Genomic DNA, 57,671 nt, shown 5'->3' with positions numbered 1-57,671 from the left:
GCGCCGCTGGGATCACCGTATCGTCAGTGGCGACGGCGAATGGAGCGGCAACCTGTATGACTTCTGGCTCAAGGTCTGGGCACGGCTGGCGCAGACCGTCCGTCGGCCGTTCGCCGTCGATGCCGATATGCGGCGCGTGGATGATACGCCGTTGCACCTGGCGTTGCGCGAGGCGCTGGCGAATGCGCTCATCCACGCCGACTACTACATACGTGGCAACACGGTGATCATCCGGAACCGGGAATCCATCTCCTTCTCGAATCCCGGAGGATTGCGTATCCCCGCCGATGTGGCCATGGCGGGAGGACTGTCCGATTCCCGCAACCCCACGTTGCTGAAGATGTTCGCGTTGATATCCGTCGTCGAGCGTGCCGGCAGTGGCTTCGACGCCATGCGTTGGGGATGCGATTGGGCACGTATCCCGCACCCGAAGCTGACCGAATCCTTCGACCCGGATCGGACGATGCTGGAGTTTCGGGTCGAGACTGCGGATTCGTGGGATGGCAGCTCGGCGCCGTCATCCTCTGTCGCGCCGACATCAGGCGAAAGCACCCTCCAGACGAAGCCGAAACGGGATGCCCGTGACGTCGTGGTCGACTACCTGCGCCGTGAGCGATCCATCGACAGGGCCACGGTGGAACGGCTGACGGGTGCCAGCGCCTCCAAGGCGAAATACGTGCTTAAGGGCCTCGTGGAGGACGGCATGATCGAGCAGCGGGGACGAGGCAGGGGAACGCGCTACGTGTTACGTTGACCGCCGGGGGCGTTCGCACACGTCGCCGCGCGCGTCCGGCGACGTGCGTCCGCCCGTGACGCACGTCGTGCGCGCGGGCGGCGCGACGCGTACAGTAGCGTTTACGGAAACGCGTTACGGCGCGTGACGCGTGGAACGAGCGCGTCACGCGCGACGGAAAAACGGATGATGACGAGGGGAGCGGGCATGACGGCGTACATGGACCACAAGGATCTGGCGAACGAGACGATCGACGAGACGCGCACGCGCGAGATCGCCGACGGCGTCAAGCGCGTGCTCGACGGCATCGCGGCGGCGGAACAGGCCGCCGGACGCGACGCCGGATCGGTGAGGCTGCTCGCCGCGACGAAGACGCGCGACGTGGGTGAGATCATGGCCGCGATCGACGCGGGCGTGCGCATGATCGGCGAGAACCGTCCGCAGGAGGTGCAGGCGAAGGCCGACGGATTGGCGCGACAGTGCGCCGCACGCGGCCTGGAACTCGGCCGCGACGTGCCGTTCCACCTGATCGGGCAGTTGCAGTCCAACAAGATCGGCAAGGTGCTGCCCGTCGTCAACACCATCGAATCGGTGGATTCGATCGAACTGGCGGAGAAGATCGCCCGCCGCGCGGTCATGCGGAACATGACCGTCGGCGTGCTGCTCGAAGTCAACGAGTCCGGCGAGGCGTCGAAGTCCGGGTGCGCGCCCAGCCACGCCATCGACCTTGCCAAGCGCATCGGCGCGATGGGAGGACTGGAGCTGCAGGGGCTGATGACGATCGGCGCGCACGTGGACGACGAGGCGACGATCCGCGCCGGATTCGCCCACCTGCGCCGCACCCGCGACCAGATCCTCGCCTCCGGCGCGCAGGGCACCGAAGGCTGCAGGGAACTGTCGATGGGCATGACGCAGGACATGGCGATCGCCATCGAGGAAGGCTCCACGATCGTGCGCGTCGGCACCGCCATCTTCGGGCCGAGGGCCTTCATCTGAGTCGGGAGGGGGCCGTTTCAGGCCTCCAGCGTCTCCTTGATGGCGCCGACGAAGTAGTCGAGGTCGGCGGGCTTGCGGGAGGAGATGAGCTTCCAGCCGTTGTTGTCGTCGACGTGCAGCTGCTCGTCGACGTAGTGGCCGCCCGCGTTCTCGATGTCGGCGGCGATGTAGCGGCACGGCGCGGCGGTCTTGCCTGCGACGAGGCCCGCGTTCACCAGCAGCCACGCGCCATGGCAGATCGTCGCGATCGGCTTGCCTTCGTGCGCGAACTCCTGGGCGAGCGTGATCGCGTCCTCGTTCACGCGGATGCGGTCCACGTTGCAGGTGCCGCCGGGCACGACCAGCAGGTCGTAGTCGGCGGCCTGCACGTCGGAGAGCGTCGTGTCCGGGGTGAGCGTCTCGCCTTCGTAACGGTCGTGCTGCACGGTCTCGCACGGCGCCAGTTCGGTCGCGGCGAGCGTCACCTGCGCGCCGGCGGCCTTCAGGTCGCGCAGCGGGCGGGTGAGCTCCGTCTCCTCGATGCCCCAGTTGTTGACGATGATGAGAACCTTCTTGTCCGCGATGGCCATGATGTTGTGGTCCCTTCCATTGGATGGCCGCCGGCGCGTTCGTTCCTCGGACATGCCGGAGGCCGATGTGGTTGCTTGCCGTATCCCATTATGCCGTGCCCCGGGCCGCGCGCGTCCGTCCGCCGCGCGGTAAGCTGAGGGAGATACGTCGAGCCATGTGCTCGGCCCTCACGGCGGGACTGACGGAGAGCGGGTGGGAAGAGAAGACCGTCGTCGGGAATCATGCAGGATGCTCGGCAAGTCGACGCAATCGGCGAGGAGGACGCAATGAGCGAACCATACAACGCGAATCCGTACGGGAGCGATCCGCGGGGAGACGGGAATCCCGACGCGACGATACTGGACGGGACCGTTCCCGACGGCGCGAATGGGAACGGCGGTAACGGCGCCCCTGCGCAGGTGCCGTACGCGCCGAGCGACGTCTACAACCCGTACACGCAGACCGGCGCGCCCGTACCGCCCGCGTACGGCGGCGCGCCGGGCGGCGCGTACGGCGGCGTTCCGGGCGTTCCCGCGGGGCCGTACCAGCCGTACTACCAGCCGGAACCGCGCTGGAACGCGATGGCCATCGCCGGATTCGTCGGCTCGCTGCTGTTCTCGATCGTCGGACTGGTCCTCAGCATCATCGGCCTCGTCCAGATCAGACGGACCGGCGAGAAGGGCAAGGGGCTCGCGATCGCCGGCATCATCATCGGCGCCCTGTTCACCGCGATGTGGATCGCGTTCATCGTCCTGTTCGCCGTGATCATCGCCAACGCGTCGTCATCGTCGAACGGCTACGACTACTCGTACGACGACGGCGACGACGGCTACGGGTATTACGACGACGGCGACGACGTGATGGACGCCGCCGACCGTCTCGCCGCCGCGCCGGACGACGCGACCGCGCGGCTCGACGCGATCGTCGCCGCCACGTATGCGGGACTAGACTGGGCAGCATGAGAATCGCACGTTTTTCATTGAATGACACGCCGCGATACGCCTTTGTGCAGAAGGACGAATCGGACGGCAAGGATTATCTCGTCGAACTCGACGGCCACCCGCTGCTCGGCGGCAAGGTCGCCCCGACCGGCAAGCGCTACGCGCTCGACGCGGACGGCGTCCGTCTGCTCTCGCCGGTCCTGCCGAGCAAGGTGTACGGACTCGCCAAGAACTACGAGGCGCACGCGCAGTACATGCACGAGGCCGGCCACTCCGAGATCTCGCACGCCCCGGAGGACATGGTCATCTTCACCAAGCCGTCCACCTCGGTGATCGGCCCGGACGATCCGATCGTCTACCCGGCCTGCTCGAAGGACATGAACTTCGAGCCTGAGCTCGCCGTCGTGATGGGCCGCGTCGCCAAGAACGTGCCGGTCGAGAAGGCCATGGACTACGTGCTCGGCTTCACCTGCGTCAACGACGTGACGCTGCGCGACCTGCAGGGCCTCGACCCGACGTGGACGCGCGCCAAGGGCTTCGACACGTCCTGCCCGCTGGGCCCGTGGATCGTCACGCGCGACGACGTGAACTGGAAGGACGCGAAGATCTCGTTCACGCTCAACGGCGAGGACGTGGCGATGGCGTCCGGCACGACCGCGAACCTCATCCACGGCATCCCCGAGCAGATCGCCGCGATCAGCTCGTTCTCGACGCTCCTGCCCGGCGACGTCATCATGACCGGCACGCCGAACGCGTCCGGCCACCTCGACCCCGGCGACGAGACCATCGTCCACGTCGAAGGCGTCGGATCCTTGCGCAACGTGATCGTGCGCGCCTGAGACGCGACGCGTCCCTATGCTCCCGCTGGCGGGAGCTGGCCCGTGTCCATACGGCACATCTCCCTATGCTCCCGCTGGCGGGAGCTGGCCCGCGAAGCGGGACTGAGGGTGGTCGTCGGCTTGCGTGCATGGCCACCCCCAGTCGGTCTCCGACCGACCGCCCCGCCGGCGGGGGCGAATATGAAATGAAACTTGAGTCGATGGCGCTCAAGTTTTGGGAATAGAATGTCCTCCAGGTCGGTTGGACATGTCAGAACATGACATGAACGTCCGGCGGCGGGCGGTCGCGGATCATCTGGTCCGGGCCGTATCGCCGCCGGGCCGCAAGACTTGGAGGACAGACTTATGGAACAGAAGTTCACGACCATGGCCCAGGAGACCATCGGCGACGCCATCCAGAGCGCTGCCGCCGCAGGCAACGCGCAGGTCGAGACCCTGCACGTGATGGACGCGCTGCTGCGTCAGGAGCAGGGCGTCGTGCGCGGGCTCATCCAGGCCGCGGGCGGCGACCCGCAGGCCATCGGCGCGGCCGTGAGGAACGCGCTCGTCGCGCTGCCGAGCGCGTCCGGCTCGACCACATCGCAGCCGCAGGCCAGCCGCCAGCTGACCGCCGCGCTCGCGCAGGCCGAGAAGGAGATGCAGCAGATGGGGGACGAGTACGTCTCCACCGAACACCTGCTCATCGGCATCGCCGCATCGGCCCCGAACCAGTCGGCCGAGATCCTGAAGAAGAACGGCGTCACGCCCGAAGCCCTGCGCAAGGCCGTGCCCGGCGTGCGCGGCGGCGCGAAGGTGACCAGCCCGGACGCGGAAGGCAGCTACAAGGCGCTGGAGAAGTACTCCACCGACCTGACCGCCGCCGCGAAGGAAGGCAAGCTCGACCCGGTGATCGGCCGCGATCAGGAGATCCGCCGCGTCATCCAGATTCTTTCCCGTCGTACGAAGAACAACCCGGTGCTGATCGGCGAGCCCGGCGTCGGCAAGACCGCCGTCGTCGAGGGCCTCGCGCAGCGCATCGTCGCCGGCGACGTGCCGACCACGCTGCAGGGCAAGAAGCTCATCTCGCTTGATTTGGGCTCCATGGTGGCCGGATCGAAGTACCGTGGCGAGTTCGAGGAGCGCCTGAAGAGCGTCCTCAACGAGATCAAGAACGCGGACGGCCAGATCATCACGTTCATCGACGAGATCCACACGATCGTCGGCGCCGGCGCGGCCGAAGGCTCGATGGACGCCGGCAACATGCTCAAGCCGATGCTCGCCCGCGGCGAGCTGCGCCTCATCGGCGCGACCACGCTTGACGAGTACCGCGAGAACATCGAGAAGGACCCGGCGCTGGAGCGTCGTTTCCAGCAGGTGTTCGTCGGCGAGCCGAGCGTGGAGGACACGATCGCGATCCTGCGCGGCCTCAAGCAGCGTTACGAGGCGCACCACAAGGTGACGATCGGCGACGACGCGCTCGTGGCCGCCGCGACCCTGTCCAACCGGTACATCTCCGGCCGTCAGCTGCCCGACAAGGCCATCGACCTGGTCGACGAGGCGGCCGCGCACCTCAGGATGGAACTCGACTCCTCCCCGGAGGAGATCGACGAGCTCCAGCGCAAGGTGACCCGCTACGAGATGGAGGAGATGCAGCTCAAGAAGGCCGAGGACCCGGCCTCCAAGGAGCGTCTCGAGAAGCTGCAGGCCGAAATGGCCGACGCGCGCGAGAAGCTCGCGGGGCTCAAGGCCCGTTGGGACGCGGAGAAGGCCGGCCACAACAAGGTCGGCGACCTGCGCGCCAAGCTCGACGCGCTGCGCGTCCAGGCGGACAAGTTCACCCGTGAGGGCAACCTCGCGGAGGCGAGCCGCATCCTGTACGGCGAGATCCCGGCCATCCAGAAGGAGCTCGCCGCCGCCGAGAAGGCGGACGCCGAGTCGAAGGAAGGCGGCGAGAACGCGAACAAGCCGGAGCCGATGGTCCCCGACCATGTGGACGCCGACTCCGTCGCCGAGATCGTCTCCGACTGGACCGGCATCCCCGTCGGCCGCCTCATGCAGGGCGAGAACGAGAAGCTGCTCCACATGGAGAACTACCTCGGCAAGCGCGTGATCGGCCAGAAGGAAGCCATCCAGGCCGTGTCCGACGCGGTGCGCCGCTCGCGTGCCGGCATCTCGGACCCGAACCGTCCGACCGGCTCGTTCCTGTTCCTCGGCCCCACCGGCGTCGGCAAGACCGAGCTCGCGAAGGCGCTCGCGGACTTCCTGTTCGACGACGAGAAGGCCATGGTGCGCATCGACATGTCCGAGTACATGGAGAAGGCGAGCGTGAGCCGTCTGATCGGCGCCGCGCCGGGCTACGTCGGCTACGAGCAGGGCGGCCAGCTCACCGAGGCCGTGCGTCGTCGCCCGTACTCCGTCGTGCTGTTCGACGAGGTCGAGAAGGCGAATCCGGAGATCTTCGACGTGCTGCTGCAGGTGCTCGACGACGGCCGTCTGACCGACGGCCAGGGCAGGACCGTGGACTTCAAGAACACGATCCTCATCATGACCTCCAACCTCGGCTCCCAGTTCCTCGTCAACGAGGATATGGACGCCGACGCGAAGAAGAAGGCCGTGATGGACGCGGTGCACATGAACTTCAAGCCGGAGTTCCTGAACCGTCTGGACGACATCGTGATGTTCCATCCGCTCACCCGCGAGGAGCTCGGCGGCATCGTCGACATCCAGGTGAAGAGCGTGGCAGCGCGCCTCACCGACCGTCGCATCAAGCTCGATGTGACGCAGGCCGCCCGCGAGTGGCTCGCCAACATGGGCTACGATCCGGCGTACGGCGCCCGTCCGCTGCGCCGCCTCGTGCAGACCGAGGTCGGCGACCAGTTGGCCCGCATGCTGCTCGCCGGCAAGGTGCACGACGGTGACACGGTGCTCGTCGACCAGACCGGCGGCGAACACCTGGAGCTCACCGCCATGCCCGAGGACCCGCTCGCGGGTTCCGGTAACGCGCCCGACGACCCCGACGTCAACGTCGAGGACGTCAAGACCGACGAGTGATCGCACGGTCGGGCGCATGCTCCCGCCGGCGAGTGACATATGCTCGCCGACGGCGAGGACGAGTGATGCATGCTCCCGCTGGCGGGAGCTGGCCCGCGTAGCGGGACTGAGGGTGGTCGCCGGCCGGCTTGTGCCGTGACCGCCCCCAGTCGATCTTCGACCGACAGCCCCCGACGGCGGGGGCTATTTTCGTGGTGCCGATTGGCGACAGCCCCTCGTCAGAGGGGGGCTGAGCCGGAACGCTGATGCCGCTCAGTGCTCCGGCGGAACGAACGCCTCGAAGATGTGGTGGTCGAAATACCGGTCGCACTGCGCGAGCTCGTCGCTGGAACGCACCGTCCACGAGACGGCGATCGCGCCCATCGAACGGGCGAGACGCACCTGCGGCAGCGAGCCGCCCGTCCAGTCGTAGGCGACGAAATCGGGGCGGGACAGCCAGTCGAAGGCGAGCAGGCCCGCGGCGAACTCGGCCGGGCCGTTCTTCGTGAGCGACGCGGGCCAGCTCAACTGGCCGCGGCACACTTCCGGATGATGCTCCTTGTACCAGTTCACCGCGCCCGGGTTGAACGATTCGATGACGTACGGCCCCGCATACGCCTCCAGCAGCGCGTGGCCCTTCTCCATCAGCTCGATCTCGCGCTCGCCCCACGCGGCGTTGTCGTCGAACTTGTATTCCACGATGAGCGGCGCACGCCCCGCCACCACCTTGAGCACGTCGGCGAACAGCGGCACATGCTGGTAGTAGCCTTCCGGCGCGGTGGCCGGCGTGACGACCAGTGGCGGATTCTCCTCCGCGCCCGGCAGCGGATGCGCCTTGAGATCGCCCGGCTTCGAGCCGCGGGAGGCGGGGAACAGGGGGATGCGCGTCAGCTCGTCGTAGGTGAGATCCTCGATGCGGCGCGGGTCGCCCGCCACGCGCAGGAGGTCCGCGTCATGCATGACGACCACCTGCCCGTCGAGCGTGAGCTGCAGGTCGAGTTCGATGCCGTAGCCGGCCTCGCAGGCCGCGGCGAACGCGGCGAGCGAGTTCTCCGGCGCGATCGGACCGGTCTCGTCCGCCGTGCCGTACCCGGCTTTCAGGGCCATGCGTCGGGCGAGCGCCACATAATCGGCGTTCTCGGCGATCGAGGCGTCGGTCGTGTCCGCCTTCGCGCTGACCGGATTGTCGCCGCCGTAGTCGGGGATGTCCGTGACGTTCACAAGACCCGAACCCGCGTCGTGCAGGCCGCGGTGCGCATACCAGACGTCGGGGATGACGGGCACGTAGTTGCGGCGTTTGTCGTTGAACGAGCGCGGCGCCAAGGCCCACGCGGCGGCTCCCGCGGCCGCGACGCCGCCGATCAGAACGTTTCTCAAGGCTTTCGACATGGCGATCCTCCCATACGTGATGACGTCCATATGCGTCCCAGACTACACCGCGTCGGCGAGCCAGCGGGGCAGGAGCGGATCGGCGGGATTGAGGCGACGATCCGCGTGTTCCGCGCGCAGCGGCTTCCAGCCGTCCGCGCGGAACACGTCGAGCAGGTCGTGCGCGGCGATCGGTTCCGGCGTGGCGGCGAGCCGCAGCAGCCACGCGCATACGCCCGTCACCTGCGCCGCCGTCACGCCGCGCGACCGCAGCGTGCCCATGTCCAGCGAACGTTCGCGCTTGGCGAGACGGCGGCCCGCCGCGTTGTCGACGAGCGGGATGTGCGCGTAGGTGGGATGCGCGGCGCCGTCGTCCCAGCCGGCGGCGATGAGACGCTCGCGGATGTACGTCTGCAGGGCGGTGGAGCGCAGCAGGTCGCGGCCGCGCACGATCGAGTCGACGCCCATCGCGAGATCGTCGACCGTGACGACGAACTGGTATCCGAACAGGCCGTCCGACCGTCGGATTACCGAATCGCCGATGTCGCGCGCGAGGTCGAACGATTGCGGTCCGAACACCGCATCGTCGAACGCGACCGCGGTGCCGTCCGCCGTGGCTGAGCCGGGGGCGCCGTGCGCGGGCATCGCGATGCGCAGCGAATGGCGGTCGCCGCGCGCGAGCCGTTCGCGCACCACGTCGGGATGGTCGCGCATGAGGCGACGGCAGGTGCCGGGGTAGATCTGGAATCCGTCGCCTTCCTGTGGGGCGGACGCGGCGCGGATGTCCGCACGCGAGCAGAAGCACGGGTAGACGAGCGGGATGCAGGCGGTGGGGGAGTCCGGCGCGACGTCGTCCGATCGGAAGTCCGTGGGCGTTTCACGTGAAACCGTTTCGATGGGGGAATCGTCGGCGTATTGTCCGTCGAGCGCGTGCAACGCCCGCTCGTACAGGTCGATGCGTTGCGACTGGTAGACGGGATCGCCGTCCCAGTCGAGGCCGAGCCAGTCGAGATCGTCCATGATCCACCGGTCGGCGTCCGGCAAGACGCGTGGGGTGTCGATGTCCTCGATGCGCAGCAGCATGCGCTGGCCGCGCGCCCGCGAATCGAGCCACGCGGCCAGCATCGCCGTCATATTGCCGATATGCATGCGCCCCGAAGGCGTAGGTGCGAACCGTCCCGTCATGCGACCCAAGCCTACACGGAGTGCGGGCGGGCCGGGTTATATATACCCCCTCAGTCGTGCGGACTGAGGGGGTAAATCCCTACTTGTGGTATGGCTCTCCCGCGTTGATCTTGTAGGCGCGGTAGATCTGCTCTAGAAGGATGACGCGCATCAGCTGATGCGGGAACGTCATCTTCGAGAAGCTCAGCTTGAAATCGGCCCGGCGAAGGATCGCGTCGTCCAGGCCGATCGAACCGCCGATGACCAGCTGGATGTGGCTCGTGCCGCGCAGTCCCAGATCATCGATCTTCGCGGCGAGCTCCTCGCTGGACAATTGCTTGCCGTCGATCGCCAAAGCGATGACGAACGCGTTGGCGCGCAAGTGCTTGGCGATGCGCTCGCCCTCCTTCGCCTTGATCTGGCGTTCCACGCCCGCCGAGGCGTGTTCGGGCGTCTTCTCGTCGGCGACCTCGATGATGTTCAGCCTGCAGTAGCGCGACAGCCGTTTCGAGTATTCGTCGATGGCGTCGCGCAGGTAGCGTTCCTTCACGCGCCCCGGCGCGATGATGTCGATTTGCATGACGGTTCCGTCAGTCGATCACCCCGTAGAGGCGGTCGCCGGCATCGCCCAGACCCGGCACGATGTAGCACTTGTCGTTGAGCCTCTCGTCGACGGCGCACACCACGACCTTGAAGTCGATGGACGGGTCGATGTGCTCCTCGACGTACTTGATGCCCTCCGGCGCGGCGATGATGTTGATCGCGGTGACGTCCTTCGCGCCGCGCTCGGCCAGATAGTGCGTGGCGGCGACGAGCGTGCCGCCGGTGGCGAGCATCGGGTCGATGAGGAAGCACTGGCGGCCGGTCAGGTCGTCGGGCAGACGGTTCGCGTACGTGATCTGCTGGGTGGGGTGCTCCTCGTCGCGCTTCATGCCGAGGAAGCCGACTTCGGCGGTGGGCAGCAGACGGGTCATGCCGTCGAGCATGCCGAGTCCGGCGCGCAGCACGGGCACGATGATCGGACGCGGCTCGGCGAGCTTCTTGCCGGTCATCGGCGCGACCGGGGTCTCGATCGGCGTGGCCACGACGGACAGGTCGCGCGTGGCCTCGTACGCTTCGAGCATGACGAGTTCGGAGACGAGCTCGCGGAAGGTGGAGGACGGGGTGTTCTTGTCGCGGAGCACGGTCAGCTTGTGCTCGACGAGCGGATGATTCAAAACATGCAGTTCCATGCCTCCCAAGCCTACCCGCTTCGCGCGTCCGCGGCGGTACGCGTGGCGGTCCGGTCGTGGCGGAGCGTGTGATAGCCTGACTGCGATTTCAGCAGCGCATCCGACGGGGATCGTCCGCCTGATGCCACGATGAGGGGAACCTGATGAAGAAGAGTCTGCTGGCCGTCGCCGCCGGGGCGTTCGTGCTCGGCGCCGCCGAATTCGTGATGATGGGCATCCTGCCGCAGGCCGCTGCGGCCACGCACGTGTCCATCCCGACCGCCGGTCATTTCATCTCCGCGTACGCGATCGGCGTGTGCGTGGGCGTCACCATGCTCGTATTCGGGCGCAAGGCGAGTCCGAAGCATCTCGTCATCCTGTTCATGGCGCTGGCGCTCGCCGGCAACGCGTTGAGCGCCGTCGCGCCCACCGCCGGCGTGCTCGTCGCCGCGCGGTTCATCGCCGGGCTCCCGCATGGCGCGTTCTTCGGCACCGGCACCGTGATCGCGAAGACGCTCGCCGACAAAGGCAAGGAAGGCAAGGCGGTCGCCGTGATGGTGACCGGACAGACCATCGCCAACATGTTCGGCGTGCCCGCCGGAACGCTCCTCGCCGAATACCTGAACTGGCGTCTCGCGTTCACGATCCTGGCGATCGGCGCCGCCCTCACCATCGCGCTCACGCTCGCGTGGATGCCGCTCGTCCCCGCCGTTCCGGACGCTGGTCTCGCCGGACAGTTCCGTTTCCTTGCCAAACCCGGACCGTGGCTGGTGCTCGGTGCCGTGTTCATCGGCAACACCGGCGTCTTCTGCTGGTGGAGCTACGTGAGCCCGTGGCTGCAGAAGACCGGCGGCTACGATTCGCGGTTCGTGCCGCTGCTGATGATGCTCGCCGGATTCGGCATGGTGGTCGGCGGCCTTGCCGGCGGTCATCTCGCCGACCGGTGGCTGCACGCCGCGACCGCCGCCGTCGGCCAGTCGATCTCCGCGGCCGGACTGCTGCTCGTGTTCCTGCTGCCCGGCAATCTCGTGACCTGCGCGATTCTGACGTTCTGGATCGCGTTCGGACTGTTCTTCATCAACGGGCCGCAGCAGCTGCTCATGGCCGACGCGGGCAAGGGCGGCGGCGAGCTCATCGGCGGCGCCGCCGTGCAGATCGGGTTCAACGGCGGCAACGCGGTCGGCTCGCTCGTCGGCGGCATGGCACTCAACGCCTCCGGCATGAACTACCACATGACGGGCTTGGCTGGCATGCCGTTCACCGTGGTCGCCGTGCTGCTGCTCGCGACGTTCGCGCTGCGGTTCGAACGGAGGCGTGAACCGGCGGGCATGTGACCTGCCGGTACACGCCTCCGCGCGATGGCCGTCCTATTCGCAGGCCACGCCGTCGCGGTCGCGGTCGAGCTTGGTGGAATAGCCGGGCTGGCCCTGGTAGAGCGGGGCCTTGCCGGCGGCGCGCACGGCCGCGCAGTTCGGGTAGTAGACGTTCGCATCTTGCTGTTGTTGCTGTTGTTGTTGCTGCGCTTCCGCCTGACGCTGCGCCTCCTCGGCCGCGGCCTTGGCTGCGGCCTCCTCCTCCGCCTTGCGCTGCGCCTCCGCGGCGTCGGCGGTCGCCTGCGCCTCGTCGTTCAACGGCACGGTCTGCGTCGGACAGGTGGCGAGCACCTTCGTCATCGCCTTGCGCTCCGCCTTCGTGACCCACAGCGAGTACTTCGCCTTCACGCCGATCTGACGCGCCACGTACTCGCAGCGGAACGACTTGTTCTTCGGCAGCCAAGTGGCCGCGTCGCCGTCGCTCTTCTGCTGGTTCGACGGGCCGTCGACCGCGAGCAGGTTGTACGGGTCGTTGGCGAGATTCTTCCGCTGCGAGGCGGACAGCTTCTGTGCGCCCTTCTGCCACGCGTCGGACAGGGCGACCACATGGTCGATCTGCACGGCGCTGCTCGTCTTGTTGCCGCGCTTGAAGCTGATCGTCTTGCCCGTATACGGATCGGCGAGAGTGCCCGTCATGACGATGCAGTCGTGCGTGCCCGCCTTGAACGTCACGTCGGTCATGTCGCGCTTGAGGATGTCGTTGCGCGTATCGCAGCCGTTGTGGTCGACGTCCGCCCATGCCGCGCCGAACTGCGTGCGCGCGTATCCGGTCTTCGGCGCGCGGCCTTTGGTCTTGAGCGTCGCCAGCACCTCGGTCGCGGCCTTGCCTTCGAAATCGGTGGACGTGGCGGACGCCGGTGCGACCAGCATCGTCGCCGCCATCGCGACCGTCGCCGCCGCGGCGAGCGACGTCGCGAACGCGCGTGACGTCGCGACGTTTCGTGCGCCTGTTCCATGACGATGGATTCCGAACATGATGATTCCTTCCTTTCTCTCGGATCGCATCGACGCAGGTCACGTGTGCGGGATGATCTGCCGCTTTGCATGGTGCCGTCACGCTGTGCCGCCGATGTGGATGGCTTCCTGCCATCTTCGATTCATTGCATGAGCCATTATGCCCGGTTCGTGCGGATCCGTGAAACGCCAGGTCCGAGAAGTCGAGACTGGTCGTTCGCGGGTCTGTTTCGCGGTTAAGTGCCGAAAAGTGTCGTGGAGCGCATTTTTGGGTGGATAACAATGTCGTCTGCGACATTTTTCGGCACTTAAGCCGTATCCGAGGTCTCCGCGCTGTCTGTTGCGGGATTCGCGTGCCACGCAATGGTTACCGGAACGTTGTGTGGCACGGCGTCGTGCCACACAACGCCGGTATCGGTCTGATTCGGGCTCGTGTGGCGCGATTTCGCGGTGAATACGTGCCACGCAAGCCCGCAAAGCGCGGAATCCTCCCAAGTGTGGCGCGGCCCTGAGCCACACTATCCGCCGGGACCCGTTTCTCGGGCTTGCGTGGCACATTTTCGCACCGTCAGCACGCCACTTCGCGCTTTCACCTGCCGATTCCGGCGAAGTGTGGCGCGCTCGTGCGCCACACTTCACCGTCGTACCCCTTGTGTGGCACGAAGACCCCGATCCTGATGGTGACAGTATCCTGTGATTCTCTCCGTCGCCGGCGGATCCGAGACTGACGGGAGACGACTGTTGCGCTGGTAGTTTGGTGATGGTGGTGTCGCGCGTGGTGCCGGCGTGGTGTACAGTAGGGGAGTTGCATCTCGCGGCGCGTGCCTTCGGGTGGGTCGCGGATGTGTGATTCTGGGTTCGTAGCTCAGTGGATAGAGCGTCTGTCTCCGGAACAGAAGGTCGAGGGTTCGAACCCCTTCGAGCCCACTCGGAATCGAGGCCCCGCATCGCAGGATGCGGGGCCTTCGTCGTCTGAGGCCGATCGTCATGGCGCTATGCGTAACCCTGAATTTTCCCTGAGATAACCATGAGGAAGCCATGAAATCGCGTTCGGCTTTTACTCATGGCGCGCATAATGAATCCTGCTCGAACAGGCAGGAGGTGCGGTATGGAACAGTGGGACACGGAAAGTCGGGGCGGCCGTCGTTGGATCGCGCACCTCATCATCCTGGCCATTACGCTCGCGCTGGTCGTCGGCGGTGCGGCCGTCGCGAACCTGCGTCGCCGTGAACGTGACGGGTTGGACGCCGCCGGCACGCCGGCCGTGAGCGACTCGCGCGACATGTGGACGGTGCGGCCGCTCGCCATCGCCCATCGAGGCGACGATTCCGCGCCCGAGAACTCGCTGCACGCGATCGCCAACGCGGGCGCGCGCGGCGCCGACTACGCGGAGATCGACATCCGCCTCGACGCGGACGGCACGCCCGTCGTCTTCCACGACCGGCGCACCGGCCGTCTGTCCGCCGACGGGCGCGACGTGCCGGTCGCGTCCACGCCGACGCGCGTGCTGCAACGCATGCCGATGCGTCAGAACGGCGAGACCTTCCACATCCCCACGCTCGCGCAGGCGATCCTCGCCGCGCGGCGCACGAACGACCATCTCGGCCTGCTGCTGCATCTCAAGACCGACGACCGTCACGCGCCGCGCGTCACCGAAGCGGTTTCGCGGCAGATCGAACGCCATGACTTCGCGTCCCGCGTGATGATCATGTCCACGGACGATGCCGCCATCCGACTCGTCCACCGCGCGCACCCGCGCTGGCTCGTCGGCAAATGCGTGAGCCCGGCCGGCCACGCGCGCATCACGTGGCCGCGCGGCGCGAGCTTCGTCGTCATGCGCGGCGACCGGTTCGACCCGCGTGTGGCCCGTCGCGCCGAACGTGACCACATGCCCGTCTACGCGGGCGTGAGCGGCGACTACCGCGAGGCGAACCGGTGCCTCAAGCTCGGGGCGAGCGGTGTGCTCGGCGACAGCGCACGGCGGCTCGACCATGTGGTCGACCGTCACGCGGTGCGCGTCGACGGGCGCGACATGGGCGACGGGCCGCGGACCGGCGCGCGAGGCGGCGCACGCGGCTCCGGCGACGCGGTGCCGTGGGCGCGGCCGCTCGCGTGACCGTATGACGGGCATCGCGCACGGTGGCGACACATGCGCTCACTACACTGCTGGGTAATCACACGCCCGTGCGGCATCGGCTGCGGCACCGGGCGAACGGGCAACCGAGAGGAGCACATGATGAGCGAAAAGATGGAAGCGGTCGCGACCTCCGAGGCGCCGGCGGCGCTGGGCGCGTACAGCCAGGCGGTCAAGGCCAACGGCTTTGTGTTCGTGTCCGGCCAGCTGGGCATCGACCCGGCCACCGGCGAACTGGCCGGCGAGACCGCGGGCGAGCAGGCCGCGCAGGCGCTGAAGAACATCAAGCACATCCTCGACACGGCCGGCACCGGCATCGAGCACGTCGTGCGCGCCACCATCTACCTGAAGAACGTGGAGGACTTCAAGGAGGTGGACGCCCGCTACGCCGAGGTGTTCATCGGCTCCGTGAAGCCGGCGCGCGTCGCGTTCGGCGGCAACGACATCCCGAAGGGCGCGCTCGTCGAGATCGACGCGATCGCCGTGCTGTGACCGCGGCCGGCCGGGGCCGACGTTGCGGGCGTTGGTATCATACGGTAGTCGCCGCATGACGACTGACACGGATGATACAAGGAGTCCCAGCATGGCCCACGCCGGCAATTCCGACGACACACAGGACAACGGTCTCGAACGCAAGATGGAGTCGCGCCACCTGACGATGATCTCGCTCGGCGGCGTGATCGGCACCGGCCTGTTCGTCTCGTCCGGCTACACGATTCATCAGGCCGGTCCGCTCGGCGCGATCCTCGCGTACGCGGTCGGATCCGTGCTCGTCTACTGCGTGATGGTCTCGCTCGGCGAACTGTCCGTCGCGATGCCGTACGCGGGCAGCTTCCACATGTACGCGAAACGCTTCATCGGTCCCGGCACCGCGTTCGTGATCGCCGTGCTGTACTGGCTCAACTGGGCGGTGGCGCTCGCCAGCGAGTTCACGGCGGCGGGCCTGCTCATGCAACGCTGGTTCCCGGACTCTCCGGCATGGGTGTGGTCGGCGGTGTTCATCGCCGTCGTGTTCGCCCTCAATATCCTTTCCGTACGTCTCTATGGCGAGGCTGAGTTCTGGTTCGCGTCGATCAAGGTGTTCGCGATCGTCGTGTTCATCGTGATCGGCCTGCTCGCGATCTTCGGCGCGATTCCGATTGCCGGCTACACGCACGCGCCGCTGTTCGGCAACTTCACGGCCGACGGCTGGTTCCCGAACGGCTTCGCTCCCGTGTTCTCCACGCTGCTGACCGTCGTGTTCGCGTTCTCCGGCACCGAGGTGGTGGGCGTCGCCGCCGGCGAGACGAAGGATCCGGGCAAGGCGATCCCGAAGGCCGTGCACACGACCGTGCTGCGCCTCGCGATCTTCTTCATTGGCTCGATCCTCGTGATGGCCGCGCTGATCCCGTGGCACAAGGCGGGCGTGGAGACCAGCCCGTTCGTGCTCGTGTTCCAGTCGATCGGCATGCCGTTCGCCGGCGACGTGATGAACTTCGTGGTGCTCACGGCCGTGCTGTCGGCCGCGAACTCCGGCCTGTACGTGTGCTCGCGCATGGTGTGGTCGCTCGCGAAGGAGCGGCTCATCCCGGCGCGGTTCGCGAAGACGAACTTCCGCGGCGTGCCCGTGTGGGCGGTGCTGTTCAGCATGGCGGGGTCGCTGCTCGCGCTGCTGTCGTCAGTGGTCGCCGCGTCCACCGTGTATCTCGTGCTGGTCGCGGTCTCGGGTCTTGCGACGTTGGTCGTGTGGTTCTCGGTGTGCGTGTGCCACATCCGGTTCCGGCGCGAATGGCGCCGCGACGGCCACACGGTGGAGGAGCTCGGCTACCGTGCGCCGGGATTCCCGGTATTGCCGTGGATGGCGATCGTCATGTGCATCGGCGCGCTGGTGCTCGTCGTGCTCGACGAGACGCAGCGTTCGACGCTGTTCTATATGATCCCGTTCGTCGCGCTGTGCTATGGAGGCTACCATCTGCTGGAACGTCGGCGCGGCGGCGCCACTGGTCGGTGACGGTGCGGTGCCGTGACGGTGCGGCGCCGTGACGGTGCGGCGCCGTGACGGTGCGGCGCCGTGACGGTGCGGCGCAAGGATTCCCGGGAATAATCCGTATCGTCCGGGATTCCTTGCGCTGAGACGTGGTCAGTGCAAGGATTCCCGGGAATGTGGGTCGGCTTCCGGGATTTCTTGCGCTGGGAGACGGTCAGTGCGAGAAATCCGGGATGACGGGGGTGTTTTCCGGGATTTCTTGCGCCGGTCGGCTCGGGCGGGGCGACGGTTGAGCGATGACGCGGTTGGCGACGATGAGAAATGGCGGTGATGAGAAATGGGGACGATGACGACTGGCGGGGAACGTCGGCGCGGTCGGTATTCTTGGAAGAATGAATCCTGAAGCGTTGAGCGAACTCATTTCGCGTATTGCCCACGAGCTTGTCGCCGCCGGAAAGGCCGGACAGCTCACCGAAGACCTCATCCCGCCGGTCGCCAAATTCGCCGTCATGCGCCCGAAGGACCGCGCGCACGGCGACTGGGCGTCGAACGCCGCGATGCAGCTCGCCAAGAAGGCCGGCATGAAGCCGCGCGACCTGGCCGACCTGTTCGCCGCCGAACTCACCGCCGCCGACGGCGTCGCCAAGGTGGAGGTCGCCGGCCCCGGCTTCATCAACATCACCCTCGACTCCGCGTCCGCCGCGGCCGTCGTCGACGCGGTGCTCGCCGCGCCGTGCACCGACGCCGGCGTCTCCGCGTTCGGCCGCAACGGCCACCTCGGCGGCGAGACCCTGAACCTCGAGTTCGTCTCCGCCAACCCGACCGGCCCGATCCACATCGGCGGCACCCGCTGGGCCGCCACCGGCGATTCGATGGCCCGCGTGCTCGAAGCCAACGGCGCGAAGGTCGTGCGCGAATACTACTTCAACGACCACGGCGAGCAGATCAACCGCTTCGCCAAGTCCCTCGTCGCCGCCTGGGCGCACGACAACGACCTCGGTGCGCAGGGCTACCAGACCGAGACCCCGTTCGACGGCTACAAGGGCGCGTACATCGACGAGATCGCCCGCCGCGTCGAGGCCGAGGCCAAGGCCGACGGCGTCGACCTGACCACCCTGCAGCACGAGGACCAGGGCCTCAACGCGGACGGCGAGCCGATCGGCGAATCCGACTCCGAGCTGCGCGAGGAGTTCCGCAAGCGCGCCGTGCCGATGATGTTCGACGAGATCCGCAAGTCGATGAAGGACTTCCATGTCGACTTCGACGTGTGGTTCCACGAGAACAGCCTCTATCAGGACGGCGAGGTGGAGCGCGCCATCGCCGAGCTGCGCGGCCGCGGCGACATCTACGAGAAGGACGGCGCCACCTGGTTCGCGTCCACCAAGCACGGCGACGACAAGGACCGCGTCATCATCAAGTCCAACGGCGAGTTCGCGTACTTCGCCGCCGACATCGCCTACTACTGGAACAAGCGCCACCGCGCGCAGGACCCGGCCGACGTCGCGATCTACATGCTCGGCGCCGACCACCACGGCTACATCGGCCGCATGATGGCCATGTGCGAGGCGTTCGGCGACAAGCCGGGCGAGAACATGCAGATCCTCATCGGCCAGCTCGTCAACGTGCTCAAGGACGGCAAGGCCGTGCGCATGTCCAAGCGCGCCGGCAACGTCGTCACCATCGACGACCTCGTCGACGCGATCGGCGTGGACGCGTCCCGCTACTCGCTCGCACGCACCGACTACAACTCCCCGGTCGACATCGACCTCAACCTGCTCGCCTCCCACTCGAACGACAACCCGGTGTACTACGTGCAGTACGCGCACGCGCGCTCCTGCAACGTGGACCGCAACGCGGCCGACGCCGGCGTGACCGTCGAGGGCGCCGACCTCGGCCTGCTCGACACCGAGGCCGACGGCGAGGTGCTCGCCGCGCTCGCCCAGTGGCCGGCCGTCGTCAAGGAGGCCGGCGACAAGCGCGCCCCGCACCGCGTCGCCCGCTACCTCGAGGACCTCGCCGCCACGTACCACAAGTGGTACAACGTGGAGCGCGTCGTGCCGATGGACCTGACCGGGCTCGAGGAGCGCGGCACCGAGGCCGAACGCGAGGCGCTGCGCATCGCCAAGGCCCCCGAACCGGCCCGCGCCGCCGCCCGCCTCAAGCTCAACGACGCCGTCCAGGCGGTCATCGCCTCCGGCCTCGACCTCCTCGGCGTCTCCGCCCCGGACAAGATGTAAGGAATCGGCGAAGCCGATACGCATTTCGGCCCCCGCTGGCGGGGGCTGTCCGCCCTTGGGTGGACTGGGGGTGGTCCGATGGCCTGTCCGTCGACCACCCTCCGGCATTTCATGCCACCTCCCGCCAGCGGGAGGAGAAAGAAGGACCCGATATGGCCATCACACCGATCTGGCCGGCGGCCTCGGCCGTCGACCCCGAAACCGGCGCGCTCACCTTCCACGGGCGCACCGCCGCATCCCTGCTCGACGAGTTCGGCTCGCCGCTCTACCTCATCGACACCGACGAGGTGCGCGACCGCGCACGCCACTTCGTCAAGGCCGCCGCCGACGCGTTCCACACGTCCACCACGCACGTGAGCTTCGCCGGCAAGGCGTTCCTGTCCAAGGAGATCGTGCGCATCGTCACCGAAGCGGGCATGCTCGTCGACACCTGCTCGATGGGCGAGATGCGGATCGCGCTCGCCGCCGGCGCGCCCGGCCGCCGCCTCGTGCTCCACGGCAACAACAAGACGGACGAGGAGATCGCGCTCGCCATCGAAGAAGGCTTCGCGAAGATCGTCGTCGACTCGCCCGACGAGCCGGCGCGCATCGCCGCCATCGCCGCCAAGCTCGGCAAACGCGCCAAGGTGATGCTGCGCGTCACCGCCGGCATCCACGCGGGCGGCCACGAGTACATCTCCACCGCGCACGAGGACCAGAAGTTCGGCGTGCCGCTGCTGCCCGCCGGCGCGGACGCGGGTGTGCTTGGCGTGCTCGACACGCTCGCCGCCGAACCGACCGCGGCGACGCCCGCCGCGACCAACGCGCGGCTTGTGCAGCGCGACGACCACCCTCAGTCCGCTTCGCGGACAGCTCCCGCCGGCGGGAGCGGGGAAGGTGACGGTCCGCGTGCGGAGCTCGCCAGTGGGAGCGGGGAAGGTGCCGGTCCGCGGGCGGAGCTCGTTAGCGGGAGCGGGGAAGGTGCCGGTCCGCGGGCGGAGTCCGTTAGCGGGAGCGGGGACGACGGCGCGCGTGGCGGCCGCGAGCTGCAGTACGACGTGAAATACCCGTATGACCTGAGCCACGAGCAGGTCTCCGAGACGGACAAGGCGCTCGCCTCCGCGATGAGCACCGTGGCCGACGGCCCGGCGCTCGCCGTGCTCAAGGACATCCTCCGCCATCAGGACACGCTCGAACTGGTCGGCATCCACTCGCACATCGGCTCGAACATCCACGATGCGGACGCGTTCATCCAGGCCGCCAAGCGCATGATGCTCCTGCGGAAGACGTTCTACGCGACCGACGCGTACACGCTGACCGAAGTCGATCTGGGCGGCGGCTACTCCGTCGCGTACACGGACGGCGAGGATTCGATGGACGTGCGCCGCGAGCTCACGCGCCTCGCCGAGGCGGTCACGGGCATCAACCGCGCGCTCGGCATGCCCGCGCCGGCGATCAGCTTCGAGCCGGGCCGTTGGATCGTCGCGCCCGCCGGCGTGACCCTCTACCGGGTCGGCACCATCAAGCCCGTGCACCTGAGCGACGCGAAGGACAAGGCGGGCGAGCCGATCACGGAACGCGTGTACGTGTCCGTCGACGGCGGCATGAGCGACAACATCCGCCCCGCCCTGTACGGCGCCGACTACACGGCCCGTCTCGCTAACCGCCGCGGCTCCGACGAGACGATGCTCGCGCGCGTCGTCGGCATGCACTGCGAGTCCGGCGACATCGTCGTGCACGAGGTGCGGCTCCCCGCCGACCTCAAGCGCGGCGACATCCTCGCCGTGCCGGTCACCGGCGCGTACGGCCGCACGATGGCGTCGAACTACAACCAGGCGCTGATCCCGGCGGTCGTGGGCGTGGGGGAGAGCGGCGCACACGTGATGCTGCGCCGCCAGACCATCGACGACCTGCTCGCCCTCGACGTGAGCGAGTGACGGTCCGGATATGACGAGGCCCCCGCAGGAGGGCCGTCAGCGAAGCTGACCGGGGGTGGTCGCGGGCTTTGTGCCTGGACCACCCCCAGTCCGTCCGAGGACGGACAGCCCCCGCCGGCGGGGGCGGGAACCTGCGGGTTTGCGCAGACCTACTTCGTGGTCATCGTGCCGAGCTTCTGGCCGGCGGCAACGGTGCGCGCGGACGTGTCGACGTCGAGCGAGGCGATCGCGGCGGGATTCGTGAACACGACGATCACGTCGGTCGGTTTGCCGGCCGCCTTCACCGCCTTCAGATCCACGCGTTCGATCGGCTTGCCCGCGGTGACGGTCTGGCCGGCGGCGACGAGCACGTCGAACGGCTCGCCCTTGAGCTGCACCGTGTCCACGCCGATGTGGACGAGCACCTCCACGCCGCCGTCGGTGGTGATGCCGACCGCGTGCTTCGCGTCGGCGACGGTCGTCACCGTGCCGGACACGGGGGCGACCACGGTGCCGGACGTCGGCGTCACGCCGAAGCCGTCGCCGAGGATCTTCGCGGCGAACGTCTCGTCCGGCACCTCCTCGACCGGCATGATCGCGCCGTCGACCGGCGCGACGACCGCGATCGGCGCGGGTGCCGCGGGAGCCTCCTCGGCTTCGGGCTTATGGAACAGGTTCGAGAACAATCCCATGGGAATCCTCCTTGATGCTGGGATCCGGTTGCGTGCGACAAGCACCACCGTACACCACGAAGGCCGCCCTCCCGGGGAAGGAACGGCCTTCGTGGCGCATGGATGCGCACAGGGTATGCGGGGAATGAAGGGTCGTGAGGGTGCGGGCGTGCGCCCTCACGGGAGCGACGTCACGACCTGCGGTGGATCTCCTCCATCGCGTCGGCCACGGCCTGCACCTGCGTGCCGACCACCACCTGGATGTTCTTCGCGTCCATCACCTTGACGCCGGGCACGAGCTTGCGGATCGCGTCCACATCCACCTTGGAGGTGTCCTGCACGCCCATGCGCAGACGGGTCACGCAGTTCTCGATGTCAACCACGTTCGCCTTGCCGCCGAGCAGCTCGTAGAGCTTCGCGGCGAGCGTCGACTCCTTGTCGGAGGAGGCAGCGGCGGCCGGGGCGGCGTCCTCGAGCGCGGAGGAGGAGATGGACTCGTCGTCATCGCCGCGGCCCGGGGTCTTCAGGTTGAACTTCCTGATCATGAAGTCGAACACGAAGTAGTAGATGACCGCGAACACGAGACCCTGCACGAGCAGCATCACCGGCATGTGGGCGCGCGGCACGTTGAGCGACAGGAACCAGTCGATGAAGCCCGCGGAGAAGTTGAATCCGGCGATCCACTGGAACGAGGCGGCGATGAACACCGACAGGGCGGTGAGCAGCGCGTGCACCACGTACAGCGGGAACGCGGCGAACATGAAGGAGAACTCGAGCGGCTCGGTCACGCCGGTGAGGAAGGCGGCCAGACCGCCCGCCAGCATCAGCGAGCCGACGGCCTTCTTGTTCTGCGGCTTCGCGTTCTTGTAGATCGCGAACGCGCCGGCGGGCAGGCCGAACATCATAATCGGGAAGAAGCCGGCCTGGTACATGCCGGTCACGTACTCGCCCCACGGGTGGAAGCCGCCGGTCGCGACCACGGCCGCGGTCTTGCCGTCGAGGCCGCCCATGCCGCTCCAGAACTTCGTGATGTCGTCGATGCCGGCCAGGTTGAACCAGAACACGTTGTTGAGCGCGTGGTGCAGGCCGGTCGGGATGAGCAGACGGTTGAAGAACGCGTAGATGCCGGCGCCGACCGCGCCCATGCCCATGATCGCCTCGCCGAAGGAGACCAGGCCGTTGTAGATGAGCGGCCACACGAACAGCAGCAGCAGCGACACGACGCTCATCAGCGCGGCGGTCAGGATCGGCACGCAGCGGCGGCCGGAGAAGAACGCGAGGAAGTCGGGCAGCTTCGTCTTATGGAACTTGTTGTACAGCGCGCCGGCCACGCAGCCGACCATGATGCCGAAGAACACGTTCTTGTTGCCGATGGCGCCCGGGGCGAACGCGGCCGGCGGGTTCTCGGCGTCGAAGCCGAGGAACGCGGACGCAGAGCTCATGATCGTCGTGACCGTCATGAAGCCGACGAGGCCGGACAGCGCGGACGCGCCGTCGCGCTCGCGGGCCATGCCGACGGCGACGCCGACCGCGAACAGCAGGCCGAGGTTGTCGAGGATCGCGGAGCCGGTCTTGCACAGGTAGGCGGCGACGACGTTGTTGCCGCCCCATCCGCTCGGGTCGATCCAGTAGCCGATGCCGAGGAAGAGCGCCGCGGCGGGCAGGCAGGCGACCGGCAGCATCAACGCTCGGCCTAGTCGCTGGATATAGGCTTTCATTACTTCTTACCTCCCTCATTGCGAGGATTCCGGCGGTGGGGTGGGTTCCCGTCTGCGTCGTCTTCGCCGCAGCGCTCGGGCCTTCGTTGGCCGTCGCGTTCCTGCTTCTCGGGCAGCACCGCTTCATCCGTTATGGTACGTCACGTCGGACATGCGGCGCAAGCAATTCGTTAACTTTGTATGCATTGAAAGGCGGATGCGGCGGCATCCGTTGCGCCCGTAAGCGCTACTCGCGTGTGGGGTCCGATTTCCGGCAATCGTTTGCACGATCTCGGTAAAGAATCTTTCCCGCCGGCGTGTCGAAAAGGTTCCGTAGGATGGTGGCAAAGATCGCCGTACAGCAGAAGGGAATTTCCGTGGCTGACCAGAACGCAACCCCCATCCGCGTCGGACTGTTGGGCGCCGGCACCGTGGGCTCGCAGACCGCACGTCTCATCGTCGAGCAGAAGGACGAGCTCGCCGCCCGCATCGGCCGTCCCATCGAGCTGACCGGCGTCGCCTGCCTCGATCCGAAGGAGACCGAGCGGTTCCCGTGGATCGACCAGTCGATCGTCACCACCGACACGATGAGCGTCGCCACGAACTCCGACATCGTCATCGAGCTGATCGGCGGCACCACCGTGGCGCGCACGTTCGTGCTCGCCGCCATCGAATCCGGCGCGTCCGTCGTCACCGCGAACAAGGCGCTGCTCGCCAAGTACGGCCCGGAGATCTACGCGGCCGCCGAGGCCAAGGGCGTCGACATCTACTTCGAGGCGGCCGTGGGCGGCGCGATCCCGTTCCTGCGACCCTTACGCGAATCCCTCGTCGGCGACAAGGTGACGAGCATGCTCGGCATCGTCAACGGCACCACCAACTACATCCTCGACGAGATGACCGTCAAGGGCCTTCAGTTCGACGACGTCCTCAGGGACGCGCAGGCCAAGGGCTACGCCGAGGCCGACCCGACCGGCGACATCGAAGGCTACGACGCCGCCAACAAGGCCGCCATCATGGCGACGCTCGGCTTCCACACCTCCGTCACCATCGACGACGTCTCCGTCGAGGGCATCACCAACATCACCGCCGACGACATCGCCGCCGCGACCGCCGAGCACAAGGTCATCAAGCTGCTCGCCGTCGTCGAGAACGGCGAGGCCGGCGTCTCCGCGCGCGTCTACCCGGCGCTCATCGACGAGACCCACCCGCTCGCCAGCGTGCACGGCTCCTTCAACGCGATCTTCGTCAAGGCCGAGGCCGCCGACGACCTCATGTTCTACGGCCGCGGCGCCGGCGGCGCGCCGACCGCCTCCGCCGTCGTCGGCGACGTCGTGACCGTCGCCCGCCACATCGCCGCCGGCTGCACCGGCCCGTCCATCCCGCTGTACAAGGATCTGAAGAAGGCGCCGATCAACGCGTCGAAGGCCGCGTTCGCCGTGCGCTTCCTCATCCACGACAAGCCGGGCGTGCTCGCCGCCATCGCCACCGAGTTCGCGCGCAACGGCGTCTCGATCAACGGCGTCAACCAGGACCTCAAGCCCTCGCTCAAGGCCCCGGGCTATGACGGCGAGGTCCAGCAGCTGCGCCTCGTCACGCACGCGACCGACGAGATCACGCTGCGCGAGACCGTCAAGGCCGTCCAGGCGCTCGACTTCGTCACCGGCCAGCCGTCCATCCTGCGCGTCCTCGACTGATCCCCAGAGGAAACCAGGAAACCATGAACCCCATCTGCAATCAGGTCACGGTGCGCGTGCCGGCGACCAGCGCCAACCTCGGCTCCGGCTTCGACACCGTCGGCCTCGCGCTCGACTACCACGACGAGCTCACGTTCACGCTGAACGACGATCCGGCCGACGGCGTCGCGCACGTCATCATCCACGGCGAAGGCGAGGACACGCTGCCGCGCGACGAGACGCATCTCGTCGTCTCCACGTTCCGCCGCGCCTGCGCCACGTTCGGCCTCGGACGACTCGGCTTCACGCTCGAGGCGACGAACAACATCCCGCAGGCGCGCGGCATGGGCTCGTCCGCCGAGGCGATCGTCGCCGGCATCGCCGCGGCCGCCGCGTTCGCGCAGCCCGGCACGCTCAACCGCCCCGCCATCTTCGACATGGCCGCCCAGATCGAAGGCCACCCGGACAACGTGGCGCCCGCCGTGTTCGGCGGACTCACCGTCTCCTGGGACTTCGAGACAGCGGAGGGCGTCGGCTCGGTCGCCATCCCCGGCGGCGACCCGCTGCACGGCGGCTTCCACACGGTCAACTATCCGGTCGACAAGGCGATCACCGCCGCCGTGTTCGTGCCCGACTACGAGCTGTCCACCGAGAAGGCGCGTCAGGCGCTGCCCGCCGAACTGCCGTACAAGGACGCCGTGTACAACGTCTCGCGCGTCGGGCTCCTGCCCGCCGCGATGAACCCGACCGTGCTCGCCACGACCGGCGGCGCCTCCGAGGCGGAGGGCTCCGACGCCAGCCACGAGGCGAACGCGCTGCTGTTCACCGCCACGCAGGACAAGCTGCATCAGCCGTACCGCGGCGCGCTCATGCCGCCGAGCACCGAGCTGATCCGCATGTTCCGCGCCAAGGGCTATGCGGCCGCCGTCTCCGGCGCCGGCCCGTGCGTGCTCGTCTTGCACTACGGCGACGCGCGCGAGGCCATCGACGAGATCGCCGCCGAACAGCTCGCCTCCGGGCATTGGCGCGTCCTCCACCTGCCCATCAACACCGCCGGCGTGGAAGTCGTGCGCCGGTAGTCCGTTTCGGCTCCCGCCGGCGGGAGCCGGCCGCGTCAGGCGGTCCGAGGGTGGTCGCGGCATGGTCGTAGGACCGCACGACCACCCTCAGTCTCACTTCGTTCGACAGCTCCCGCCAGCGGGAGCGGATATGTCGGATGTGTCATGTGGTTCCGTGTGGGACCACCCTCAGTCTCACTTCGTTCGACAGCTCCCGCCAGCGGGAGCGGGAAGGTATGCATGTCCATTCCGCTGATTCTCGCATCGAAGTCGAAGCCGCGCCGCGACGTGCTGTATGCGGCGGGCGTGTGCCCGACGATCCGCGTCTCGCACGTCGACGAGCCCGCCGCGCTCGAAGCGGCGGCCGCCGCCGACGGCGTCGCCGTCGACGATCTCGCCATCGAACGGCGTGTGACGATTCTCGCCGGCGCGAAGGCCGAGGCCGTGCACCGCGCGTACCGCGACATCGCGGCGACGGCGTCGGCCGCGACGGGCGAACGCGTCATCGCGTACCCGTTGCGCGCGGCGAGCGTGATCGCCGCCGACGCGCGTGCCGCGGCGGCCGGCGGCGATGGCGACGCCGACGCCGCGTCCATCGACTATTCGCGCGACGAGATCGCCACGACGCGCGACTTCTCCGGCGTGGACATGCCGACCGTCACCGAGCCGATCTCCAACGTGATCGCGCTGCAGCCGGGATTGACGCGTGCGACCGTCGGGCCGCTGATTGTCGGCTGCGATTCGATGTTCCTGCTCGACGGCGAATGCTACGGCAAGCCGCACAGCGTCGACGTGGCGCGCGAACGGCTGCGCCGCATGAGCGGGGCGACAGGCGAGCTGTGGACCGGGCATTGCGTGATCGACTTCGCGACCGGTCGCGTCGCGCGCGGCGCGAGCCACGCGACCGTGCGGTTCGGCGAGTTCACCGACCGCGACATCGAACGCTACATCGCGACCGGCGAGCCGTTGGAGGTCGCCGGATCGTTCACGCTCGAAGGCTTCGGCGGCGCGTTCATCGATGCGATCGACGGCGACCCGCACGGCATCATCGGCATCAGCCTGCCGCTGCTCCGTCGTCTCGTCGGCGAGCTCGGCGTCGACTGGACCGACCTGTGGAACGTGGCGCGCGGCGAGGACCTGCCGGGCGTGCTCGACAAGGACGGCAACGAGATCCCGCCGAAGGAGAACGTGCACCAGCCGGGCGACGGCTGGGTGGACTGCGCGTGCGGACGCAAGCATTGGGGAACGAACGGCGCGTCCGGCGTGCTGCTCGCCCGCCGCGACAAGACGAGCGGCGAGGTGACGCACGTCGTCATGCAGCACCGCGCGACATGGTCGGCGGAAGGCGGCACGTGGGGCATCCCCGGCGGCGCGACCGCGGACGGCGAATCGCCGATCGAGGGCGCGCTGCGCGAAAGCTTCGAGGAGGCGAACATCACCCCCGAGGACATCGAGGTGGTCGGCTCCTACCGCGAGGACCACGGGCCGTGGGCGTACACCACCGTGTTCGCGTTCGAGAAGCCGGGGCACGAGGTGCACCCGCGCGCGAACGACGACGAAAGCCTCGAGATCGAATGGGTGCCGATCGACGAGGTGCCGAACCGGAAGCTCCTGACGGCGATGAAGACCGACTGGCCGCGCTTCGACGCGCGGCTCAGGTCACTCGCCGCGGCCGCCCGCGAACGGTAGACGCGGCGGACTTCTCCGCGGCGTCTCAGGAACCATCCGCCCCGGCGCCGATCCGCAGGGACTCGGCGCGGAAGCGGATGGGGGAGACGCCGTTCTTGCGTTTGAACGCGGCGCAGAACGCGGAGGTGTCGGTGAAGCCGCACTCCTCGCACAGACGCTTCAGCGGCATGTCCGAATTGATGAGCAGATACTTCGCCGCGTGCATGCGCGCGTCCATGATGTAGGCGTGCGGCGTGTACCCGGTCTCCTTCTTGAACACGCGGATGAAATGGTATTCGCTCATGTAGGCCATCGCCGCCAGCTCGCCGATCGGCAGCGGATCGCCCAGATGGTTCGAGATGTAGGTGAGCACGTCCTCGATGGCGTGCGGCTGGCGCTGCGCCGAGACGCCGGCGTCGGACGCGGCGACGGCGAACTCGGTGAGGATGTCGGTGATGTGCTTCGCCATCTGCGGCTCCGAGATGCGCGCGCCGGCGTGGAACGTGTCGTAGATCGCGTTGAGACGCGTCAGCGCGTAGCCCGGATCCTTGAGCGTGAACGTGACGCCGAGGCGCGAGACGATCAGATCGTGGTAGGCGCGCGCCATCGCGCCGTCGAAATGCATCCACAGCACGTCGCTCGGCTCGTCGGTGCCGTAGGCGTGATGGGCGTAGCAGTCGATCAGCGCGAAATCCCCCTTCGCGGCGTGGGCGGTGCCCTGCGCGGTCGTGACGTCGAACGAGCCGCGGCGGATCGCCATGAGCAGGAAGCTGTCGAACGAGCCGCGCTCCTGCCGGTAGCCGGCCTCGTAGCGGAACGAGCCGACGCGCAGCGGGTAGAGGAACGTGCGCAGCGCGGTTTTGCTGGGCGTGTAGATGTAGAATTCGGAGCCCTCGTCGAGGATGCCGTGTTCGGCCGGTTTCATGGGTCTCCTTCCTTGGATGGACAGTGTCGTCCGATGGTTGCCAGTATAGCGGTTTGGGCGGGTTTTGCATCCGCAATTTTTTCATACGGGGGAGCAGGAAAACTGTAAAAACCCTTGAAAAACGGCTTTAGGCTGGTAGGCAAGTAATCAACAAATTACCAATGCATGCGTGCGATGCGGCAATCGCGTGCAATGGCCTCCAGCGAAGGAGCACATCATGGCCGTGACCATCAAGGACACCGTCATCACGATCCCCACCTACGGGATCGGCGCGGCGGACAAGAATCCGGAGTTCATCGAGAAGCGCGTCTACCAGGGCAGCTCGGGCCGCGTCTACCCGTACCCGGTGATCGAGACGATCAGCGACGAGAAGCATGACCAGGACTACAAGGCCGTCATCATCGAGAACGAATACCTCGAGGTGACCGTCCTGCCCGAGCTCGGCGGCCGCATCCAGTACGCGAAGGACAAGACCAACGACTATGATTTCGTCTACCGCAACGACGTCATCAAGCCCGCGCTCGTCGGCCTCACCGGCCCGTGGATCTCCGGCGGCATCGAGTTCAACTGGCCGCAGCACCACCGTCCGACCACCTACCTGCCGGTCGACTACGCGGTCAAGGACCTGCCGGACGGCGGCAAGGCCGTGCAGTGCCACGACACCGACCAGATGTACGGCACCCAGGTCGTCACCACGATCGCCCTGCACCCGGGCAAGGCGTACATCGAGATCTCCGCCCAGCTGTACAACGGCACCGCGCTGCCGCAGACCTTCCTGTGGTGGGCGAACCCGGCCGTGCCCGTCAACGAGCACACGAAGACCGTGATGCCGCCGGACGTGACCGCCGTCATGGACCACGGCAAGCGCGACGTCTCCCGCTACCCGATCGCCACCGGCACCTACTACAAGCACGACTACTCCGAGGGCGTCGACATCGGCCGCTACAAGAACGTGCCGGTCCCGACCAGCTACATGGCCGCGCACTCCGACTACAACTTCGTCGGCGGCTACGACTTCCACGAGCAGGCCGGCATCCTGCACATCGCCGACCACCACGTGAGCCCCGGCAAGAAGCAGTGGACGTGGGGCAACGGCGACTTCGGCCGCGCATGGGACCGCAACCTGACCGACGCCAACGGCCCGTACGTCGAGCTCATGACCGGCGTCTTCACCGACAACCAGCCCGACTTCACCTGGCTCAAGCCGTACGAGGGCAAGACCTTCACCCAGTACTTCATGCCGTACAAGGCCGTCGGCCAGGTCAAGAACGCCTCCATCGACGCGGCCGTCAACCTGGAGATCGGCCCCGAGGACACGTTCGGCGCGGCCGGCGAGACCGAAGGCATCGAGGCGCAGGGTCTCAAGGCCGGTCAGGGCCGCGTGACCGTGTACGCGACCGCCGTGTACGAGAACGCCACCGTCACCGTCACGACCAAGGACGGCGACGTGCTGTACTCCTACAACGGACGGATCAGCCCGACGGACACCGTGCGCGCCGAGTTCGAGACCGGCGGCGCCGCGGCGACCGACATCACCGCCACCGTGAAGGCCGCCGACGGCACCGTGCTCATCGACTACACCCCGCAGCCCAAGAAGATCGAGAAGCTGCCCGAACCGGCGAAGGCCGCCGACAATCCGGAGAGCATCCTCACCAACGAGGAGCTGCTGCTCGCCGGCCTGCACCTCGAACAGTACCGCCACGCCACCTACATGCCCGACCCGTACTACCTCGAAGGCCTCAAGCGCGACCCGGAGGACGCCCGCATCAACAACGCGTACGGCCGCCTGCTGCTGCGCCGCGGCGTGTTCGCACAGGCCGAAGTCCGCTTCCGCACCGCCATCAAGCGTCTCACCAAGCACAACACGCAGCCGTACGACTCCGAGCCGCACTACAACCTCGGCCTCGCGCTGCTCTTCCAAGGCGAGGACGACAAGGCGTTCGACGCCTTCTACAAGGCGACGTGGGACGACACCCAGAAGGAACGCGCCTTCCTCTACCTGGCCGCCATCGCCGCCCGCCGCGGCGACTACGCCGAAGCGCTCGGATACGTGGAGAACTCGCTCACCCGCAACACGATGAACATCAAGGCCCGAGGCCTTCGCGCCTACCTGCTGCGCAGGCTCGGCCGCGCCGACGAGGCGGCCGCCGCGCTCGACGGGAACCTCAAGATCGACCGCTTCGACTTCGTGTCCGGCTACGAGCGCGCGCTCGCCGGCGTGGACGGCGCCGCCGCCGAACTCAAGGGCCTCATGCGCGGCTTCCACGAGAACTACCTGCAGGCCGCCCGCGACTACGCCCTCTTCGGCGCGTACGACGAGGCGCTGCAGCTGCTCGCGCAGGCCGACCAGACCAAGCCGATGGTCAGGTACTACGAGGGCTACTACCTCGCCAGGCTCGGCCGTGACGAGGAGGCCAAGGCCGCCTTCGAAGCCGCCGAAGCCGCCCCGAGCGACTACTGCTTCCCGAACAAGCTCGAGGACATCGCCCCGCTCGAGAAGGCCATCGAGACCGTGGACGGCGCGAAGGCCCCCTACTACCTCGGCTGCCTGTACTACGACAAGGTCCAGGCCGAGAAGGCCATCGCCCTGTGGGAGCGTTCGCGCGACCTCGACCCGAGCTTCCCGACCGTGCACCGCAACCTCGCGCTCGCCTACTACAACAAGCGCGGCGACGCCGCCTCCGCCGAACGCGAGATCGAGGAGGCCTACCGCCTCGACGAATCCGACGCCCGCGTCTTCCTCGAACTCGACCAGCTGCACCGCAAGATCGGCTGGACCTACGCCCGCCGCCTCGCCGAATTCGAGAAGCACCCCGACGTGGTCGCCGAACGCGACGACCTGTTCATCGAATACCTGACCGTGCTCAACCTCACCGGCAACCACGCGAAGGCCTACAAGCTGATGGGCGAACGCCGCTTCCACCCGTGGGAGGGCGGCGAAGGCAAGGTCACCGGCCAGTACCGCATCGCCCTCACCCTGCTCGCCAAGGACGCCATGGCCGCCGGCGACTGGGCGAAGGCCAAGGAGCTGCTCGTCAGGACGCTCGCCTACCCGGAGAACCTCGGCGAAGGCAAGCTCGAAGGCCAGAAGGACAACGACATCCACTACTACCTCGGCGTGGTCGAACGCCATCTGGGCGACGAGGACGCGGCCCGCGCCGAATTCCGCCAGGCCACGATCGGCCCCGACGAGGTGAAGGGCGCGATGTACTACAACGACCAGCCCGCCGAGATGATCCTCTTCCAGGGCCTCGCCCACAAGGCGCTCGGCGAGGAGGGTCCGGCCAACGCCCGCTTCTACCGCCTGCTCGACTACGGCGAGCAGCACCTCGACGACCAGGTCAGGATCGACTACTTCGCCGTCTCGCTGCCCGACTTCCTCATCTTCGAGAACGACTACACGAAGATGAACCGCATCCACTGCCTGTACCTGATGGCGCTCGCGAACATCGGCACCGGCGACAAGGCCAAGGCCGCGGAGTTCCTGCACGAGGCGACGGCCCTCGACCCGAGCCACATCCAGGCGAACCTGTTCGCCGAGGAGCTGGCCGACCGCCACGTGCTGTGACGCGGTTCCCCGCGACGTGACCCCCGTGGAGGGCGGGGCGCATGCCATAACGGCGTGCGCCCCGCCCTCCACGCGTCTGCCGGCAAGCAGTTTTTCACTATACGAAGAGAGACGAAGACAGCAATTTTTCACTATTCCAAGTCAAGGAAAATAGAGAAACGGCCGCGCTGCAATCGTACACTGGAATCATTCACCACGCTGGATCGCATACGAACCATCAACGACGACGTAGACGGAATCCGGCGGTTTTTATCAACGCCGGAACGGTCCGGCGAGATAGGAGAGAACAATGATGTCGCGCAACATGAAGACGATGATCGCCGCCGCGGCCGCCGTCGCGATGCTCGCACCGCTCGGCGCGTGCGGCTCCAGCTCCGCCGACTCGGATCCGAACACGCTCACCTTCTTCGCGAACAACACGCAGGACGCCTACCAGCCGGTGCTCGACGCGTTCGCCAAGAAGTACCCGGACATCAAGGTGAAGTTCAGCACCACCAACGGCTCCCAGGGCGGCTACCAGCAGGTCCTCCAGACCCGCATCTCCGGCGGCAAGCTCACCGACGTGTTCGTGCTGCCGCCTGAGCAGCTCTCCGACATGGTCGACAACCAGCTCGCGCTCGACCTGACCGACGAGGCCTTCATGAAGTCCATCCCCGAGGCCAACAAGGCCCCGTACTCGCAGGACGGCAAGACCTACGGCATGTCCGTATCCACGTGGATCAACGCGCTGGCGTTCAACAAGGACCTGCTCAAGAAGGCCGGCTACGACGCGATCCCCGCCACGTGGGACGAGTTCATCGACATGCTCAAGAAGATCAAGAAGACCGAGCCGGACGTCACCCCGTACCTGGAGGCGAAGGACGGCCTCGGCATCCCGGTCGAGGGCTGGCTCGGCGAGGAGTCCGCCGCCGACAACGACGGCAAGATGCTCGACCAGTCCATCACCGACGGCGAGACCACGTTCGAGAAGACCTACGGTCCGCTGTACACCGCATGGTCGAAGCTATTCAAGGAGGACGTGATGACCTCCGACGTGACCGGCATCTCCGCCGACCAGATGCGCACCGAGTTCACGTCCGGACGCCTCGCCGTCATGGCCTCCGGCGCCTGGGACGTCCCCACGTTCAAGGACAGCGGCATCGACTTCGAGTTCGGCACCGTGCCGATGCTCACGAAGGACCAGGAACAATACACGCCGGGCGCCGCCGACCCGTCGTTCGCGATCAACGCCAAGATCGGCGGGCAGAAGCTCGAGAACGCGAAGAAGTTCCTCGCCTTCCTCGCCTCGCCCGAAGGCCTGAAGGCCTACCAGGACGGCACCGGCAACATCCCGGTCGTCGAAGGCTACGACGCCGAGATCGACCCCAGCTTCCAGAACGTGTACGACACCTACATGAAGACCGGCCACGTCTACCTCAACACGCTCGGCTGGCCCGCCAAGGGACGCACCGCCCTGCGCGCCGAGACCTTCAGCCAGCTCCAGCAGGTCGCGATGGGCTCCATCGACGGCACGACCGCGGCGAAGAACCTCGACGGCAAGCTCCAGTCCTACAAGTGATCGCCACGCGATCCGTCCCCACGAAAAAGGCATAGCCATGTCCGATCCATCGACCGAAACCGTCCACGGCAAAGCCCGCAGACGCCGCAACCTCGCGGAGAACCTGACCTCGCTCGGATTCCTCGCCCCCATCCTGCTCGTGTACGTCGTCATCATGCTCGTCCCGTTCGCGCAGAGCATCGTCTACAGCTTCACCGACTACGGCGGCTACGACTTCGCCACCGCGAAGTTCGTCGGCTTCGACAACTACGTGCAGATCTTCCACGATCCGACCCTGCTCAACGGCCTCGGCTTCACGCTCATGTACACGATCCTCACCACCGTGCTCATCACCGCGATCGCGTTGCCGCTGGCCGTGGTCCTCAACAAGAGGTTCTTCGGACGAGACTTCGTGCGCTCCGTGTTCTTCTTCCTGTCCGTGCCGTCCATGGTCGTGCTCGGCCTGGTCTGGCAGTACATCTTCTCTCCGATGAAGACCGGCGCGGTCAACATGATCCTCGACAGGCTCGGCTTCGACACCGTGCCGTTCCTCTCCCAGCCGGGATGGGCGAAGTTCTGCGTGATCTTCATCGCCGTGTGGGCGCAGATCGGCTGGCACGCCACCCTGTACCTCGCCTACCTGCAGGCCGTGCCCGCCGACCTCTACGAGCAGGCGCAGGTGGACGGCGCCTCCACCTGGCAGCAGTTCACGAACATCACGCTGCCGCAGATGGTCCCCGCGATGGGCGTGTCCGTGTTCATGCTCCTCACCGGCGGCCTCAAGGTCTACGACCTGCCGTTCGCGTTGACCTCCGGCGGCCCCGGCTCCTCCACCTACACCGTCACCCAGTCCATCATCGTCACCGGCATCGGCTCGGGCCGCTACGGCATCGGCTCGGGCCGCTACGGCATCGGCTCCGCGCTCGGCGTCGTGTTCTTCATCTGCTGCGTCGTCCTCGTCGCCCTCCAGCAGGTCGCCACCAACGCAATCGAAAAGAGGCTGTCATGAGCAAGGCAAGCAAGAGCAAGACGGGCGGGCGCATGAGCATGGGGCAGCGCAAGCGCCTCCACGCCGGCATCCTGTCGGTGGTGATGATCCTTCTCGCGCTGATCTGCGCCATCCCGCTGTACATCGTCATCGTCAACACGTTCAAGAACTCGGCGGACATGTCGCTCGACCCGTTCGGCCTGCCCAAGGCCCCCACGTTCGAGAACTACGTGTACGCGTTCGAGAATCTGCCGATCGTCCAGGCGACCGTCAACACGATCGTCGTCACCGTCGTCTCCGTGGCGCTGATGGTGCTCATCGGCTCGCTCGCCGCCTACGGCATGGTCCAGAAGAAGAGCAAATTCACCGCCGCCATCGGCTCGTTCCTGCTGCTCTCCTTCGTGCTGCCCGGCCAGGTGCTGCTCATCCCGCAGTACAAGATGGAGTCCTCGCTCGGCCTCGTCGACTCGCTGCTCGGCCTCGTCGTGCTGTACACCGGCGCCTCCACGTTCTGCTACTTCCTCATCGTCAACTACATGCGCGGCCTGCCGCAGGAGCTGTTCGAGGCCGCCCGCCTCGACGGCGCGAGCTCCCTGCGCATCTTCTGGCAGATCGTTCTGCCGCTGTGCCGTCCGATCCTCGCCACCGTGATCGTGTTCGAGACGATGTGGACGTGGAACGACTTCATGACGCCGAACATCTACATCTCCTCCGTCGAGAAGCAGACCCTCGTCCTCCAGGTGTTCAACGCGATGGGACAGTTCACCACCAACTGGCCGCTGTTCATGACCATCACGTTCATCGCCCTCGTCCCTGTGTTCGTCTTCTTCATCTTCTGCCAGAAGTGGATCGTCTCCGGCCTCGTCGCCGGATCGGTCAAGGGCTGACGCCCCGTCCTCCCGCCGGCGGGAACCGTTCTTCCTCATCCCGCCGGCGGGTCCACAACCCGCAATCAAGAAAAGGCTTCCCATGACCCTCAACACCCTCGACCTCACCGGCTTCGAGCCGAAGCGGATCGTCCCGTTCCCCATCACCCGCAACGATTGGGGCGTCGCCCCCGACGGCACCGCCATCGACTTCACCAACTACTACATGACCTTCGACGGCAAGCCGTTCTACGGCGTGTGCGGCGAGTTCCACTATTCGCGCATGAGCCCGGACCGCTGGGACGCGCAGCTCGCGAAGATGGCCGCCGGCGGCGTCAACGTGGTCGCCACCTACGTGTTCTGGAACCACCACGAGGAGCACGAGAACGAGTGGGACTTCACCGGACGCCGCGACCTGCGCCGCTTCGTGCGGCTGTGCGCCCGGCACGGGCTCAAGGTGATCGTCCGCCTCGGGCCCTTCGACCACGGCGAGGTGCGCAACGGCGGCATCCCCGACTGGATGTACGGCAAGCCGTACGAGGTGCGTTCCATGGACCCCGGCTTCCTGGAGAAGGTGCACGACCTGTACGCGCACATCGCCGCCCAGCTCGACGGCCTCTACTTCAAGGACGGCGGTCCGATCGTCGCCGCCCAGCTCGACAACGAGTACATGCACTCGTCCGCGCCGTGGGAGATGACCACCGGCATCTCGGACGAGTGGGTGCCCGGCGGCCACGACGGCTTCGACTACGTGCACGCGCTGCGCCGCATCGCCGAGGAGGAGGGCATCTCCGTGCCGTTCTACACGAACACCGGCTGGGGCGGCTCCCCGGTGCCCGACGACGTGCTGCCCCTGTGGGGCGGCTACGCGTACCGCCCGTGGCTGTTCTACGGCGACGCCGGCGAACACCCCGTCACCGACGAGTACCTGTACCGCGACTTCCACGCCAACGACTGCCCCCGCGGCGAGGAGTTCGACCCCACCTACGAGCCGGAATCGAAGCCGTACGCCTGCTGCGAGATGGGCGGCGGCATGTTCAGCTCGTACAACTACCGGTTCGTCCTGCCCATGAAGTCCGTGGACGCGATGGCCAACATCAAGATGGCGTCCGGCTGCAACTTCCTCGGCTACTACATGTTCCAGGGCGGTTCGAACCCGATCGGCGACGGCGTCTACCTCAACGAGAGCCAGACCCCGAAGATCTCCTACGACTTCCAGGCGGCGCTCGGCGAGTTCGGTCAGGCGCGCGAATCGTACCGCCGCTGCAAGGCCCTCCACTACTTCGGACTCGCGTTCGCCGACCGCCTGTGCCCGCTCGGCGTGGCCGTCCCCGACGGCCAGACCGCGATCGACCCGCGCGACAAGGGCACGCTGCGCTGGTGCGTGCGCACCGACGGCGAACACGGCTTCGTCTTCATCGACAACTTCCAGGACCACGACACGATGACGGCCAAGAAGGACGAGACCATCGCGATCACGCTCGCCGACGGCGCGACCGTCACGTTCGACGGCGTCTCGCTCGCCGCGGACGAGAACTGCGTGCTGCCGTTCCACATGGACCTGGACGGCGTCCTGCTCGAAGCCGCCACCGCGCAGCCGGTCACCGTGATCGGGACGCCGGGCTCGTCGCGCCGCACGTTCGTCTTCCTGCGCCCCGACGGCATGGACGACTGCTGGTTCCGGTTCGCCGGCGGCGACGTGCGGCATGTCGCCGCCGACGCCGACCTCGAACGGTTCGAGGCGCGCGACGACGCCGGCCACGCGGTCGACATCGTGTGCGTCAGCCGCGCCAAGGCCGACACGATGACCGTCATCGGCGGCGAGGCGCTCGTCTTCGCCGGCGCGCCGGTCGCGCAGGATCCGGCGCGACCGAGCATCGTCAACGACGGCGCCGTCGTCTACGAGACCGGCGGACGCCTCGTCGTCGAATCGACCACGGCGAACGTCGACGTCACCGCCTATCCGGACGGCTACCTCGCCTCCCGCACCGTCACGCGCGAACCCGTGCGCGCCGCCGCGACCGTCACGCGGCTGTCCGACACGCGCTACCTCATCGACCTGCCGGACACGCTCGTCGACGCGCTCGCGGACGGCGCGGCGCGCGGCGACGGCATGGCCGACGCGCGCCTGCGCATCCGCTACGCCGGCGACATCGGCTGGCTGTGGTGCGACGGCGTGCTCGTCGACGACAACTTCGCGAACGGCGACACCTGGGAGGTGGGATTGCGCGACTGCGCGTCCCGTCTCGCCGACGCCCGCGGCCGGCTCGTCCTGACCATCACGCCGATCCGCGAAGGCGCGAACGTCAACGTCGAGTCCGCGATGGCCGCGCGCATGGAACGCGCCGACGGACGCATCGCCGCACTCGAATCGGTCGAGGTCACGCCCGTCTACGAGACCGCGCTGCGCAAGGCGTAGCCGGCCGGGCGGCGCCACCAGCGCGAGACCGCGCAAGGCCGGCCTCCCGCTCCCCGCGCTACACTGGGAAACCGGTGCGACGCGGGAGAGCGAGGAGGCTGGCCGATGGACATCAACGAGATCGAATACGCCGACGCGGCCGAACACCTCGTATGGGCCGACAGCTACGACTACTACGTGCACACGCCCAGCCTCGTCGCGCGCGACACGTTCCTCTACCCGCTGCAGACCGGACTGTACCGCTACCGGCCGGGCCACACCACCGAACGCGCCGCCTACGACAGCTTCCTCATCATGTACCTCAACAGCGGGTCGTTCACGTTCCGCACCGGGGAGGGGAAGGAGGAAAGCCTCGCGCACGCCGGCGATTTCGCGCTGCTCGACTGCTACGCGTACCACTACTACCGGGCGCTGGAGGAAAGCGACGTGCTGTGGCTGCACTTCGACGGGAAGGCGGCGCGGCCGTACTACGACGCGATCCACGCCCGGTTGGGCACGGCCTTCGCGCTGAGGAACCCCGCGTACGCGATCAACCGGCTGGCGCGCATCCACGAGGTGTTCGCCGACGGGGAACGCATCTGCGAGCCCGTCCTCGGCAAGACCATCAACGACATCCTGTGCGAGATGCTGGCCCCCGAGAACACGATCGAGGCGGAACGGCGGCAGGAGCAGGACGACATCCGCCGCGTCGTCGCATACATCGGCCGGCACCTCGACGAGCCGCTGCCCGTCGCCGACCTGGCGGCGCTCGCCTACATGGGCGAATACAACTTCATCCGCGTGTTCAAGGCGCAGACCGGATACACGCCGCACGCCTACGTCATGCAGGCGCGCATCGACGCCGCACAGTACCTGCTCGCCAACACGGACGCGGGGCTGAAGGAGATCTGCGCCACATGCGGGTTCTCCTCGCCGTCCGTGCTGTGCGCCGCGTTCAAACGCAGGACCGGGGTATCGCCGCTGGCGTTCCGCCGCGGCGGCAGGACGGCGACGGAACCGGCGGAATCCGCGGCGTGACCGGTGTGACCGTCGTGACTGGCGGCATGCGGCCCACGGAAAGGAACGACATGAACGGGACAGACGCCACGCCGCGCATCGCCATCACCGTGGGCGGCCACACATACGAGACGCGGGCCGTGCTGTGGGACCTCGACGGCACGCTCGTCGACTCCGACCCGATGTGGGTGGAGGCCGAACGCCGGTGCGCCGAACGCCACGGCGTCGCCTGGAGCGACGCGTTGAGCCGCGCGATGACCGCCGCGCCGCTGCCCGTCTGCGCGCGCGTCCTGCGCGAGGCCGGCGTGGGGGAGAGCGCCGAAACGGTGATACGGGGACTCGTCGCCGACGTGACCGCCATGTACGAGGCGGGCGCGGGGAGCGGGGCGGATCGCGGCGCGGGCGGCTCCTCCATCCCGTGGACGCCGGGAGCGTGGGATCTGATGCTCGCCCTGCGGGCCGCATCCGTGCCGTCCGTGCTCGTCACCGGATCGCCCCGCTCGCTCGGGGAACGCGTCATCGCCGCCGCGCCCGCCGGCGTGTTCGCGGGACTGGTCGCCGGCGACGACGGGCTCGCGCACAAACCCGACCCCGCGCCCTACCTCGCCGGCGCACGGCTGGCCGGCGCCGACCCGCGCTACTGCCTCGTCTTCGAGGATTCGGCCGGAGGGCTCACGGCCGCGCTCGCCGCCGGAGCGCAGGCGGTCGGCGTCGAGGCGTGCGCGCGCGTGCCGCTTCCGCGCGACCTCGGATGCCCGATCGTGGAGTCGCTGGAGGGAATCGACCTGGCGCGGCTCAGCTCAGCAGCGCCGCGATGATCGCGATGAAGACCGGGCTGGTCATCGTGCTCATCAGGATGCCGTCCCTCGCGAACGTGAGACCGACGTTGTAGCGGGCCGCGTAGTTGTACACGTTCTGGCCGGTCGGCAGGGCGGCGAGCACGACGCACGCGTACAGCTCCGGGCCGCGGAAGCCCATCATGAAGTAGGCGAGCAGGAACGCGATGACCGGCATCACGACGTTCTTCAACGCCGCCACCGTGAAGATCGCCGGGATGTCGCCCTTCTGCTGCAGCGGCCGCGTGCCGTGCAGCGACATGCCGAACGCCATCAGGATCATCGGCACCGCCGACTCGCCGATCATGTTGATCGGATCGTAGATGTAGTTCGGCACGGGGAACCAGCCCAGCTTCGCGTTCAACGCGGAGACCACGATGCCGAGCAGCGAGCCGATGAGCAGCGGCTGGTGCAGCGGCTGCTTCGCGATCTCCTTGAGCGAGACCTTGCCCTTCGTCGTCACGTCGAGCACCGTCAGGCCGATCGGCGTGAACAGCGCCTGCTGCATGACGAGGATCGGGGCGACGAGCGCGCCGTTGCCGAGGATGTACGTGGCCACCGGCAGGCCGATGTTGTTCGAGTTCAGGTACAGCGAGTTCAACGCGCCGATCGTCGCATCCGGGGCCTTCAGATGGAAGAACATGCGGTTGAGGATGAGGAACACGACGCCGACGAGCATGGCCGACAGGAACGCCACGATGATCGACGGGTGGAAGATGTCGAAGATCGGCTCCTTCGACAGGATCGCGAACATCAGGCACGGGCTCGACACGAAGAACGAGAAGCGGTTGAGCACCATCTGCGCGCTCGGACCGCCGATGCGCATGCGCGCCGCCACATAGCCCACGAAAATCACGATGCCGATGACGCAGAACCCCTGCATCGCGCTCAACAGACCAGGCATACCCGTGAAGACCCTCTTTCCTCGTGATTCCTCGTGATTCCTTGTGAATCGTCATCTAGAGTGTGGCACAGAACCGTGCGCGCGGCCGTGAAATCTCACCCAATGGTAAGAGGAATCACATTCCACGCCCCGCCGTTAGGATGGTCGGCATGACGCTTTCCCTGAACACCGCCGCGCCGCGCGGCGAACAGCTCGAATCCCTGCTCGACCAGATCATGGGCGTGTACTCCGTCAGCGACGACGAGACCGCGCTCGCCGACGACATCGAGGCGTTCCTCAAGGAATACCCGCATCTCGACGTGCGACGCCACGGCGATACGATCGTCGCCTCGACCGCGTTCGGCAGGCCGAGTCGCGTGATTCTCGCCGGGCACATCGACACGGTGCCGGTCATCGACAACTTCCCGCCGAAGTGGCTCGAACCCGGCGATCCGCTCATCCGCGGGGACGTGGCCGCCGCGCACCCCGGAGAACGTGTGCTGTGGGGCCGCGGCGCCACCGATATGAAGGCGTCCGACGCGGTCATGCTCCATCTCGCCGCCACGCTCGACGGCTCCACGCCCGAGACCACCCCGAAGGCCGACCTCACGTTCGTGTTCTACGACCACGAGGAGGTCGCCGCCGAGAAGAACGGCCTGAGGAAGGTCGTCGAAAGCCACCCCGACTGGATCGCAGGCGATTTCGCGATCATCGGCGAGCCGACCAACTGCGGCATCGAGGGCGGTTGCAACGGCACGATCCGCTTCGACGTGGTCACGCACGGCGTGGCAGCGCACTCCGCCCGCGCGTGGATGGGCGAGAACGCGATCCACAAGGCGGCCGGCATCCTCAACCGTCTCGCCGCCTACGAGCCGGCGGACGTGGAGGTGGACGGCCTCGTCTACCGCGAGGGCCTCAACGCCACGCTCATCTCCGGCGGCAAGGGCACGAACGTGATTCCCGACGAGTGCCGCGTGCACGTCAACTACCGGTTCGCCCCGGACAAGACGCTGGCCGAGGCGAAGGCCCTCATGATGGGCGCCGACGCGGGTGCCGAACTCGGCAACGGCGAGCATGTCGCCACCGGCGGCGTGTTCGAGGGCTACGGCATCGAGATGAAGGACGAGTCGCCGTCCGCCCGTCCGGGCATGGACGCGCCGCTCGCCGTCTCCCTTGCCGATCTGGTGCGCGAACGCACCGGCCGCGAGCCGCTTGCGAAACTCGGGTGGACCGATGTGGCCCGGTTCTCGCAGCTCGGCATCCCCGCGGTGAACCTCGGCGCCGGCGATCCGCTGCTCGCCCACAAGCACGACGAACAGCTGCCCGCCTCCGAGCTTCCCCTCCTCGCCGACATCCTCCTCGCCTGGCTCGTCTGAGCTCTGTGGCGGCTCGGCCGTCGGTCCGTCCGAGCCATGAGCCAAGCCGTGGGCCGTGGGTGAACGCAGCCCGGTCAAAGTTGTGGCATACTTAAGGATGGCGGTTCTGCAAGCCGCCGACGTGCCAGATGGCGTCGATCCCCTCGCATCGGGTCTTTCCCCCCGAATCTCCGCGCGAGCGCCGGTGTCCGCCGTCCGAGCCGCACAGACTTTGACTGGATTTGCTTCTGCGGGCGCAACCGATGCGCGGCCACGGTGAGAGCGTGGTGTGACAGCCGCAGTGAGCCCTGAGTAAGGCTGGCATGATGCAGCATGCCGGCGAGGAGCATCGTGCCCACTGTGAACAACGATGGGGCCGACGAGGTCGGCGCCCTGAACATCAACGTACCCGAATCCGCTTCCGAATCGTCCTCCACGCCGTCCCGTCGTCGCCGCGGCGGCCGTCGCGTGGTGCGTGGTGCCGGCGCCGCCGGTGCGTCGCTCGAGCTGAAAGTCGAGGACCATTCCTCGCCGATGTTCGAGGAGCCGAAGCTGCCGATCGCCGACCAACCGTCGGACGATGCCGCGTCGCCCGTGACGCGGATCGACGATGACGACGATGAGACGCCCGTGCGCTCGCGTCGTCGCCGCGTCGCCCGCGACGAACGCGACGACGTCGACGAGCGTCCGTCCCGCTCGCGCCGTCGTGCGCGTCTTTCCGACGATGACGACGACGAGCGCGGCGATGAGCGTCCGTCGCGTCGCCGCCGCGCACGCTACGACGATGACGACGAGCTCGTCGAGCGTCCGTCGCGTCGCCGCCGTGCCGTGCGCGACGATGATGACGACGAGTACGAGCGTCCGTCCCGTGCGCGTCGTCGCCGCGCCATCCGCGACGACTACGACGATGACGACGATGACATGCGCTACGACCGTTCCCGCCGCGCCCGCCGCGACGATGACGACGACGATCAGCTGGAACGCGCCGAGGAGCTGCTCGACGTGCTGCCGATCCACGATCGCGATGACCGCAACGGCGGCCGCCGCGCCAAGCCGATGACGTCCCTGCTGTTCCAGGAGCCCGTGCTGCCGGTCGGCGCGCCGGCCGCGAACGACGACGATGACGACGACGCGGAGTCCCGCGACGATCGCGGCGGTGACACCGACCGTGACGACGAGCGCGAAGGCGGCTCCCGCGAGGGCCGTCGCACGCGCCGCCGTCGCCGTGCCGACCGTGCCGACCGCTCCGACGGCGATGCCCGCGGCGGCGACGCGGACGCCGACCGCGACGAATCCGACACGCGTGATGCCGAGCGCGACGGCGTCGAGCCGCAGGACGAGGAGTCCGGCTCGACGCGCACGCGCCGCGGCCGCAACCGCCGTCTCAACGCGCAGGAACGCCGCGCCGCCGCCGAAGTCGAACAGATCGAGGAGGACCTCGAACTCGACGACATCGCCTACCGTCCGATCGACGAGGAGGAGAACGACGATACGGCCGACGAGACGCGCACGCGTCGCCGTCGCCGTCGTCGCAACAAGACCGACCAGGCGTCCGGCGACGAGCGCGCCGCACGTGCCGATGCCGACGAACATGAGGACCGCGACGAGCGCGCCTCCCGCGACGAGGAGGAGACGGTCACGCGCCGTCGTCGCCGCCGTCGCGGCAAGGGCGGCGACGACGAGCAGATCGTCGCGCGCCGCTCCCGCAAGCAGCAGTACATCGACGAGATCACCGACGTGGAAGGCTCGACCCGACTCGAAGCCAAGAAGCAGCGCCGCCGCGACAACCGCCGCGAACGCTCCCGCCAGTCGCAGCTCATGGAACAGGACTTCCTCGCGCGCCGCGAGAACGTCGAACGTCTCATGGTCGTGCGCGAGAAGGAGCAGCACACGCAGATCTCCGTCGTGGAGGACAACGTGCTCGTCGAGCATTACGTGTCCGACATCCAGGAGGTGCAGACCGTCGGCAACGTGTACCTCGGCCGCGTGCAGAACGTGCTGCCGAGCATGGAGGCCGCGTTCGTCGACATCGGGCAGGCGCGCAACGGCGTGCTGTACGCCGGCGAGGTCAACTGGGATGCGACGCGTCTCGAAGGCCAGCCGCGCCGCATCGAACTCGCGTTCAAGTCCGGCGATCCGGTGCTCGTGCAGGTCACCAAGGACCCGATCGGCCACAAGGGCGCCCGTCTGACCTCACAGGTCACGCTCGCCGGCCGTTTCCTCGTGCTCGTGCCGTCCGGCGGCATGACCGGCGTGAGCCGCAAGCTTTCGGAGCGCGAACGCTCCCGCCTCAAGAACATCGTCTCCAAGATCGCGCCGAAGAACATGGGCGTGATCATCCGCACCGCCGCCGAGGGAGCGAGCGAGGAGGCGATCGTCAAGGATCTGGAGAGCCTCGTGCGCCAGTGGGAGCGCATCAACGCCAAGCGCGAGGAGTTCTGGCACGGCAAGCGCCCGAAGCTGCTGCAGGGCGAGCCGGACGTGGCGATTCGCGTCGTGCGCGACATCTTCAACGACGACTTCACGAAGCTCATCGTGGAGGGCGACAAGGTGTACGAGCGCATCGAGGAGTACCTCGACACGATGGCCCCCGACTTGAAGGACAAGCTGGAGAAGTGGGATCCGGCCGACCATCAGGGCAAGGACGTGTTCGACAAGTGGCAGATCGACTCGCAGCTCCGCAAGGGTATGGAACGTCAGGTGTACCTGCCGTCCGGCGGCTCGATCGTCATCGACCGCACCGAGGCGATGACCACGATCGACGTGAACACCGGCCGCTTCATCGGCCGCGGCAAGTCGCTCGAGGAGACCGTCACCCGATGCAACCTCGAAGCCTCCGAGGAGATCGCGCGCCAGCTGCGCCTGCGCGACATCGGCGGCATGATCATGATCGACTACGTCGACATGGTGATGCCGGCCAACCGCGACCTCGTGCTGCGCCGCCTCGTCGAATGCCTGGCGCGCGACCGCACCAAGCACCAGGTGGCGGAGGTCACGTCGCTCGGCCTCGTGCAGATGACGCGCAAGCGCATCGGCCAGGGCCTGGTGGAGGCGTTCTCCGAGGAGTGCCCGACCTGCAAGGGACGCGGCTTCATCCTGCACGACAAGCCGATCGTCAACGCCGACTACGACGATCCGTACGCGTTGCGCGGCGGTGACCCGTTCGTCAAGACGAACAAGCACGGCCGCGGCACGACCCCTGCGCCGGAGCCGGCCGGCTCCACGCCGGACGTGAAGGCCAAGCTCGCCCAGATCGCCGCGGCCGCCGTGGCCGCCGGCGGTGAGGAGTAAGCCCGCCCGCTTCGGCCCTATAACACAGTTCGTACAGACACGCGGACGGAACACGGTTGCGTTAGTCCGCGCGTCGGTGTACGTTTGATTGCTGGTGTCTGACCGCGAGCTCGGCATATCCGGGTGAGTCAGGCAAGAAGCTTGCCAATTCAATAAAGGAACGATTATGTACGCGATTGTGAAGGCCGGTGGCCATCAGGAAAAGGTCGAGGTCGGCGACGTCATCCTCGTCAACCGTCTCGACGCCAAGCAGGGCGATACCGTGGAATTCCCGGTCGCGCTCGTTGTCGACGGTGCGAACGTCACCCTCGCCGCCGCTGATCTGGCTAAGATCTCCGTCAAGGCCGAGGTCGTGAAGGACGATGCCAAGGGCCCGAAGATCAGCATCCAGAAGTACAAGAACAAGACCGGCGTCGCCCGCCGCAAGGGTCACCGTCAGAAGCTGACGATGGTCAAGGTCACCGAGATCGCCTGAGTTCTTGACAGCAGGTTTTCCGTTAAAGCTTAATTAGTACCGAAAGGAAACGATCATGGCACATAAGAAGGGTGCTTCCAGCTCGCGTAACGGTCGCGATTCAAATCCTCAATACCTCGGTGTGAAGAAGTTCGGCGGTGAAGCCGTCGTCGCCGGCAACATCATCGTTCGCCAGCGTGGCACCAACTTCCACCCGGGCCAGAACGTCGGCATGGGCAAGGATCACACCCTGTTCGCGCTGACCGACGGCTCCGTCAAGTTCGGCGTCCGTCGTGACCGCAAGGTCGTCGACGTCATCGCCGCCTGAGCGACAAGCCATTTCGGCGACAAGCGTTTCGGAAAGCCGCGCCCGTAAGGACGCGGCTTTTTCGTATCCGGCGTAACGGCCGGCGTAGTATCCGGCGTAGTATCCGGCGTAGCAGGAACGGCCCCGAACCAAGGGTCAGGATAGGGTTAACAGTTATGAGTGATTTTGTGGATCGAGTGACCGTCCATGTCAAGGGCGGTGACGGCGGCAACGGCTCGGCCGGCATCCGCCGTGAGAAGTACAAGCCGTTGGCCGGCCCGAACGGCGGCAACGGCGGTGACGGCGGCTCCGTCATCTTCGAGGCGACGCGCAACGCGACCAGCCTGCTGGACTATCGTTTCATGCCGCACCGTGTGGCGCCCAGCGGCACGATGGGCCTGGGCGACAACAAGGACGGCGTCAAAGGCAAGGATCTGATCCTGCCCGTACCGTGCGGCACCGTGATCTTCACGGCCAAGGGCGCGCAGGGCGCCCCCAAGCACCCCGGCGAGGAGCTCGCCGACTTGCGCCATGAGGGCGATCGTTTCATCGCCGCGGAAGGCGGCGCCGGCGGTCTCGGCAACATCGCGCTGGCGANCCGCACCCGCCGTGCCCCCGGCTTCGCCCTGCTCGGCGAGCTCGGCGAGGAACGCGACGTGATCCTCGAACTCAAGTCCATCGCCGACGTGGCGCTCGTGGGTTTCCCGTCCGCCGGCAAGTCGAGCCTCATCGCCGCGATGAGCTCCGCCAAGCCGAAGATCGCCGACTACCCGTTCACCACGCTCGTGCCGAATCTCGGCGTGGTCGTCGCCGGCGACCGGCGCTACACGATCGCCGACGTGCCGGGCCTGATTCCGGGCGCCTCCCAGGGCAAGGGCCTGGGCCTCGAGTTCCTGCGCCACATCGAACGCACCGAGATCATCGCGCACGTCATCGATTGCGCGACGCTTGAGGATGGTCGCGACCCGATGAGCGACTACGAGGCGCTGGAGCACGAGCTCGCCGAATACGCCGGCTCGCTGGAACTGCCGCTCGGTGCGATCCCGATTCCGGAGCGTCCGCGCATCATCATCCTCAACAAGGCCGATGTGCCGGAGGCCAAGGAGCTCGCCGAATTCGTCAAGCCCGAATTCGAGAAGATGGGCATGAAGGTGTTCATCATCTCCACCGCCTCGCACGAGGGGCTGAAGGAGCTCAATTTCGCCCTGGCCGACATGGTCGCCGACATGCGCGACGAGGTCGCCAAGCGCGAGCAGGCAGAAGAGGAGACGCGCGTCGTCATCAAGCCGCTGGAGACGCGCGGCCGTCGCCGCCGTTCCGCCGACGAGCACGGCACCCCGGTCGACTTCACCGTCGAACGCAAGGAGAACAAGCTCGGCGAATTCTGGTTCGAGGTCACCGGCCGCAAGCCGGAACGCTGGGTGCAGCAGACCAACTTCGACAACGACGAGGCCGTCGGCTACCTCGCCGACCGTCTCGCCAAGCTGGGCGTCGAGGACGAGCTGCGTCGCAAGGGCGCCAAGCCGGGCGACGAGGTGCGCATCGGCAAGGGCGACCGTGCGGTCGACTTCGACTGGGATCCGACCATCGCCGCCGGCGCGGAACGCCTCGATGGCGCCCCGCTGGGCGCGCGTGGCCAGGATCTGCGTCTCGACGCCGAACAGCCGGGCTCCCGTCGCCGCACCAACGCGGAACGCCGTCGCGAATACCACGCGATGATGGACGCGAAGGCCGCCGTGCGCGAGGCGATGATGAAGGAACGCGCCGCCGGCCACTGGGCCGACCCGTCCATCGACGACGACCGTCACGACGAGAAGACCCTCTTCGGTCGCGGCGAGGATTCCGAAACACAGGACGAGTAGAACGGCAACCATGTCCACACCGTCACAGGCCCAGATCCGCCGCCGCGTGTCCGAAGCGGAAACCGTCGTCGTCAAGGTAGGTTCCAGCTCACTCACGCAGGCCGACGGCCATCTCGACGTCACGAAACTCAACGCGCTGGTCGGCGCGCTCGCGTCGACACAGCTCATGGGAGCGCGCGTCGTGCTCGTCTCGTCGGGTGCCATCGCCGCCGGTTTCGGCCCGCTCGGCTTCGACGCGCGGCCGACCGACGTCGCCACGCAGCAGGCGACCGCGGCCGTCGGCCAGGGCCTGCTCATGGCGCAGTACGAGGCGGCGTTCGGCCGGTTCGGCGTGCGCGTCGGACAGATCCTCATCACCGCGGAAGACACGATCCGCGCCACCCAGTACCGCAATGTGCAGCGCACGCTGGACCGTCTGCTCGATCTGGGCGTCGTGCCGATCATCAATGAGAACGACTCCCTCGCCTCGAACGAGATCCGTTTCGGCGACAACGACCGGCTGTCGGCGCTCGTCGCGAACCTCGTGCGCGCCGACGCACTCGTCCTGCTCACCGACGTGGACGGCCTGTACACGGCGCCGCCGAGCGAACCCGGATCGAAGCGCATCGCCTACGTGCCGAACGTCGTGGACGCGCTCGGCGAGGTGAAGGTCGGCGGCACGGGCTCGAAGGTCGGCACCGGCGGCATGGTCACCAAACTGGAGGCGGCGCGCGTCGCGGCCGTCTCCGGCATCCCCACCGTGCTCACCTGCGCGGGCAACGCGGGACCGGCGCTGATGGGCGATCCGGTAGGCACCGCGTTCGCGCCGGTGAAGCGTCGCGGGTCGACGCGACGGCTGTGGATCGGCTTCGCCGCCGAGCCGCGCGGCACGATCATCGTCGACGCCGGCGCGGGGGAGGCCGTGCGCGGCGGGCGCGCGTCGCTCCTCGCCGCCGGCGCGGTCGAGGTGCGCGGCGCGTTCTCCGCCGGCGATCCGGTGTGGATCGACGCGGAGGACGGCACGCATCTGGCGCGCGGACTCGCCGGATACGACTCCGAGGAGGTGCCGCGGATGCTCGGACGCAACACGACGCAGCTCAAGCGCATCCTCGGCGAGGAGTACGCGCACCCGCTCGTCCATCGCGACAATCTCGTGCTCGTGTGAGGTGAGGGGCGGTCCGGCGGGTACCCGGACACTGCGGCGGGTACCCGGACACCGCGGCGGTATCGGTCGGGCATCCGCCGGACTGTTCCCTTTTTCGCCCTTCGGGTTTATTGTGGGAGCCATGACTATGGCTGATTGGCAGACTCTCTCCGACCGTATCAATCACGTGACCCCGAGCGCCACGCTCGCCGTCGACTCCAAGGCGAAGGCCATGAAGGCCGCCGGCCTCGATGTCATCGGCTTCGGCGCCGGCGAACCGAACTTCCCGACGCCCGACTATGTGGTCGATGCGGCGGCGGCCGCCTGCCGCGATCCGAAGAACTACAAGTACACGCCCACGCCGGGCCTGCCCGAGCTGCGTCGCGCCATCGCCGACAAGACGCTGCGCGACTCCGGCTACGAGGTGACGCCCGACCAGGTCGTCGTGACCAACGGCGGCAAGCAGGCGGTCTATTCGACGTTCCAGATCCTGCTCGACGAAGGCGACGAGGTCATCATCCCCACGCCGTACTGGACCAGCTACCCGGAGGCCGTCAAGCTCGCCGGAGGCAAGCCGGTCGAGGTGTTCGCCGGTGCCGACCGCGGCTTCGAGCCGGACCTCGCGGCGATCGAAGCTGCGCGCACCGAGCGCACGAAGGCGATCATCGTGACCTCCCCGAACAACCCGACCGGTGCCGTGTGGAGCCCCGAAACCATCGAGGGCATCGCGAAGTGGGCGATCGAGCACCACGTGTGGGTCATCTCCGATGAGATCTACGAGCACCTCAACTACGACGACGCGCACACCACGTTCATCGGCGCGGCCGTGCCCGAAGTGCGCGATCAGCTCATCGTGCTCAACGGCGTCGCCAAGACCTACGCGATGCCCGGCTGGCGCGTCGGCTGGCTCATCGCGCCCGAGCCGGTCGCCAAGGCCGCCGCCAAGCTGCAGGGCCATATGACCTCCAATGTGGCGAACGTCTCCCAGCGCGCCGCCATCGCCGCCGTCTCCGGCCCGCTCGACGCCGTCTACCGCATGCGCGAGGCGTTCGACGTGCGCCGCAAGGCGATCGTCGCCGCGCTGAACGACATCGAAGGCGTGAACTGCCCGACGCCGACCGGCGCGTTCTACGCGTTCGCCGACATCACCGCGCTGCTCGGCAAGCCGCTCGGCCCCGACGGCACCGTCTCGCACTCCTCCTCCGAGTTCGCCGCCGCGCTGCTCGACGAGGCGCACGTCGCCGCCGTCCCGGGCGAGGCGTTCGGCGCGCCCGGCTACCTGCGCTTCTCCTACGCGCTGGCCGACGACCAGCTCGCCGAGGGCATGCGCCGCATGAAGGCCTACGTCGAGGCGTGACGACCGCGTCCCGCGCGGTTCGCGACATGCCGTGACATCGTTGGAATCCCGTGGTTTTGCCACGGGATTCTCTGTATGTGGACACCGCGAATTGACGGAATCCGGGGGAGCCGCTACTATATCTGCTTGGCGGTTTTCGCCGGGCGAAGCGTTCTCTTGGGAACGTCGAGCAAGGTGAAGTTCACCTAGGGAAGTGGCGCAATTGGTAGCGCAACGGTCTCCAAAACCGTAGGTTGTGGGTTCGAGTCCCGCCTTCCCTGCCAAGGATCTTACGAATACCCTGAGCGAAGGATGAATATGGCGAAGGCTAGCAAGAGCGAAAAGGTCGTTAAGCCGAACGTCTTCATGCGCATCGGTCTGTTCATCAAGCAGATCATCGATGAGCTTCGCAAGGTCGTGACCCCCACCGCCAAGGAACTGTTCTTCTGGTCGCTGGCCGTGTTCATCTTCGTGCTGCTGCTGATGGCGCTCGTCACCGGCATGGACTTCGGTCTGGGCAAGCTCACGCTCTGGATGTTCGGCTGATCGTCTTTACGTGAACGACAACGAACCCGAAGGTGAATACGCATGAGTGATGAAGTGAATCTCGAGAATCTCGACGCGCTGCCCGACCTGCCGGACACTCCGGCCGAGAGCGCCGACGATACGGCCGCCGATACCGTCGCCCCCGTCGAGCAGACCACCGAGACCGCGGAATCCAGCGAGACCACCACCGCGGCGGATGCCGCCTCCGACGCTCCGGCCGATGCCGCCGAGCCGGTCGAGGCGCCGATCGCCTCCGTCGCAACCCCCTCCATCTCCCTCGATGACGACGAGGAGCAGGAGACCAACGAATCCGAGCAGGCCGAGGCCACCGACGCCGGCCAGGCCGCCGTCGAAGCGTTCTCCAAGTCGCTGCGCACCCTCGAAGGCAAGTGGTACGTGCTGCACACGTACTCCGGCTACGAGAAGCGCGTCAAGACCAACGTCGAATCCCGCATCCAGTCCTTCGGCCTCGAAGACACCATCTTCCAGATCGAAGTCCCGATGGAGGAAGTCGAGAAGCACACCGAGAAGGGCAAGAAGGTCATCACCCGCGTCCGCGTCCCCGGCTATGTGCTCATCCGCATGTGGCCCGACGAGAACGCCCGCCGCATCGTGCGCGAGACCGAAGGCGTGACCGGCTTCGTCGGCCCCACCAAGGATCCGGCCCCGCTCTCCCGCAAGGAAGTCGTCGCCATGATGGCCCCGATGATCGCCTCCGAAGCGCTCAAGAAGGCCGGCGACAAGCCCGCCGCCGCCAAGAAGCGCACCGTCGAGGTCTCCTACGCCATCGGCGACCAGGTCACCGTCACCGACGGCCCCTTCGCCACCATGGCAGCCGTCGTCTCCGACGTCGAGCCCACCACGCAGAAGCTCACCGTGCTCGTGTCCATCTTCGGCCGCGATACGCCGGTGGAGCTGGGCTTCAACCAGGTCCAAAAACTGGACTGAGCTTCGGCGACGGAGCGCCTTCATCGTTGCTCCTCGGTCGCGGTACCTTGGTACCGCTTCCCTCGGTGCGCCTCGAAGTCGCACGCGTCGCCGCACCTCAGTGGACTGAAATGCTTGAGAATCCCCGCCCGAAGGCGGGGATTCTTCGTATCGGGGGAGTGGGGCGGATCGTGCGGCGCGTCGGCGGGCATCGGCGACACGCCGCCGCTGGACATATGTTGCGTTCGGAAACCGTTTCCCATGCAGATTCGGTGTGCGTTCGTCACGTATTCCTCACAGACGGTCGATGCGCGGAATTGTGAGGTGTCTTACATCATCCCCGCGCGACGGCGCGCACAGACGGCGACGGTGTCGAAACGGTTGAAGGCAATGACGCCAAAGCGTCGCGCAGTTGATTGGCCACCATCGCGATAGACATGGCTGCGACCTCATGTCAACAACGAGCGGAACAAACTCACACATCGAATGTGCGAAAGCTCGGTTGTAATGTTTCCTAATGTGCGAAACCGGGGGTGGAAATGTTCGATAAAAGTTGCGAAATCGTATAAGCGGACCTATATTGTTCGCGGTAACGCAAACACCGACGTTGTGGGTCGGTGCCTGTGTTCAAGGAAGAACAAACTCTAGGAAAGAGGGAGCGGCATGATTGATCTTGCTGCCGGGGAATCCGCGATTCGCCTGTCGCTGAGCTGGGTGGATTGGCTTATCCTCATCGTCTACTTTGCCATGATCGTGTGGATCGGCTATTCGATCCACAAGCAGCAGAAGTCCTCCGAGGACTTCCTGCTCGCCGGTCGTTCGATGCCGGCCTGGATCGCAGGCCTCGCGTTCTGCGCCGCCAACCTGGGCGCCACCGAGATCCTGGGCATGGCCGCCAACGGCGCCCAGATCGGTATGCCGACCATCCACTACTACCTGATCGGCGCCGTGCCGGGCATGGTGTTCCTCGGCATCTTCATGATGCCGTTCTACTACGGCTCCGGCGTGCGCTCGGTGCCTGAGTTCATGTACCAGCGCTTCGGCAAGGGCGCGCACGTCATCGTGTCGCTGTGCTTCGCCGTCTCCACGATTCTTCAGGCCGGCATCAACCTGTACGCCATGGCCCTGATCCTCCAGGCCATGCTCGGCTGGAGCCAGTGGACCGCCATCATCGTGTCCGCCGTGTTCGTGCTCGCCTACATCACCCTCGGCGGCCTGACCTCCGCCATCTACAACGAGGTCATGCAGTTCTTCGTCATCGTCGCGGCCCTCATCCCGGTCACCGTCATCGGCCTGTCCCACGTGGGCGGCTGGAGCGGCCTGACCTCCAAGCTCGACAGCATGAAGGATTGGACCGGCTCCGTCCACGCCTGGGCCGGCACCGGCCTCGGCAACGTGACCAACCCGGTCGGCGGCGACTGGTTCTCCATCCTCATGGGCCTCGGCTTCGTGCTCGGCTTCGGCTACTGGACCACGAACTTCACCGAGGTGCAGCGCGCCTTCGCCGCGAAGAGCATGACCGCCGCCCGTATGACGCCTATCCTCGGCGCCATCCCGAAGATGGTCATCTGGCTCATCATCATCATCCCGGGCATGATCGCCGCCGCCACCGTCGGCAACCTGTTCTCCGGCGCCCACCCGGTCCTGCAGTACAACGAAGCCATCCCGTACCTGTTCAAGATGTACCTGCCGAACGGCGTCCTCGGCGTCGCCATCACCGGCATGATGGCCTCCTTCATGGCCGGCATGGCCGCGAACGTCTCCTCGTTCAACACCGTGTTCACCTACGATCTGTGGCAGGACTACGTCAAGCCGGGCCAGAGCGACAAGTACTACCTGAACATGGGCCGCATCATCACCGTGATCGGCGTGTTCATCTCCGTGTTCACCGCGTGGATCGCGTCGCAGTTCGGCAACATCATGACGTACCTGCAAACGCTGTTCAGCTTCTTCAACGCCCCGCTGTTCGCCGTGTTCATCCTCGGCCTCGTGTGGAAGCGCGTCTCCAACGTCGCCGGCACCGTCGGCTACGTGTGCGGCATCATCGCCCCGCTCATCACCTACATCCTGTACCTGCAGTCCGTCGCGGCCGGCAACCCGATCTTCGGCTCCGCCACCGCCGAGACCTGGTACGGCGCCATCATCTCCTGCCTGGCCACCTGGATCGTGGCGGCGGTCATCACGCCGTTCACCAAGGCCAAGTCCGACGAGGAGCTCGAAGGCCTGACCTTCGGCACCAACGGCATCAAGTACTTCAAGGAGGCCTCCGCCGAGGAGCTCGAGGACGCCAAGCGCGCCGCGAAGGAAGCCGGAAAGGACGTCGCCACCGTGAAGGTCCCGTGGTACAAGAAGCCGCTGATCCTGGGCACCGTGATCTTCGTGCTCGGCCTCGTCTTCTACATCCCGTTCTTCTAAACCCATCGGGTTGACCCATAGTACGTAGGAACGTCTTAAGGAGTTTGCAATGGCAGAAGAGACTCAGGGCAAGGACCTGCTGACTCAGGCCGAGAAGGACCAGGCGGTCAAGGCGGCGCGCAACAACGATCTGCGCCGGCTCATCGCCATCCTGTTCATCATCTACGGCGTGATCGTCACGATCGTCGGCATCGTCGCGCCGAACATGAACGGCGCCGACACCAACGGCATCGCGATCAACCTGTGGACCGGCATCGTCATGCTGGTCATCGGCATCGCGTTCGAACTGTGGTGCCGCCTGAAGCCGCTGTCGGCGGAAGACATCATCGCCTCCGCCGAGGAGTCCGTGCGCAAGGCGCAGGTCCAGCACGAAAGCACGAAGTGAGTCGTGCGCGCTGACCCGCGTATGAGGTGACGTCGCGCGCGGCCGGCACGCCGGCGACGCGCGGCACGCCGCCGTCACGCGGAAAAGGGGACCGTCGGGAGCAATGCTCTCCCGACGGTCCCCTTTCGCGTATCGTCGCGCGCGTCGCGTCGCGGCGATGACGCGATGACGTGCGATGACGTGCGATGGCACGACGTGCGTGTCGATGAAGGCGATGATGTCGGGACGGACCCGCATAATGGGATGGTTTGTGTCTGGAGGGGAGACCCGCTAGCACAGCACAGCAATATAAGTTGCGGGAGGAGACCGTGCGGCGGCCGCGCATCGCTTCGGCGGCGCGTGCGGACGGACGGCGACCGATTGCACCGCGTTATAGAAAGAAGAACCATAACATGGCTCCCAAGAAGAAAGTCTCCGCGCTGATCAAGCTGCAGATTCAGGCTGGCAAGGCCAACCCGGCCCCGCCGCTGGGCCCTGCGCTGGGTTCGCACGGCGTCAACATCATGGACTTCTGCAAGGCGTACAACGCCCAGACGCAGGACAAGATGGGACAGGTGATCCCGGTCGAGATCACCGTCTACGAAGACCGTTCCTTCACCTTCATCCTCAAGACCCCGCCGGCCGCGGCTCTGCTCAAGAAGGCCGCCGGCATCGACAAGGGCACCGAGAACCCGCTGACCCACAAGGTCGGCTCCGTCACCAAGGCGCAGGTTCGCGAGATCGCCGAGACCAAGATGGCCGATCTCTCCGCCCGTGACATCGAAGCCGGCATGAAGATCATCGAAGGTACCGCCCGCTCCATGGGCATCACGGTGACCGACTGATAAGGAGAAGGACAGATGGCTAAGCATTCCAAGAAGTACCTTGAGGCGGCCGAGAAGGTCGATCGCAACAACCTGTACACCCCCGACCAGGCCATCGCGCTGCTCAAGAGCATGCCGGCCCGCAACTTCGACGAGTCCGTCGAGGCGGTGCTTCGCCTGAACGTCGACCCGCGCAAGGCCGACCAGCTGGTCCGCGGCACCGTGAGCCTGCCTCACGGCACCGGCAAGACCGTCAAGGTCCTCGTCTTCGCCCGTGGCCCGCAGGCCACCGCGGCCCAGGAGGCCGGCGCCGACATCGTCGGTGACGACGAGCTCATCGCCAAGGTGCAGGGCGGCTTCCTCGACTTCGATTCCGTCGTCGCCACCCCGGACATGATGGGCAAGGTCGGCCGCCTCGGCCGTGTGCTCGGTCCGCGTGGCCTCATGCCGAACCCGAAGACCGGCACCGTGACCATGGACGTCGCCAAGGCCGTCAAGGACATCAAGGCCGGTAAGATCGAGTTCCGCGTCGACAAGAACGGCAACCTCTCCTTCCTGATCGGCAAGGCCTCCTTCGAGGAGTCCGCTCTGGACGAGAACTTCCGCGCCGTCGCCGACGAGGTCAAGCGCCTCAAGCCGGCCACCGTCAAGGGCCGCTACATCACCAAGGCGACCATCACCTCCACCATGGGCCCCGGCATCCCGGTCGACCCGAACGTGGTTGCGTGACGTCGTTCCGACGTGACATCGGTGTGACGCCGTCGTGCGTGACGCCATGATGCATCGAAGGTCCCCGGTTCCTTTCGGAACCGGGGACCTTTCGTTATCTCATGTTTCCTCCCGCTGGCGGGAGGTGGCGTGGGGCATGTCTGTGGGTGGTGTGTGTTCCTCCCGCTGGCGGGAGGTGGCGCGCGGGACGCGCGTCGGAGGGTGGTCGGGTGGTGGGTGGTGGCCACCCCCACCCGGCTTCGCCGGGAGCCCCCGCCGGCGGGGGCGTGTGCGTGTCGCGTGCATGTCGGTTTCCTCCCGCTGGCGGGAGGTGGCGCGCGGAGCGCGTCGGTGGGTGGTTTCGCCGGGTTGTGGTTGTTGGGTTGGGTGAATGGTTGGTTGGTTGTGGGTGAATTGTGTTGGTTGTGGTGTGGGTGGTGGTGTTGTGGTGGGTATCGTGGTGGTTGTAGGGCTTGTTGGGCTTGTTTTCGACACGCCGTGGGAGTGTTGTGTTTGCAACGGTTCCGGGGTGGTTTTGTGGTGTGGGTTTGCGGTGTGGTGCCGGGTGGTGTATGTTTATCTCTTGCTGCCGGTCAGCTTCTGGTTCTTCCCTTTGTGTGGTTGGTTTCCGGGGTTGGCTGTGTGTGGTGGTTTGAGAACTCAAGAGTGTGTTGTACTACTTACTTCTTTATAGTCAATGATTGCCAGTCCGATTCTCGCTTCGGGGTTTTTCCTGGAGTCGCCGAGGGGCGTTGAAGAGGGTCGGGGTTTTTGTGCGAACGTCCTTCCTTATAGGATGTTCCGTCAATTGTTTTTTTTGAGAGTCATCTGTCGATGTCTTTCTGCAAGGTTTTTTGTGGAGGGTTCGATTCTGGCTCAGGATGAACGCTGGCGGCGTGCTTAACACATGCAAGTCGAACGGGATCCTGCCAGCTTGCTGGTGGGTGAGAGTGGCGAACGGGTGAGTAATGCGTGACCGACCTGCCCCGTACTCCGGAATAGCTC

At 66.9% G+C, this 57,671-nt stretch carries 44 protein-coding genes, 2 tRNA genes and 1 rRNA gene (1 of these 47 running past the window's edge); 37 read left to right on the top strand and 10 right to left on the bottom strand.

Features of this window, described 5'->3' with window-relative positions; translation table 11 throughout:
• Together Uis4E_RS02830 and Uis4E_RS02825 are read left to right on the top strand one after the other, a co-directional pair.
• Positions 1 to 754, top strand: the 3' portion of a protein-coding gene (locus Uis4E_RS02830) for an RNA-binding domain-containing protein (protein WP_243394289.1). It extends 746 nt beyond the left edge of the window; 754 of the gene's 1,500 nt are visible here — the last part of the coding sequence; its start codon lies off the left edge, out of view; its stop codon occupies positions 752 to 754.
• A gap of 186 nt (positions 755 to 940) precedes the next feature.
• Positions 941 to 1,729, top strand: a complete 789-nt coding sequence (locus Uis4E_RS02825) for a YggS family pyridoxal phosphate-dependent enzyme (protein ID WP_101621758.1) — start codon at positions 941 to 943, stop codon at positions 1,727 to 1,729.
• Between the two features lie 17 nt (positions 1,730 to 1,746).
• Here Uis4E_RS02825 and Uis4E_RS02820 read toward each other — a convergent pair whose 3' ends face one another.
• Positions 1,747 to 2,298 carry a type 1 glutamine amidotransferase domain-containing protein gene (locus Uis4E_RS02820; protein ID WP_034529046.1) on the bottom strand — a complete coding sequence of 184 codons (552 nt, stop codon included), beginning with the start codon at positions 2,296 to 2,298 and terminating at the stop codon, positions 1,747 to 1,749.
• Positions 2,299 to 2,565: 267 nt separating this feature from the next.
• Here Uis4E_RS02820 and Uis4E_RS12060 point away from each other — a divergent pair, with 267 nt between their 5' ends.
• The 3 genes from Uis4E_RS12060 (at position 2,566) to clpB (ending at position 7,088) form a co-directional block, all read left to right on the top strand.
• Positions 2,566 to 3,240 (top strand): DUF4190 domain-containing protein, encoded by a 675-nt coding sequence (locus Uis4E_RS12060; RefSeq protein ID WP_207764534.1) that lies wholly within the window; start codon positions 2,566 to 2,568, stop codon positions 3,238 to 3,240.
• On the top strand, positions 3,237 to 4,058 hold the full coding sequence (locus Uis4E_RS02810; RefSeq protein WP_101621757.1) for a fumarylacetoacetate hydrolase family protein: 822 nt from the start codon (positions 3,237 to 3,239) through the stop codon (positions 4,056 to 4,058). The genes Uis4E_RS12060 and Uis4E_RS02810 overlap by 4 nt, the downstream gene beginning before the upstream one ends.
• 345 nt (positions 4,059 to 4,403) lie before the next feature.
• The gene (gene clpB / locus Uis4E_RS02805) at positions 4,404 to 7,088 is read left to right on the top strand and encodes an ATP-dependent chaperone ClpB (RefSeq protein ID WP_101621756.1); all 2,685 of its coding nucleotides are present in this window, start codon (positions 4,404 to 4,406) and stop codon (positions 7,086 to 7,088) included.
• Positions 7,089 to 7,340: 252 nt separating this feature from the next.
• Here the strand turns inward: clpB and Uis4E_RS02800 are convergent, their stop codons facing one another.
• The 4 genes from Uis4E_RS02800 to upp form a co-directional block, all read right to left on the bottom strand.
• On the bottom strand, positions 7,341 to 8,456 hold the full coding sequence (locus tag Uis4E_RS02800) for a glycerophosphodiester phosphodiesterase family protein (RefSeq protein WP_101621782.1): 1,116 nt from the start codon (positions 8,454 to 8,456) through the stop codon (positions 7,341 to 7,343).
• A gap of 42 nt (positions 8,457 to 8,498) precedes the next feature.
• A complete protein-coding gene (locus Uis4E_RS02795) occupies positions 8,499 to 9,620 on the bottom strand; it encodes a glutamate--tRNA ligase family protein (RefSeq protein WP_101621755.1) in 1,122 nt (373 codons plus the stop codon).
• A gap of 79 nt (positions 9,621 to 9,699) precedes the next feature.
• The gene (gene rlmH / locus Uis4E_RS02790; RefSeq protein WP_101621754.1) at positions 9,700 to 10,179 is read right to left on the bottom strand and encodes a 23S rRNA (pseudouridine(1915)-N(3))-methyltransferase RlmH; all 480 of its coding nucleotides are present in this window, start codon (positions 10,177 to 10,179) and stop codon (positions 9,700 to 9,702) included.
• Positions 10,180 to 10,189: 10 nt separating this feature from the next.
• Complete coding sequence (upp, locus tag Uis4E_RS02785) at positions 10,190 to 10,831, bottom strand: uracil phosphoribosyltransferase (protein ID WP_101621753.1); 642 nt, start codon at positions 10,829 to 10,831, stop codon at positions 10,190 to 10,192.
• Positions 10,832 to 10,974: 143 nt separating this feature from the next.
• Here upp and Uis4E_RS02780 point away from each other — a divergent pair, with 143 nt between their 5' ends.
• Positions 10,975 to 12,144, top strand: a complete 1,170-nt coding sequence (locus Uis4E_RS02780; RefSeq protein WP_101621752.1) for an MFS transporter — start codon at positions 10,975 to 10,977, stop codon at positions 12,142 to 12,144.
• A gap of 33 nt (positions 12,145 to 12,177) precedes the next feature.
• Here Uis4E_RS02780 and Uis4E_RS02775 read toward each other — a convergent pair whose 3' ends face one another.
• Complete coding sequence (locus tag Uis4E_RS02775) at positions 12,178 to 13,053, bottom strand: GmrSD restriction endonuclease domain-containing protein (RefSeq protein ID WP_423734907.1); 876 nt, start codon at positions 13,051 to 13,053, stop codon at positions 12,178 to 12,180.
• A gap of 938 nt (positions 13,054 to 13,991) precedes the next feature.
• Here Uis4E_RS02775 and Uis4E_RS02770 point away from each other — a divergent pair.
• The 6 genes from Uis4E_RS02770 to Uis4E_RS12140 all read left to right on the top strand — a co-directional run bounded on the left by Uis4E_RS02770 (position 13,992) and on the right by Uis4E_RS12140 (position 21,390).
• A tRNA-Arg gene (locus tag Uis4E_RS02770) sits at positions 13,992 to 14,064 on the top strand.
• A 181-nt stretch (positions 14,065 to 14,245) separates the two neighbouring features.
• Positions 14,246 to 15,253 carry a glycerophosphodiester phosphodiesterase family protein gene (locus Uis4E_RS02765; RefSeq protein ID WP_165784818.1) on the top strand — a complete coding sequence of 336 codons (1,008 nt, stop codon included), beginning with the start codon at positions 14,246 to 14,248 and terminating at the stop codon, positions 15,251 to 15,253.
• A gap of 120 nt (positions 15,254 to 15,373) precedes the next feature.
• Positions 15,374 to 15,763 carry a Rid family detoxifying hydrolase gene (locus Uis4E_RS02760; protein WP_034527123.1) on the top strand — a complete coding sequence of 130 codons (390 nt, stop codon included), beginning with the start codon at positions 15,374 to 15,376 and terminating at the stop codon, positions 15,761 to 15,763.
• Between the two features lie 91 nt (positions 15,764 to 15,854).
• Complete coding sequence (locus tag Uis4E_RS02755; protein ID WP_101621749.1) at positions 15,855 to 17,261, top strand: amino acid permease; 1,407 nt, start codon at positions 15,855 to 15,857, stop codon at positions 17,259 to 17,261.
• 368 nt (positions 17,262 to 17,629) lie between these two features.
• Entirely contained in the window at positions 17,630 to 19,474 is a 1,845-nt protein-coding gene (gene argS, locus Uis4E_RS02750) for an arginine--tRNA ligase (RefSeq protein ID WP_101621748.1), read from the top strand.
• Between the two features lie 152 nt (positions 19,475 to 19,626).
• A complete protein-coding gene (locus Uis4E_RS12140; RefSeq protein WP_243394288.1) occupies positions 19,627 to 21,390 on the top strand; it encodes a diaminopimelate decarboxylase family protein in 1,764 nt (587 codons plus the stop codon).
• Positions 21,391 to 21,539: 149 nt separating this feature from the next.
• Here the strand turns inward: Uis4E_RS12140 and Uis4E_RS02735 are convergent, their stop codons facing one another.
• Both Uis4E_RS02735 and nagE read right to left on the bottom strand, forming a co-directional pair.
• A complete protein-coding gene (locus Uis4E_RS02735; RefSeq protein ID WP_101621747.1) occupies positions 21,540 to 22,061 on the bottom strand; it encodes a PTS sugar transporter subunit IIA in 522 nt (173 codons plus the stop codon).
• A 170-nt stretch (positions 22,062 to 22,231) separates the two neighbouring features.
• A complete protein-coding gene (gene nagE, locus Uis4E_RS02730; protein WP_101621746.1) occupies positions 22,232 to 23,758 on the bottom strand; it encodes an N-acetylglucosamine-specific PTS transporter subunit IIBC in 1,527 nt (508 codons plus the stop codon).
• A 356-nt stretch (positions 23,759 to 24,114) separates the two neighbouring features.
• On the opposite strand from nagE, the gene Uis4E_RS02725 reads away from it, so the two are divergent.
• The 3 genes from Uis4E_RS02725 (at position 24,115) to Uis4E_RS02715 (ending at position 28,157) form a co-directional block, all read left to right on the top strand.
• Positions 24,115 to 25,431 (top strand): homoserine dehydrogenase, encoded by a 1,317-nt coding sequence (locus Uis4E_RS02725; protein WP_101621781.1) that lies wholly within the window; start codon positions 24,115 to 24,117, stop codon positions 25,429 to 25,431.
• Between the two features lie 23 nt (positions 25,432 to 25,454).
• Positions 25,455 to 26,489: a homoserine kinase gene (locus Uis4E_RS02720; protein WP_101621745.1), complete on the top strand. Its 1,035-nt coding sequence runs from the start codon at positions 25,455 to 25,457 to the stop codon at positions 26,487 to 26,489.
• A gap of 219 nt (positions 26,490 to 26,708) precedes the next feature.
• Complete coding sequence (locus tag Uis4E_RS02715) at positions 26,709 to 28,157, top strand: Maf family protein (RefSeq protein WP_101621744.1); 1,449 nt, start codon at positions 26,709 to 26,711, stop codon at positions 28,155 to 28,157.
• 25 nt (positions 28,158 to 28,182) lie between these two features.
• On the opposite strand, the gene Uis4E_RS02710 is transcribed toward Uis4E_RS02715, so the two are convergent.
• Positions 28,183 to 29,061, bottom strand: a complete 879-nt coding sequence (locus Uis4E_RS02710; protein WP_101621743.1) for an AraC family transcriptional regulator — start codon at positions 29,059 to 29,061, stop codon at positions 28,183 to 28,185.
• Positions 29,062 to 29,278: 217 nt separating this feature from the next.
• Between Uis4E_RS02710 and Uis4E_RS02705 the strand changes: the two genes are divergently transcribed.
• The 7 genes from Uis4E_RS02705 to Uis4E_RS02675 all read left to right on the top strand — a co-directional run bounded on the left by Uis4E_RS02705 (position 29,279) and on the right by Uis4E_RS02675 (position 40,253).
• Positions 29,279 to 32,629 carry a DUF5107 domain-containing protein gene (locus tag Uis4E_RS02705; RefSeq protein ID WP_101621742.1) on the top strand — a complete coding sequence of 1,117 codons (3,351 nt, stop codon included), beginning with the start codon at positions 29,279 to 29,281 and terminating at the stop codon, positions 32,627 to 32,629.
• Positions 32,630 to 32,918: 289 nt separating this feature from the next.
• On the top strand, positions 32,919 to 34,187 hold the full coding sequence (locus Uis4E_RS02700) for an ABC transporter substrate-binding protein (protein ID WP_243394287.1): 1,269 nt from the start codon (positions 32,919 to 32,921) through the stop codon (positions 34,185 to 34,187).
• A 37-nt stretch (positions 34,188 to 34,224) separates the two neighbouring features.
• Positions 34,225 to 35,175, top strand: a complete 951-nt coding sequence (locus Uis4E_RS02695) for a carbohydrate ABC transporter permease (protein WP_101621741.1) — start codon at positions 34,225 to 34,227, stop codon at positions 35,173 to 35,175.
• A 32-nt stretch (positions 35,176 to 35,207) separates the two neighbouring features.
• Positions 35,208 to 36,041, top strand: a complete 834-nt coding sequence (locus Uis4E_RS02690; protein WP_101621779.1) for a carbohydrate ABC transporter permease — start codon at positions 35,208 to 35,210, stop codon at positions 36,039 to 36,041.
• Positions 36,042 to 36,123: 82 nt separating this feature from the next.
• A complete protein-coding gene (locus Uis4E_RS02685; RefSeq protein WP_101621740.1) occupies positions 36,124 to 38,439 on the top strand; it encodes a beta-galactosidase in 2,316 nt (771 codons plus the stop codon).
• Between the two features lie 105 nt (positions 38,440 to 38,544).
• A complete protein-coding gene (locus tag Uis4E_RS02680; protein ID WP_101621739.1) occupies positions 38,545 to 39,456 on the top strand; it encodes an AraC family transcriptional regulator in 912 nt (303 codons plus the stop codon).
• 50 nt (positions 39,457 to 39,506) lie between these two features.
• Positions 39,507 to 40,253, top strand: a complete 747-nt coding sequence (locus Uis4E_RS02675) for an HAD family hydrolase (protein ID WP_165784817.1) — start codon at positions 39,507 to 39,509, stop codon at positions 40,251 to 40,253.
• On the opposite strand, the gene Uis4E_RS02670 is transcribed toward Uis4E_RS02675, so the two are convergent.
• Positions 40,231 to 41,175: an AEC family transporter gene (locus Uis4E_RS02670; RefSeq protein WP_101621737.1), complete on the bottom strand. Its 945-nt coding sequence runs from the start codon at positions 41,173 to 41,175 to the stop codon at positions 40,231 to 40,233. The two genes, Uis4E_RS02675 and Uis4E_RS02670, sit on opposite strands and share 23 nt — an antisense overlap.
• Positions 41,176 to 41,324: 149 nt before the next feature.
• Between Uis4E_RS02670 and dapE the strand changes: the two genes are divergently transcribed.
• From dapE to Uis4E_RS02590, 15 genes are all read left to right on the top strand, one after another.
• Positions 41,325 to 42,530, top strand: a complete 1,206-nt coding sequence (gene dapE / locus Uis4E_RS02665; protein WP_101621778.1) for a succinyl-diaminopimelate desuccinylase — start codon at positions 41,325 to 41,327, stop codon at positions 42,528 to 42,530.
• Positions 42,531 to 42,860: 330 nt separating this feature from the next.
• Positions 42,861 to 45,800 carry an Rne/Rng family ribonuclease gene (locus Uis4E_RS02660; protein WP_423734906.1) on the top strand — a complete coding sequence of 980 codons (2,940 nt, stop codon included), beginning with the start codon at positions 42,861 to 42,863 and terminating at the stop codon, positions 45,798 to 45,800.
• A 166-nt stretch (positions 45,801 to 45,966) separates the two neighbouring features.
• Complete coding sequence (gene rplU, locus Uis4E_RS02655; protein WP_034527101.1) at positions 45,967 to 46,275, top strand: 50S ribosomal protein L21; 309 nt, start codon at positions 45,967 to 45,969, stop codon at positions 46,273 to 46,275.
• Positions 46,276 to 46,330: 55 nt separating this feature from the next.
• Positions 46,331 to 46,582, top strand: coding sequence for a 50S ribosomal protein L27 (gene rpmA / locus Uis4E_RS02650; RefSeq protein ID WP_034527102.1), 252 nt, complete (start codon positions 46,331 to 46,333; stop codon positions 46,580 to 46,582).
• A gap of 155 nt (positions 46,583 to 46,737) precedes the next feature.
• Positions 46,738 to 48,423 carry a GTPase ObgE gene (obgE, locus tag Uis4E_RS02645; protein WP_101621735.1) on the top strand — a complete coding sequence of 562 codons (1,686 nt, stop codon included), beginning with the start codon at positions 46,738 to 46,740 and terminating at the stop codon, positions 48,421 to 48,423.
• Positions 48,424 to 48,433: 10 nt separating this feature from the next.
• Positions 48,434 to 49,567 carry a glutamate 5-kinase gene (proB, locus tag Uis4E_RS02640; RefSeq protein WP_101621734.1) on the top strand — a complete coding sequence of 378 codons (1,134 nt, stop codon included), beginning with the start codon at positions 48,434 to 48,436 and terminating at the stop codon, positions 49,565 to 49,567.
• Between the two features lie 127 nt (positions 49,568 to 49,694).
• The gene (locus Uis4E_RS02635) at positions 49,695 to 50,903 is read left to right on the top strand and encodes a pyridoxal phosphate-dependent aminotransferase (protein ID WP_101621733.1); all 1,209 of its coding nucleotides are present in this window, start codon (positions 49,695 to 49,697) and stop codon (positions 50,901 to 50,903) included.
• Between the two features lie 187 nt (positions 50,904 to 51,090).
• Positions 51,091 to 51,166, top strand: a tRNA-Trp gene (locus tag Uis4E_RS02630).
• A gap of 34 nt (positions 51,167 to 51,200) precedes the next feature.
• Positions 51,201 to 51,428 carry a preprotein translocase subunit SecE gene (gene secE / locus Uis4E_RS02625; protein ID WP_101621732.1) on the top strand — a complete coding sequence of 76 codons (228 nt, stop codon included), beginning with the start codon at positions 51,201 to 51,203 and terminating at the stop codon, positions 51,426 to 51,428.
• A 42-nt stretch (positions 51,429 to 51,470) separates the two neighbouring features.
• Positions 51,471 to 52,376, top strand: a complete 906-nt coding sequence (nusG, locus tag Uis4E_RS02620) for a transcription termination/antitermination protein NusG (RefSeq protein ID WP_101621731.1) — start codon at positions 51,471 to 51,473, stop codon at positions 52,374 to 52,376.
• Positions 52,377 to 53,018: 642 nt separating this feature from the next.
• On the top strand, positions 53,019 to 54,770 hold the full coding sequence (locus Uis4E_RS02615) for a sodium:solute symporter family protein (protein ID WP_101621730.1): 1,752 nt from the start codon (positions 53,019 to 53,021) through the stop codon (positions 54,768 to 54,770).
• A 49-nt stretch (positions 54,771 to 54,819) separates the two neighbouring features.
• The gene (locus Uis4E_RS02610; protein WP_101621729.1) at positions 54,820 to 55,155 is read left to right on the top strand and encodes a hypothetical protein; all 336 of its coding nucleotides are present in this window, start codon (positions 54,820 to 54,822) and stop codon (positions 55,153 to 55,155) included.
• Between the two features lie 392 nt (positions 55,156 to 55,547).
• Positions 55,548 to 55,979, top strand: coding sequence for a 50S ribosomal protein L11 (rplK, locus tag Uis4E_RS02600; RefSeq protein ID WP_034527117.1), 432 nt, complete (start codon positions 55,548 to 55,550; stop codon positions 55,977 to 55,979).
• 15 nt (positions 55,980 to 55,994) lie between these two features.
• A complete protein-coding gene (gene rplA, locus Uis4E_RS02595; protein WP_034527119.1) occupies positions 55,995 to 56,687 on the top strand; it encodes a 50S ribosomal protein L1 in 693 nt (230 codons plus the stop codon).
• A gap of 832 nt (positions 56,688 to 57,519) precedes the next feature.
• Positions 57,520 to 57,671 (top strand): 16S ribosomal RNA (locus Uis4E_RS02590); the annotation flags it as partial.

The sequence above is a fragment of the Bifidobacterium parmae genome, assembly GCF_002860365.1.
In the GTDB taxonomy this organism is placed as follows: Bacteria; Actinomycetota; Actinomycetes; order Actinomycetales; family Bifidobacteriaceae; genus Bifidobacterium; species Bifidobacterium parmae.
Note: the sequence above shows the minus strand (reverse complement) of the source record. Positions and strands in the feature narration are given on the sequence as shown.

What these genes read in the sequence shown, in the direction of transcription:
- Uis4E_RS02735 (WP_101621747.1), bottom strand. Translation starts at nt 22,061, where the DNA reads ATGGGATTGTTCTCGAACCTGTTCCATAAGCCCGAAGCCGAGGAGGCT.
- clpB (WP_101621756.1), top strand. Translation starts at nt 4,404, where the DNA reads ATGGAACAGAAGTTCACGACCATGGCCCAGGAGACCATCGGCGACGCC.
- Uis4E_RS02720 (WP_101621745.1), top strand. Translation starts at nt 25,455, where the DNA reads ATGAACCCCATCTGCAATCAGGTCACGGTGCGCGTGCCGGCGACCAGC.
- Uis4E_RS02670 (WP_101621737.1), bottom strand. Translation starts at nt 41,175, where the DNA reads ATGCCTGGTCTGTTGAGCGCGATGCAGGGGTTCTGCGTCATCGGCATC.
- Uis4E_RS02810 (WP_101621757.1), top strand. Translation starts at nt 3,237, where the DNA reads ATGAGAATCGCACGTTTTTCATTGAATGACACGCCGCGATACGCCTTT.
- Uis4E_RS02675 (WP_165784817.1), top strand. Translation starts at nt 39,507, where the DNA reads ATGAACGGGACAGACGCCACGCCGCGCATCGCCATCACCGTGGGCGGC.
- Uis4E_RS02755 (WP_101621749.1), top strand. Translation starts at nt 15,855, where the DNA reads ATGGCCCACGCCGGCAATTCCGACGACACACAGGACAACGGTCTCGAA.
- rplA (WP_034527119.1), top strand. Translation starts at nt 55,995, where the DNA reads ATGGCTAAGCATTCCAAGAAGTACCTTGAGGCGGCCGAGAAGGTCGAT.
- Uis4E_RS02705 (WP_101621742.1), top strand. Translation starts at nt 29,279, where the DNA reads ATGGCCGTGACCATCAAGGACACCGTCATCACGATCCCCACCTACGGG.
- Uis4E_RS02685 (WP_101621740.1), top strand. Translation starts at nt 36,124, where the DNA reads ATGACCCTCAACACCCTCGACCTCACCGGCTTCGAGCCGAAGCGGATC.
- proB (WP_101621734.1), top strand. Translation starts at nt 48,434, where the DNA reads ATGTCCACACCGTCACAGGCCCAGATCCGCCGCCGCGTGTCCGAAGCG.
- Uis4E_RS02715 (WP_101621744.1), top strand. Translation starts at nt 26,709, where the DNA reads ATGTCCATTCCGCTGATTCTCGCATCGAAGTCGAAGCCGCGCCGCGAC.
- Uis4E_RS02820 (WP_034529046.1), bottom strand. Translation starts at nt 2,298, where the DNA reads ATGGCCATCGCGGACAAGAAGGTTCTCATCATCGTCAACAACTGGGGC.
- Uis4E_RS12060 (WP_207764534.1), top strand. Translation starts at nt 2,566, where the DNA reads ATGAGCGAACCATACAACGCGAATCCGTACGGGAGCGATCCGCGGGGA.
- Uis4E_RS02795 (WP_101621755.1), bottom strand. Translation starts at nt 9,620, where the DNA reads ATGACGGGACGGTTCGCACCTACGCCTTCGGGGCGCATGCATATCGGC.
- Uis4E_RS02610 (WP_101621729.1), top strand. Translation starts at nt 54,820, where the DNA reads ATGGCAGAAGAGACTCAGGGCAAGGACCTGCTGACTCAGGCCGAGAAG.
- Uis4E_RS02760 (WP_034527123.1), top strand. Translation starts at nt 15,374, where the DNA reads ATGAGCGAAAAGATGGAAGCGGTCGCGACCTCCGAGGCGCCGGCGGCG.
- argS (WP_101621748.1), top strand. Translation starts at nt 17,630, where the DNA reads ATGAATCCTGAAGCGTTGAGCGAACTCATTTCGCGTATTGCCCACGAG.
- Uis4E_RS12140 (WP_243394288.1), top strand. Translation starts at nt 19,627, where the DNA reads ATGGCCATCACACCGATCTGGCCGGCGGCCTCGGCCGTCGACCCCGAA.
- Uis4E_RS02690 (WP_101621779.1), top strand. Translation starts at nt 35,208, where the DNA reads ATGAGCATGGGGCAGCGCAAGCGCCTCCACGCCGGCATCCTGTCGGTG.
- rlmH (WP_101621754.1), bottom strand. Translation starts at nt 10,179, where the DNA reads ATGCAAATCGACATCATCGCGCCGGGGCGCGTGAAGGAACGCTACCTG.
- Uis4E_RS02825 (WP_101621758.1), top strand. Translation starts at nt 941, where the DNA reads ATGACGGCGTACATGGACCACAAGGATCTGGCGAACGAGACGATCGAC.
- upp (WP_101621753.1), bottom strand. Translation starts at nt 10,831, where the DNA reads ATGGAACTGCATGTTTTGAATCATCCGCTCGTCGAGCACAAGCTGACC.
- Uis4E_RS02800 (WP_101621782.1), bottom strand. Translation starts at nt 8,456, where the DNA reads ATGTCGAAAGCCTTGAGAAACGTTCTGATCGGCGGCGTCGCGGCCGCG.
- nusG (WP_101621731.1), top strand. Translation starts at nt 51,471, where the DNA reads ATGAGTGATGAAGTGAATCTCGAGAATCTCGACGCGCTGCCCGACCTG.
- secE (WP_101621732.1), top strand. Translation starts at nt 51,201, where the DNA reads ATGGCGAAGGCTAGCAAGAGCGAAAAGGTCGTTAAGCCGAACGTCTTC.
- rpmA (WP_034527102.1), top strand. Translation starts at nt 46,331, where the DNA reads ATGGCACATAAGAAGGGTGCTTCCAGCTCGCGTAACGGTCGCGATTCA.
- Uis4E_RS02775 (WP_423734907.1), bottom strand. Translation starts at nt 13,053, where the DNA reads ATGCTGGTCGCACCGGCGTCCGCCACGTCCACCGATTTCGAAGGCAAG.
- Uis4E_RS02710 (WP_101621743.1), bottom strand. Translation starts at nt 29,061, where the DNA reads ATGAAACCGGCCGAACACGGCATCCTCGACGAGGGCTCCGAATTCTAC.
- dapE (WP_101621778.1), top strand. Translation starts at nt 41,325, where the DNA reads ATGACGCTTTCCCTGAACACCGCCGCGCCGCGCGGCGAACAGCTCGAA.
- Uis4E_RS02765 (WP_165784818.1), top strand. Translation starts at nt 14,246, where the DNA reads ATGGAACAGTGGGACACGGAAAGTCGGGGCGGCCGTCGTTGGATCGCG.
- Uis4E_RS02780 (WP_101621752.1), top strand. Translation starts at nt 10,975, where the DNA reads ATGAAGAAGAGTCTGCTGGCCGTCGCCGCCGGGGCGTTCGTGCTCGGC.
- Uis4E_RS02695 (WP_101621741.1), top strand. Translation starts at nt 34,225, where the DNA reads ATGTCCGATCCATCGACCGAAACCGTCCACGGCAAAGCCCGCAGACGC.
- Uis4E_RS02615 (WP_101621730.1), top strand. Translation starts at nt 53,019, where the DNA reads ATGATTGATCTTGCTGCCGGGGAATCCGCGATTCGCCTGTCGCTGAGC.
- rplU (WP_034527101.1), top strand. Translation starts at nt 45,967, where the DNA reads ATGTACGCGATTGTGAAGGCCGGTGGCCATCAGGAAAAGGTCGAGGTC.
- Uis4E_RS02680 (WP_101621739.1), top strand. Translation starts at nt 38,545, where the DNA reads ATGGACATCAACGAGATCGAATACGCCGACGCGGCCGAACACCTCGTA.
- rplK (WP_034527117.1), top strand. Translation starts at nt 55,548, where the DNA reads ATGGCTCCCAAGAAGAAAGTCTCCGCGCTGATCAAGCTGCAGATTCAG.
- nagE (WP_101621746.1), bottom strand. Translation starts at nt 23,758, where the DNA reads ATGAAAGCCTATATCCAGCGACTAGGCCGAGCGTTGATGCTGCCGGTC.
- Uis4E_RS02635 (WP_101621733.1), top strand. Translation starts at nt 49,695, where the DNA reads ATGGCTGATTGGCAGACTCTCTCCGACCGTATCAATCACGTGACCCCG.
- Uis4E_RS02700 (WP_243394287.1), top strand. Translation starts at nt 32,919, where the DNA reads ATGATGTCGCGCAACATGAAGACGATGATCGCCGCCGCGGCCGCCGTC.